General features: G+C 58.6%; 50 protein-coding genes and 1 pseudogene (2 of these 51 only partly in view). 27 read left to right on the top strand and 24 right to left on the bottom strand.

Features of this window, described 5'->3' with window-relative positions:
- The 4 genes in view from Q9451_RS31365 to Q9451_RS31350 are tightly spaced (each overlapping or abutting the next) and all read left to right on the top strand, a layout consistent with a single transcriptional unit that may run on beyond the window.
- Positions 1-340, top strand: partial view of an ABC transporter permease gene (locus tag Q9451_RS31365; RefSeq protein WP_213705099.1) — the end only. Its footprint begins 479 nt before the window's first position; only the last 340 of its 819 coding nucleotides appear in the window; the start codon falls outside the window, past its left edge; its stop codon occupies positions 338-340.
- Positions 330-1,745: an ABC transporter ATP-binding protein gene (locus Q9451_RS31360; protein ID WP_219806461.1), complete on the top strand. Its 1,416-nt coding sequence runs from the start codon at positions 330-332 to the stop codon at positions 1,743-1,745. The genes Q9451_RS31365 and Q9451_RS31360 overlap by 11 nt, the downstream gene beginning before the upstream one ends.
- Positions 1,732-5,331 carry a sulfotransferase gene (locus tag Q9451_RS31355; protein WP_345960874.1) on the top strand — a complete coding sequence of 1,200 codons (3,600 nt, stop codon included), beginning with the start codon at positions 1,732-1,734 and terminating at the stop codon, positions 5,329-5,331. The genes Q9451_RS31360 and Q9451_RS31355 overlap by 14 nt, the downstream gene beginning before the upstream one ends.
- A complete protein-coding gene (locus tag Q9451_RS31350; RefSeq protein WP_345960873.1) occupies positions 5,328-6,047 on the top strand; it encodes a hypothetical protein in 720 nt (239 codons plus the stop codon). The genes Q9451_RS31355 and Q9451_RS31350 overlap by 4 nt, the downstream gene beginning before the upstream one ends.
- Positions 6,048-6,230: 183 nt before the next feature.
- Here the strand turns inward: Q9451_RS31350 and cysN are convergent, their stop codons facing one another.
- Complete coding sequence (gene cysN / locus Q9451_RS31345) at positions 6,231-8,138, bottom strand: sulfate adenylyltransferase subunit CysN (protein WP_213705103.1); 1,908 nt, start codon at positions 8,136-8,138, stop codon at positions 6,231-6,233.
- Positions 8,138-9,607, bottom strand: coding sequence for a sulfate adenylyltransferase subunit CysD (gene cysD, locus Q9451_RS31340; protein ID WP_213705104.1), 1,470 nt, complete (start codon positions 9,605-9,607; stop codon positions 8,138-8,140). The genes cysN and cysD overlap by 1 nt, the downstream gene beginning before the upstream one ends.
- 70 nt (positions 9,608-9,677) lie before the next feature.
- On the opposite strand from cysD, the gene cysQ reads away from it, so the two are divergent.
- On the top strand, positions 9,678-10,466 hold the full coding sequence (cysQ, locus tag Q9451_RS31335; protein ID WP_213705105.1) for a 3'(2'),5'-bisphosphate nucleotidase CysQ: 789 nt from the start codon (positions 9,678-9,680) through the stop codon (positions 10,464-10,466).
- Positions 10,463-11,242 carry a sulfite exporter TauE/SafE family protein gene (locus tag Q9451_RS31330; RefSeq protein ID WP_213705106.1) on the top strand — a complete coding sequence of 260 codons (780 nt, stop codon included), beginning with the start codon at positions 10,463-10,465 and terminating at the stop codon, positions 11,240-11,242. Before cysQ ends, Q9451_RS31330 begins: the two co-directional genes overlap by 4 nt.
- A 28-nt stretch (positions 11,243-11,270) precedes the next feature.
- Here Q9451_RS31330 and Q9451_RS31325 read toward each other — a convergent pair whose 3' ends face one another.
- Together Q9451_RS31325 and Q9451_RS31320 are read right to left on the bottom strand one after the other, a co-directional pair.
- A complete protein-coding gene (locus Q9451_RS31325; protein WP_213705107.1) occupies positions 11,271-12,857 on the bottom strand; it encodes an MBOAT family O-acyltransferase in 1,587 nt (528 codons plus the stop codon).
- A 293-nt stretch (positions 12,858-13,150) separates the two neighbouring features.
- Complete coding sequence (locus Q9451_RS31320) at positions 13,151-14,131, bottom strand: IS5-like element ISPa41 family transposase (protein WP_014003920.1); 981 nt, start codon at positions 14,129-14,131, stop codon at positions 13,151-13,153.
- Between the two features lie 159 nt (positions 14,132-14,290).
- On the opposite strand from Q9451_RS31320, the gene Q9451_RS31315 reads away from it, so the two are divergent.
- Positions 14,291-15,418: a hypothetical protein gene (locus Q9451_RS31315; protein ID WP_345960872.1), complete on the top strand. Its 1,128-nt coding sequence runs from the start codon at positions 14,291-14,293 to the stop codon at positions 15,416-15,418.
- Here the strand turns inward: Q9451_RS31315 and Q9451_RS31310 are convergent.
- A complete protein-coding gene (locus tag Q9451_RS31310) occupies positions 15,378-16,445 on the bottom strand; it encodes a hypothetical protein (RefSeq protein WP_345960871.1) in 1,068 nt (355 codons plus the stop codon). The genes Q9451_RS31315 and Q9451_RS31310 overlap by 41 nt on opposite strands.
- A gap of 146 nt (positions 16,446-16,591) precedes the next feature.
- Between Q9451_RS31310 and Q9451_RS31305 the strand changes: the two genes are divergently transcribed.
- From Q9451_RS31305 to Q9451_RS31295, 3 genes are read left to right on the top strand one after another with little or no spacing between them, the layout of a single operon-like run.
- Positions 16,592-16,810: a hypothetical protein gene (locus tag Q9451_RS31305; protein WP_213705108.1), complete on the top strand. Its 219-nt coding sequence runs from the start codon at positions 16,592-16,594 to the stop codon at positions 16,808-16,810.
- Positions 16,811-16,821: 11 nt separating this feature from the next.
- On the top strand, positions 16,822-16,965 hold the full coding sequence (locus tag Q9451_RS31300) for a hypothetical protein (protein ID WP_213705109.1): 144 nt from the start codon (positions 16,822-16,824) through the stop codon (positions 16,963-16,965).
- A gap of 26 nt (positions 16,966-16,991) precedes the next feature.
- Positions 16,992-17,159, top strand: coding sequence for a hypothetical protein (locus tag Q9451_RS31295; RefSeq protein WP_213705110.1), 168 nt, complete (start codon positions 16,992-16,994; stop codon positions 17,157-17,159).
- A gap of 275 nt (positions 17,160-17,434) precedes the next feature.
- On the opposite strand, the pseudogene istB reads toward Q9451_RS31295, so the two are convergent.
- A pseudogene (istB, locus tag Q9451_RS31290) lies at positions 17,435-17,998 on the bottom strand (IS21-like element helper ATPase IstB); the annotation flags it as partial.
- A 1,753-nt stretch (positions 17,999-19,751) separates the two neighbouring features.
- Here istB and Q9451_RS31285 point away from each other — a divergent pair.
- Positions 19,752-20,902, top strand: a protein-coding gene (locus tag Q9451_RS31285; protein WP_085985440.1) for an IS3-like element ISPpu22 family transposase whose coding sequence is annotated in 2 segments (ribosomal slippage) — positions 19,752-19,986 and positions 19,986-20,902 — 1,152 coding nt in all. Because the reading frame shifts where the segments join, the coding sequence is not laid out codon by codon here.
- A 639-nt stretch (positions 20,903-21,541) separates the two neighbouring features.
- On the opposite strand, the gene lpdA is transcribed toward Q9451_RS31285, so the two are convergent.
- Positions 21,542-22,942: a dihydrolipoyl dehydrogenase gene (lpdA, locus tag Q9451_RS31280; RefSeq protein WP_012274895.1), complete on the bottom strand. Its 1,401-nt coding sequence runs from the start codon at positions 22,940-22,942 to the stop codon at positions 21,542-21,544.
- A 207-nt stretch (positions 22,943-23,149) separates the two neighbouring features.
- On the opposite strand from lpdA, the gene cfaB reads away from it, so the two are divergent.
- A complete protein-coding gene (gene cfaB, locus Q9451_RS31275; RefSeq protein ID WP_071984755.1) occupies positions 23,150-24,334 on the top strand; it encodes a C17 cyclopropane fatty acid synthase CfaB in 1,185 nt (394 codons plus the stop codon).
- A gap of 64 nt (positions 24,335-24,398) precedes the next feature.
- On the opposite strand, the gene cls is transcribed toward cfaB, so the two are convergent.
- Positions 24,399-25,838, bottom strand: a complete 1,440-nt coding sequence (cls, locus tag Q9451_RS31270) for a cardiolipin synthase (protein WP_012274893.1) — start codon at positions 25,836-25,838, stop codon at positions 24,399-24,401.
- A gap of 133 nt (positions 25,839-25,971) precedes the next feature.
- On the opposite strand from cls, the gene Q9451_RS31265 reads away from it, so the two are divergent.
- On the top strand, positions 25,972-26,499 hold the full coding sequence (locus tag Q9451_RS31265; RefSeq protein ID WP_012274892.1) for a DUF3617 domain-containing protein: 528 nt from the start codon (positions 25,972-25,974) through the stop codon (positions 26,497-26,499).
- Here Q9451_RS31265 and folE2 read toward each other — a convergent pair.
- Together folE2 and Q9451_RS31255 are read right to left on the bottom strand one after the other, a co-directional pair.
- Positions 26,483-27,388: a GTP cyclohydrolase FolE2 gene (gene folE2, locus Q9451_RS31260; protein WP_012274891.1), complete on the bottom strand. Its 906-nt coding sequence runs from the start codon at positions 27,386-27,388 to the stop codon at positions 26,483-26,485. The genes Q9451_RS31265 and folE2 overlap by 17 nt on opposite strands.
- Positions 27,389-27,413: 25 nt before the next feature.
- The gene (locus Q9451_RS31255) at positions 27,414-27,794 is read right to left on the bottom strand and encodes a hypothetical protein (RefSeq protein WP_012274890.1); all 381 of its coding nucleotides are present in this window, start codon (positions 27,792-27,794) and stop codon (positions 27,414-27,416) included.
- A gap of 114 nt (positions 27,795-27,908) precedes the next feature.
- On the opposite strand from Q9451_RS31255, the gene zigA reads away from it, so the two are divergent.
- From zigA to Q9451_RS31240, 3 genes are read left to right on the top strand one after another with little or no spacing between them, the layout of a single operon-like run.
- A complete protein-coding gene (gene zigA / locus Q9451_RS31250) occupies positions 27,909-29,114 on the top strand; it encodes a zinc metallochaperone GTPase ZigA (RefSeq protein ID WP_012274889.1) in 1,206 nt (401 codons plus the stop codon).
- Entirely contained in the window at positions 29,111-29,737 is a 627-nt protein-coding gene (locus Q9451_RS31245) for a DUF1826 domain-containing protein (RefSeq protein ID WP_012274888.1), read from the top strand. Before zigA ends, Q9451_RS31245 begins: the two co-directional genes overlap by 4 nt.
- Positions 29,738-29,777: 40 nt before the next feature.
- A complete protein-coding gene (locus tag Q9451_RS31240) occupies positions 29,778-30,749 on the top strand; it encodes a CobW family GTP-binding protein (protein ID WP_012274887.1) in 972 nt (323 codons plus the stop codon).
- Here the strand turns inward: Q9451_RS31240 and Q9451_RS31235 are convergent, their stop codons facing one another.
- A complete protein-coding gene (locus Q9451_RS31235) occupies positions 30,750-31,142 on the bottom strand; it encodes a DUF3301 domain-containing protein (RefSeq protein ID WP_012274886.1) in 393 nt (130 codons plus the stop codon).
- A gap of 120 nt (positions 31,143-31,262) precedes the next feature.
- Here Q9451_RS31235 and pdxY point away from each other — a divergent pair, with 120 nt between their 5' ends.
- Entirely contained in the window at positions 31,263-32,135 is an 873-nt protein-coding gene (pdxY, locus tag Q9451_RS31230) for a pyridoxal kinase PdxY (RefSeq protein WP_012274885.1), read from the top strand.
- Here pdxY and Q9451_RS31225 read toward each other — a convergent pair.
- Positions 32,132-32,617 carry an acyl-CoA thioesterase gene (locus Q9451_RS31225; protein WP_012274884.1) on the bottom strand — a complete coding sequence of 162 codons (486 nt, stop codon included), beginning with the start codon at positions 32,615-32,617 and terminating at the stop codon, positions 32,132-32,134. The genes pdxY and Q9451_RS31225 overlap by 4 nt on opposite strands.
- A 342-nt stretch (positions 32,618-32,959) precedes the next feature.
- Here Q9451_RS31225 and Q9451_RS31220 point away from each other — a divergent pair, with 342 nt between their 5' ends.
- Positions 32,960-34,720: a cation:proton antiporter gene (locus tag Q9451_RS31220; RefSeq protein ID WP_012274883.1), complete on the top strand. Its 1,761-nt coding sequence runs from the start codon at positions 32,960-32,962 to the stop codon at positions 34,718-34,720.
- Between the two features lie 133 nt (positions 34,721-34,853).
- On the opposite strand, the gene Q9451_RS31215 is transcribed toward Q9451_RS31220, so the two are convergent.
- The 4 genes from Q9451_RS31215 to zwf all read right to left on the bottom strand — a co-directional run bounded on the left by Q9451_RS31215 (position 34,854) and on the right by zwf (position 40,206).
- Positions 34,854-35,261, bottom strand: a complete 408-nt coding sequence (locus tag Q9451_RS31215) for an SMI1/KNR4 family protein (protein WP_012274882.1) — start codon at positions 35,259-35,261, stop codon at positions 34,854-34,856.
- A gap of 114 nt (positions 35,262-35,375) precedes the next feature.
- Positions 35,376-36,230 (bottom strand): TIM44-like domain-containing protein, encoded by an 855-nt coding sequence (locus tag Q9451_RS31210; protein ID WP_012274881.1) that lies wholly within the window; start codon positions 36,228-36,230, stop codon positions 35,376-35,378.
- 134 nt (positions 36,231-36,364) lie between these two features.
- Positions 36,365-38,551: a DNA helicase II gene (gene uvrD, locus Q9451_RS31205; RefSeq protein WP_012274880.1), complete on the bottom strand. Its 2,187-nt coding sequence runs from the start codon at positions 38,549-38,551 to the stop codon at positions 36,365-36,367.
- 212 nt (positions 38,552-38,763) lie between these two features.
- Positions 38,764-40,206, bottom strand: a complete 1,443-nt coding sequence (gene zwf, locus Q9451_RS31200) for a glucose-6-phosphate dehydrogenase (protein ID WP_012274879.1) — start codon at positions 40,204-40,206, stop codon at positions 38,764-38,766.
- Positions 40,207-40,309: 103 nt separating this feature from the next.
- Here zwf and hexR point away from each other — a divergent pair, with 103 nt between their 5' ends.
- Positions 40,310-41,176: a transcriptional regulator HexR gene (hexR, locus tag Q9451_RS31195; RefSeq protein WP_012274878.1), complete on the top strand. Its 867-nt coding sequence runs from the start codon at positions 40,310-40,312 to the stop codon at positions 41,174-41,176.
- A gap of 150 nt (positions 41,177-41,326) precedes the next feature.
- Entirely contained in the window at positions 41,327-41,545 is a 219-nt protein-coding gene (locus Q9451_RS31190; protein WP_012274877.1) for a hypothetical protein, read from the top strand.
- Here Q9451_RS31190 and Q9451_RS31185 read toward each other — a convergent pair.
- Positions 41,487-42,449: a LysR family transcriptional regulator gene (locus tag Q9451_RS31185; protein WP_012274876.1), complete on the bottom strand. Its 963-nt coding sequence runs from the start codon at positions 42,447-42,449 to the stop codon at positions 41,487-41,489. The two genes, Q9451_RS31190 and Q9451_RS31185, sit on opposite strands and share 59 nt — an antisense overlap.
- Before the next feature lie 190 nt (positions 42,450-42,639).
- On the opposite strand from Q9451_RS31185, the gene Q9451_RS31180 reads away from it, so the two are divergent.
- Together Q9451_RS31180 and oadA are read left to right on the top strand one after the other, a co-directional pair.
- Positions 42,640-44,055 carry an acetyl-CoA carboxylase biotin carboxylase subunit gene (locus Q9451_RS31180; protein ID WP_012274875.1) on the top strand — a complete coding sequence of 472 codons (1,416 nt, stop codon included), beginning with the start codon at positions 42,640-42,642 and terminating at the stop codon, positions 44,053-44,055.
- 11 nt (positions 44,056-44,066) lie between these two features.
- Positions 44,067-45,875 (top strand): sodium-extruding oxaloacetate decarboxylase subunit alpha, encoded by a 1,809-nt coding sequence (gene oadA / locus Q9451_RS31175; protein WP_012274874.1) that lies wholly within the window; start codon positions 44,067-44,069, stop codon positions 45,873-45,875.
- A gap of 102 nt (positions 45,876-45,977) precedes the next feature.
- Here the strand turns inward: oadA and Q9451_RS31170 are convergent, their stop codons facing one another.
- Genes Q9451_RS31170 through Q9451_RS31160 form a run of 3 tightly spaced genes read right to left on the bottom strand, consistent with a single transcriptional unit; the run spans position 45,978 to position 47,745 of the window.
- Positions 45,978-46,649: a GNAT family protein gene (locus tag Q9451_RS31170; protein WP_012274873.1), complete on the bottom strand. Its 672-nt coding sequence runs from the start codon at positions 46,647-46,649 to the stop codon at positions 45,978-45,980.
- Between the two features lie 7 nt (positions 46,650-46,656).
- Complete coding sequence (locus tag Q9451_RS31165) at positions 46,657-47,103, bottom strand: GNAT family N-acetyltransferase (RefSeq protein ID WP_012274872.1); 447 nt, start codon at positions 47,101-47,103, stop codon at positions 46,657-46,659.
- A 12-nt stretch (positions 47,104-47,115) separates the two neighbouring features.
- Positions 47,116-47,745, bottom strand: a complete 630-nt coding sequence (locus tag Q9451_RS31160; protein ID WP_012274871.1) for an FMN-binding negative transcriptional regulator — start codon at positions 47,743-47,745, stop codon at positions 47,116-47,118.
- A 90-nt stretch (positions 47,746-47,835) separates the two neighbouring features.
- On the opposite strand from Q9451_RS31160, the gene Q9451_RS31155 reads away from it, so the two are divergent.
- Positions 47,836-49,365 carry a PLP-dependent aminotransferase family protein gene (locus Q9451_RS31155; RefSeq protein WP_012274870.1) on the top strand — a complete coding sequence of 510 codons (1,530 nt, stop codon included), beginning with the start codon at positions 47,836-47,838 and terminating at the stop codon, positions 49,363-49,365.
- Positions 49,366-49,397: 32 nt separating this feature from the next.
- Here Q9451_RS31155 and Q9451_RS31150 read toward each other — a convergent pair whose 3' ends face one another.
- The 4 genes from Q9451_RS31150 to aspA form a co-directional block, all read right to left on the bottom strand.
- A complete protein-coding gene (locus Q9451_RS31150; RefSeq protein WP_012274869.1) occupies positions 49,398-50,501 on the bottom strand; it encodes a polyamine ABC transporter substrate-binding protein in 1,104 nt (367 codons plus the stop codon).
- Entirely contained in the window at positions 50,501-51,544 is a 1,044-nt protein-coding gene (locus tag Q9451_RS31145; RefSeq protein WP_012274868.1) for a histone deacetylase family protein, read from the bottom strand. The genes Q9451_RS31150 and Q9451_RS31145 overlap by 1 nt, the downstream gene beginning before the upstream one ends.
- Positions 51,545-51,660: 116 nt before the next feature.
- Positions 51,661-52,653 (bottom strand): AraC family transcriptional regulator, encoded by a 993-nt coding sequence (locus tag Q9451_RS31140; protein WP_012274867.1) that lies wholly within the window; start codon positions 52,651-52,653, stop codon positions 51,661-51,663.
- A gap of 179 nt (positions 52,654-52,832) precedes the next feature.
- Positions 52,833-54,257 (bottom strand): aspartate ammonia-lyase, encoded by a 1,425-nt coding sequence (aspA, locus tag Q9451_RS31135; RefSeq protein ID WP_041166808.1) that lies wholly within the window; start codon positions 54,255-54,257, stop codon positions 52,833-52,835.
- Between the two features lie 182 nt (positions 54,258-54,439).
- Here aspA and Q9451_RS31130 point away from each other — a divergent pair, with 182 nt between their 5' ends.
- From Q9451_RS31130 to Q9451_RS31115, 4 genes are all read left to right on the top strand, one after another.
- Positions 54,440-55,372 (top strand): LysR substrate-binding domain-containing protein, encoded by a 933-nt coding sequence (locus Q9451_RS31130; protein ID WP_012274865.1) that lies wholly within the window; start codon positions 54,440-54,442, stop codon positions 55,370-55,372.
- A 171-nt stretch (positions 55,373-55,543) separates the two neighbouring features.
- Entirely contained in the window at positions 55,544-56,035 is a 492-nt protein-coding gene (gene purE, locus Q9451_RS31125) for a 5-(carboxyamino)imidazole ribonucleotide mutase (protein ID WP_003253304.1), read from the top strand.
- 10 nt (positions 56,036-56,045) lie between these two features.
- Positions 56,046-57,128: a 5-(carboxyamino)imidazole ribonucleotide synthase gene (locus Q9451_RS31120; RefSeq protein ID WP_012274864.1), complete on the top strand. Its 1,083-nt coding sequence runs from the start codon at positions 56,046-56,048 to the stop codon at positions 57,126-57,128.
- Between the two features lie 108 nt (positions 57,129-57,236).
- A protein-coding gene (locus Q9451_RS31115; RefSeq protein ID WP_012274863.1) for a GlsB/YeaQ/YmgE family stress response membrane protein crosses the window boundary here: on the top strand, positions 57,237-57,289 show its 5' portion. It continues 193 nt past the right edge of the window; 53 of the gene's 246 nt are visible here — the first part of the coding sequence; its start codon is at positions 57,237-57,239; its stop codon lies off the right edge, out of view.

The following is a 57,289-nucleotide window of genomic DNA, read 5'->3' as shown; positions in this document are numbered from 1 at the left end:
CGTGCCGTTCTGCCTGTTCCTTATGGGCCTGAGCTGGGCCTTGGCATCACTCGGGGTGTTCCTGCGCGACGTATCACAGTTGATCGGCTTGCTGACCATGGCCTTGATGTTCCTCAGCCCAATTTTCTATCCTGCTACAGCGTTTCCTGAGGACTATCGATACATCCTCTATCTCAACCCAATCACAACGGTTGTTGAGCAGGCGCGCGAAGTGCTGTTCTGGGGCAAGACGCCGGATTTTTTAATGTTAGGGGTTTACTGGGTGATGACTTTGGGATTTGCCTGGTTGGGCTTCGCCTGGTTCCAGAAGACGAGAAAGGGGTTTGCTGATGTCCTCTGAAATCGCCATCAAGGTCGAAAACCTCAGCAAGTGCTACCACATTTATGATCAGCCCCGCGACCGGCTCAAGCAGATGACCCTGCCGCGTTTGCAGCGCGCCATCGGCATGCAGCCCAGGCAATATTTCCGCGAGTTCTGGGCACTCAAAGATGTGAGTTTTGAAGTCAAGAAAGGTGAAACTGTCGGCATCATCGGCCGCAATGGCAGCGGCAAATCTACCTTGCTGCAGATGATCTGCGGCACGCTGAACCCATCCAGCGGCAGCATTAGAACCTGTGGCCGGATTGCCGCGCTGCTCGAACTGGGGGCCGGATTCAACCCTGAGTTCACCGGGCGAGACAATGTTTATCTGAACGGCGCAGTTCTCGGTTTGAGCAGAGATGAAGTCGATGCCCGGTTCGATGAAATTGTCACCTTTGCCGAGATTGGTGATTTCATCGAACAGCCAGTCAAGACCTACTCGAGCGGCATGATGGTGCGCTTGGCGTTTGCGGTGGCAATTAACGTAGACCCTCAAATTCTAGTAGTTGATGAGGCGCTGTCTGTTGGTGATGAGCTTTTTCAGCGGAAATGTTTTTCACGCATCGAGAATATCCGCAAGGCAGGTGCAACTATACTATTTGTTTCCCATGCTGGCGGTACCGTCGTAGAGCTCTGTGAGCGTGTACTGCTGGTTGACAGTGGTGAGCGTCTGGCCATGGGCTTACCGAAACAAATGGTGGCACGCTACCAAAAACTTCTGTATGCACCCAGCGAGAAGCGAGAGATCATTCGGGAGGAAATTCGACGTATCGACAAGTTGGGCGAGTATGACGCCCTATTGACGGACGAGGTGTTGAAATTCAATGCTGACAAAGACCAAGGCCTAGATGCGCAGGTGAGTCTGGCAGCGGAAGAAATGGCCGACTACTACGACCCACATCTCAAGCCGAGCAGCACAGTTGTGTACGAGTCTTATGGTGCATTCATTGAAGACCCTGCCATCTATTCAGCATTTGGCGAGCGAGTTAACCAACTTACGCGCGGAAAAACTTATTATTACCGGTACCGTATCAGATTTGATCAGCCTGCAAGTAATGTACGGTTTGGTATGTTGATCAAAACCACCAGCGGAGTGGAGTTGGGCGGCGCTGTATCCGCGGCTTCTAATCGAAAAAGTCTGCCTTTTGTCACTGGCGGTAGCGTCTATGAAGTTGAGTTTGCATTTGTCTGCCGACTGAATTCCGGTGTGTATTTCCTTAATGCTGGCGTGGTTGGTGATCTGAACGGCAGCGAAACCTACCTCCATCGGCTAATTGACGTTGCCATGTTTCGAGTTAACTCCGAGTTAGCCAGTTTGGGAACAGGCATTGTTGATTTTAATTGCGTACCAAAAATTGAAACTGTATCCAATGAGCGCATCTAAAGAAGTAAGTATAAGTTGCACGAATCAGCCTATCGTTGTAGTGCTGGGAATGCACCGGAGTGGTACTAGCACAGTGACTCGCGCGCTTCAAACTGTGGGTGTTTCACTAGGTGACCGACTTATGCCGGCTGATCCTGGCAATAATGACAAGGGTTTTTTTGAAGACCTGGATATTGTCAATTTCAATGAACGTCTGCTGAGTGCTGTTGGGCATGCGTGGCATAGCATTTGTCCGTTAAAAGGTATTGATGTTGACCGCCTATGTGAACAAGGCTATCTAAAAGAAGCTATACGGCTGTTGCGTAAAAAGTCACAGCCTGGACAAATATTTGGTTTTAAGGATCCGCGTACAGCAAAGCTATTGTCATTTTGGTTGCGCGTATTTCAAGTGGGTGGTTTTGAAGCCCGATATGTAATTGCCGTTCGTCATCCACTCAGCGTTGCCGACTCACTTGCCAAGCGCGATGGACTCGCGCCGGAAAGATCCTATTTACTTTGGATTACTCATGTTTTGACCAGCCTTCGCGGAACTGCAGAGGATTCGCGCATATTAATCGATTACGACCAATTCGTTGCGGAACCGCAAAAGACAATAGGGCGCTTAGCAGAATTTCTGAAAACCACTGTTGACACCACTGACCAAACTGTCTTTTTGCGTGATTTTTTGTCTGAAGACTTGCGTCATTCTTTCTATCTGCCTCAAGACGTGTGGAGCGATAGCGCAGCGATTGAGTTGGCAAAAGAGATTTTCACAGCCATTTCTGATGTGGCCGCGAACGTCGAAGCTGATAAGAATTTTGATCGTTTATCGCAGCTTGATCGCTGGGAGACGGAATTCAGCCGAATACAGCCCCTACTTGGACTGGTTGATCGGCTTAGTTCTTGTGTGACCGAGCGAGATGGGCAGATCGCCAGCCTGGGTCAAGCGGTGACCGAGCGAGATGGGCAGATCGCCAGCCTGGGTCAAGCGGTGACCGAGCGAGATGGGCAGATCGCCAGCTTGGGTCAAGCGGTGACCGAGCGAGATGGGCAGATCGCCAGCTTGGGTCAAGCGGTGACCGAGCGAGATGGGCAGATCGCCAGCTTGGGTCAAGCGGTGGCCGAGCGAGATGGGCAGATCGCCAGCTTGGGTCAAGCGGTGACCGAGCGAGATGGGCAGATCGCCAGCTTGGGTCAAGCGGTGACCGAGCGAGATGGGCAGATCGCCAGCTTGGGTCAAGCGGTGACCGAGCGAGATGGGCAGATCGCCAGCCTGGGTCAAGCGGTGACCGAGCGAGATGGGCAGATCGCCAGCCTGGGCCAAGCGGTGACCGAGCGAGATGGGCAGATCGCCAGCCTGGGCCAAGCGGTGACCGAGCGAGATAGGCAGATCGCCATCCTCAGCCAAGCCATAACCGAACGCGACGGCCAGCTTTCCAGTCTGGGCCAAGCGATGGGTGAACTAACGCAAGAGTTTTCAAGGCAAGCGTCTCTGTTGGTGAATTTGCAGCATTCATTGGATGCCGTATACGCCTCTCGCAGTTGGCGTTTAGCGGCGCCAGTGCGTGCTTTGGGTAGCCTGTTGCGCAAGCCGCGTAAGCTCTGGTGGGTGTATCGTGATTTGCGTAAACAACATGCCTTACGTGGCTTGTTGGCGCGTGTCGTGCGCGTGTGGCGCATCGAGGGTTTGGCTGGGTTAAAACAACGTGCGATTTGGTATTGGCTCGAACGTCATCCGGCGAGTACACCGCCGCCGCCGATATCTGCTGTTGTATCAGCAGAAAACGCATCGGACGAGAATGCACCATCAGCGATTACGGCGGCTTTTCATCAGCAGTTCCGTTCATTGTCTTTAGCCGATTATGACGTGGTCTCATTCGATGTGTTTGATACGGCTTTGCTGCGTCTGGTGCGACAACCAACGGATGTGTTTCGTTACATTGAGCAAACTCATGGGTTGCAGGGCTTTTATCATTGGCGGATTAAGCGCGAAGTGGATGAGCGGCGATTGCAGCCGGCGGCTCGAGATATCAGTTTAAATGATATTTATCGTGATCATCCTGAATGGCTGCCGCTTGAAGTGGCCGCCGAGCGGGCGTTTTGTGTCGCTAATCCCGAAGTGTTTGAGTTGTATCGAAAGGCGGTTACGCTGAAAAAACTCATTTATTTTGTTTCGGATATGTATTTGCGTCATGAGGATATTGAACATCTGCTGGACGATGCCGGTTATCAACAGCGGGATGCATTGTTGGTGTCGTCAAAGGATGACTTAATCAAGGGCGATGGCAGCCGTTTTCGTGATTTGCAATCGACATGGGCGGATTTGCGTGTGTTGCACGTGGGGGATAACCGTCTGGCGGATGTGGAGTGGCCTAAAAAACTCGGATTTGATGCATTTCATTATCAAGAACCGGATGTTTTTTTCGCGCATGATGCCTTGGTTTCCGGCTTTGCCAAAGAGTTGAAAGCTGCAACGCTGTCGGGCTCGCCGTCGTCGTTGTGTTTGTCTCATTTGTTAGGTGGTTATCGCTACTGGAAATTAGGTATTGAGCGCTCTGGACCTTCTTCGGTTTGGCGCAGTGTGGGTTTTTTGTATGCGGGGCCATTGCTGTTGAGCTTTGTGCGGTCGTTGCGTGAACAAATGGCGGCGTTGCCTTCGTTAGGCGGGGTCTATTTTTTGGCACGTGATGGCGACATCATAAAACAGGTTTTTGATCGGGTTTATGCCGCTGAGGGGTATCGTTCCCATTATATGTACGCTTCTCGTCGTTGTATGACGTTTCCTTTGTTGGTCTTGGATAACGTGCCTGATGAGGTTCTGACGCTATATGGGTATTGTGATGCGCATACCAGTGTCGACGATATTTTCAATCGTTTTGACTATCCGGAGTTGACTGCATTACAGCAAGATTTACTCGCGCTAGAGCAAAAGCAGTTGTTAATGGCTACTGAGGTCATGCGTGTTATTAAGAAGCATAAATCGTCGATTGCTGCGCTCGCTCAGAAAGAGCGTGATGATTTATTAGCGTATTTACAGTCCATCGGATTTTGTGAAGCAGATGCTTTAGTGGTTGATGTAGGTTGGAGCGGTACTATTCAAGATTGTTTGCAATTGCTGACAGAAAGCTTGCCAAACCAAGTGCATGGCGCTTATTTGGGGGTTTGGCCACACGCGAAATGCCGCGCCAATAAGAGCGGTTTTTTGTTCAGCCCTCAGCGGCCTGAGCTGGCGACACGCTTGCAACCCTTTATTGATTTTATGGAGTTGTTGGCGTCGTCGCCGTTGGAAAGTGTGAAGCACATGGCGCGCGATGATCAGGGGCAGTTGTATCCGTGTTATTTTGCGGCCACCGAGGATGAGAAAAAACGCCAAAAGGTGTCGCTGGATATTCAAAGTGGGGTTATGGAATACGTTCACTGGGCCTTAGGGTCTTCGATTACGCCGTCGCTCGGGTTGTCGGTCGAAGTGTTTGTCGATTTATGTGAGTTGTTGCGTGATCAGGCGTCACCAGAGTTACGGGCAAGTTTTAATGCGCTTCGCCATTCACGTATCGTGAATGGCGGGCATGACTTTGTTATCTTGCCTTTTTCGGAGGCTAATTCATGAGCGCGATAAAGTTGTTCAGTGTGTTTATTAACCCCACGATGTATCGCAGCTTTTTTGAATTGAATCCTTATTTGTGGCCGTATGAGTGCACTGGCATTGATAATCGGGTCGATAATCTTGGTTTGCCTGCCTTGTACAATCGTGTGATAGAGGAGCATCTTAACGAGGATTGCTGGCTCTTTTTTGTGCATGAAGATTTTGAGATTAAGCAGAGCCTGCATTCCTTATTGAGCCTTGATCCCAGCCAAGTATACGGCACATTTGGTGTGCGTATGCAGGATCACTATCCTGTTGCATATGGTGAGCATGCCTGTAGCAATAAAGATGGCAGTGAAGCCGTGACAGTCGGGGTTCCTTTGGAAGAAGTGGCTTTAGTCAGCTCGTTAGATTGTCAGAGCGTTTTATTGCATACCTCTTTATTACGTCAATTTCCGGCGTTGCGTTTCGATGAATACCTATCTTTTGACTTGTATGCTGAGGATTTTTGCATGCAGGCTCAGTTTCACTTTGCTTTGTCGGTGGGTGTATTTCCTTTGGCGTTTCAGCATTTTTCTAAAGGTAAAGTGACGGAGCGTTACCATCGTGGATTGGCGTATTTGGCCAATAAATTCCCAAATGAGGCTATTCCCGGCAGTTGTTCTTTTATTGGTGGTAAGGCAGCAGTGCTGGAGGCGAAATTTCAATACGATATTGCGGCCAATCCTGCTCAACGTTAGCTTTGACTATAAGGATTTAAGTTTGCGTCCCATTCGGACTGAAAAAGGACTCAAAAATAGTTATAGATCACTTGGGGGGTATTATATATTTTAATCTAAAATAATATTTTTTGACGCCCATACAATAGCTTATCATTGGGTGTAGGGTGGCGTCAGGGGGCAAGCATGTCGCGAAAATGAATTTTAGCTATAAAGATAGCTATCTATTAAAATTACTGCTTCTTTTATGGATGTGAGTGCGGTTTTAATCAAGATGTTTGGCTGTGTTGGCGATTCATAGGGGCTGTCAATTCCCGTCATATTGGGCAACTGTCCACTTCGGGCCTTTTTGTACAGCCGTTTCGGATCGCGTTGCTCGCATATGTCGAGGGGAGTGTCCACAAACACTTCGATAAAGTTATCTTCTCCGATTAGCTCCCTCGCCATCTGCCGTTCTGCACGGAAGGGGCTGATAAACGCGGTCATCACGATCAGCCCTGCATCCATCATCAGTTTGGCGACTTCAGCCACTCGCCGAATATTTTCTACCCGGTCGGCATCGGTAAAGCCCAAGTCCTTGTTCAGGCCTTGGCGAACGTTGTCGCCATCGAGGATATAGGTGCGTTTGCCCTGGGCATGGAGTTCTTTCTCCAGGGCGTTGGCGATGGTCGATTTTCCCGAGCCGGAAAGGCCGGTGAACCAGATTACCTTGCCTTTATGGCCATTGAGGCGTTCACGGTCCTCGCGGGTAATGCTGAGTGCCTGGCGATGTACGTTCTGTGCGCGGCGCAGGTTGTGGCGGATCATGCCGGCGGCGACGGTGCTGTGGGTATATTTGTCGATCAGCAGGAATCCGCCAAGAGTATGTGATTGAGCGTAGGCATCGAAAACCAGTGGCTTGCTCAGTGCAAGGTTGGCCACTGCGATGTCGTTAAGCTGCAGCTGGCGGCACGATTCATGAGCTTGGGTGTTGACGTCTATGCGGTGCTTCAGTGCGGTAAGGCTGGCGCTGGCCCATTGGTTCGCCAGTTTGATCTCGTAGGAGCGGCCTATCAGGCCAGGCTCATCGTGCATCCAGACCAGAGTGGCTTCGAACTGGTCGGTCATTTCCAGCGGGTGCTCAGCGCGAGCCAGTATGTCGCCTCGTGAGGAGTCGACTTCTCGGTCCAGTACCAGGGTGATCGCATCACCCGGGTTGGCGCAGTCGAGATCACCGTTGGCGGTGACGATGCGTGCGATCTTGGCCGTTTGCCCGGAAGCCGTTACGCGCACTTCGTTGCCAACGGCTAGCTGGCCGGAGGCCAATGTGCCGCTGAAGCCTCGGAAGCTGGCATCCGGACGGTTGACCCATTGAACGGGGAAGACCGTTTTGAATGCCTTGGGGGGGCGAGGGTCGATGGTTTCCAGGCAGGCCATGAGGGTTGGGCCCTGGTACCAGGGCGTATGCGCCGAGCGGGAGGTGATGTTGTCGCCCTTGAGAGCCGACAATGGGATGGCGGTGATGCTGTCGAATCCCAATGGCTCAGCCGCTGTATTGAACGCAGCCAGCGTATCGGCGAACACCTGGGGGTCATACGCCACCAGATCCATCTTGTTGATGGCCAGGATGATGTGCTTTATGCCCACCAGTGACGCCAGATAGGCGTGCCGGCGGGTTTGCGTCAGCACGCCCTGGCGCGCATCGACCAGCAGTACCGCAACGTCGGCGGTGGAGGCTCCTGTGATCATGTTGCGCGTGTACTGCTCGTGGCCAGGGGTGTCGGCCACGATGAACTTGCGATGCGGTGTGGAGAAGAAACGATAGGCCACATCGATGGTGATGCCTTGTTCTCGCTCGGCTGCCAGGCCATCTACGAGCAGGGCAAAGTCAATGTCGTTACCTTGCGTGCCATGGCGCTTGGAGTCTGCCTGCAGCGTACTCAACTGATCGTCGAAGACCTGCTGTGCCTCCCAGAGCAAGCGGCCGATAAGCGTGCTTTTGCCATCATCGACGCTACCGCAGGTGATAAAACGCAACAGGTCCTGATTGGCTTGCTGCACGAGCCATTCGCTCAGTGTTGCCGTCTTGTGGGCGTGTTGTTCGGGCGAGGTGCTTTTCTTGAGGCGTGCCATCAGAAGTAGCCCTCTTGTTTTTTCTTCTCCATGGAGCCTGCGCTATCCGTATCGATTCGACGGCCCTGCCGTTCGGATTGTCGTGTGTTGATGATTTCCAGCAGGATGTCTTCCGGCGTCTGCGCTTCTGACTCCACGGCGCCTGTCAGCGGGTAACAGCCTAGTGTGCGAAAACGCACTTTGCGCATCTGAATGTCTTCGCCGGGCAGCAGTTTGCAGCGCTCATCGTCGACCAGCATGATCATCTCGGGTCGCACGACCACAGGCCGCAACTTGGCAAAGTACAGGGGCACCATGGGGATGTTTTCCAGGTAGATGTAGTGCCAGATATCGAGTTCAGTCCAGTTCGACAGGGGGAATACTCGAATGCTGGCATCCTGGCTTTTACGGGTGTTGTAGAGGTTCCAGAGTTCCGGGCGCTGGCTTTTCGGATCCCAGCGCTGGGTTGCGCTGCGAAACGAGAAGATGCGCTCCTTGGCGCGGGATTTTTCTTCATCGCGGCGCGCGCCACCAAACACGAGGTCAAATTTGTACTTGTCCAGCGCCTGCTTGAGCCCTTCGGTTTTGGTGATGTCGGTATGCAGCGAAGAGCCATGATCGAAAGGGTTGATATTCTTTTCGATGGCTTCCGGGTTGGTGTGTACCAGCAAGTCCATGCCGCTTTCACGTGCCATGAAATCACGGAACAGATACATCTCCTGAAACTTCCAGCGCGTGTCTACGTGCAGTAACGGAAAGGGTGGCGGTGAGGGGAAGAAGGCCTTGCGGGCAAGGTGGAGCATCACGCCACTGTCTTTGCCGATGGAATAGAGCATCGCCGGATTCTGCGCCTCGGCTACCGCCTCTCGGATGATGTGAATGCTCTCTGCCTCCAGGCGCTTGAGGTGCGGGGATAGTTCGGATAACGCCTCTGCGGGCATTGAGTCGAACCGGTGGAGCTTGAGATGAGGCGGTAGCACCGGCTGGTAGACCTGCACGCAGCAGTGGATGTCAGGCATCTCGTCCGCGTTGCGCATCGAGGCTACCAACGAGCCATGCGGAAACACCGCGACGGGCTTGCCGATGTGTTGTTGCAATGCGACACAGGCCGTACGGATTGTCTCCCGCGCGACATTTGCCAATGGCACCCAGAAGCGCGCGCCCCTGGCATCGTTTGCGTGCAGACAGGGCTTTCCGCTGGGTAGCGGGCTCAGTTGAACGAACAGCACTCTATCGCGGCGTTTGCGCGCTTGCTCCATGGCCCAGGCCAGTACGATTCTGTTGGGGGCGCGGCCATGCTCGTCTTGCAGTGCTTCTTCAGCCAATTCAGCAGGCAGCAGACCCTGAGCGTTCAGGCGGCGCTCGGCGGTACGCTTGGTATCGGCCTCGCCGCACGCTTTGAGGTGTTCGTAGGCGAGATGGGTATCCCAGACCTGTTCGGCCTCGAGCCCGGTAAAATCACCTGCAGCGGCTGTCGTAGTTTGGGTCATATTGATTCCGGGCAATAAAAGTCGCGTGATAAGCTTCGCTGAATCAAATTAAATCACAGGGATTTACATTATGCGACGGCGTGTATCGATTGACTTGGCTGCTCTTTTGTTGCCAATCGCTCGTCAGGCGGGTGATGCCATCATGTCGATTTACAGCAGCGGGCAGAGCGGTGTTCGTGAGAAGGCAGATCACAGTCCGGTTACCGAGGCTGATTTGGCCGCTCACGTTGTCTTGACCAACGCCCTTGGTTCTTTGTCGCCCGGCTATCCAGTGGTGTCGGAAGAAGATGAGCGTTCGCTGGCGCATCGCAATGGCTCGGGGCGCTTTTGGTTGATCGATCCACTTGATGGCACCAAGGAATTCATTGCGCGTAATGGCGAGTTCACGGTCAATATCGCTCTCATCGATCAGGGCCGCAGTGTGTTGGGTGTGGTCTATGCACCTGCTATCGACTGCATGTATTGGGGTGGCGCCGGCCTGGGTGCATTCAGGGAGACAGCCGCAGGTACGCAGCCGATCGAGGTCAGCGCGGCTGAACCGGATGATGGTTGCCGCGTTGTGGCCAGCAAGAGCCATCTGAACGAAGAAACGCAGGCATTCATCGAGCGGCTTGGATCGGTCAGTCTGATACAGGCTGGCAGCTCTTTGAAATTTTGCCGAGTGGCGGAGGGGGTGGCTGATATCTATCCGCGCCTGGCACCTACCTGTGAGTGGGACACCGCGGCTGCGCAGGCGGTGCTTGAAGGCGCAGGGGGCGTAGTGCTGGATCGGGAGGGCAATCCCCTGCGCTACGGCAAACCCGATGTTCTGAACCCCTCGTTCGTGGCTGCGCGCAACGCCGTGCTGATCCCTGCATGATTGATTGGACATATTCACTGGCAGGTGCGCTGACCGGTTTTGTCGTCGGATTGACGGGGGTTGGCGGCGGCGCCTTGATGACGCCAATCCTGCTGCTGGTATTTGGGGTGTCGCCAGTCACCGCAATTGCAACCGATCTGTGGTTTGCCGCCATTACCAAGCTGGTGGGCGCGCGTATTCATCATGCCAACGGCCAGGTGGACTGGCAGGTAGCCAAGCGCTTGTGGTTGGGCAGCCTACCCCTGGCCTTGTTCGTCGTAGTGCTGGTGAGCCTGGGCGCGCAGGTGGCCAAGGTGGAATGGCTGAGCAAGGCAATTGGCGTGGTGGTTTTGATCACTGCCGTGGGGCTGTTGGCGGCGCCGAGGTTGATGGCATATGCGCGAAACCGTCGCGTCAGCCAGGCAGAGCGCTTCAAGGCCGTGCAGCCTGTCCTGACCGTGGTTTCAGGCGCGGTGCTGGGGCTCTGTGTGGCCTTGACCTCTGTTGGCGCTGGCGCGCTGGGTAGTGTGATGCTGTTGTTTCTCTACCCTCTGCGTATGACTCCTCATCGCCTGGTCGCCACCGATATTGTGCATGCCATTCCGCTCGCTATCGTTGCAGGGTTGGGTTATCTGTTTGCCGGGATGGTGGATGGGTGGATGTTGATCAGCCTGTTGCTGGGTTCGGTCCCGGCGGTGCTGTTGGGGAGTTTATTGGCTGGAAAGATCACCGGGCGCTGGATTCAGATTGGGTTGGCGCTGGTCCTGATGGTGGCAGGCTTGAAGGTGCTCGCATGATATTTATTGCCATCAAGCGAAATCGACTTCAGTAATTGTAGTAATTGAACGGCGATGCTGCATTGGACAGGATCCGTAGTACGCAGAGCGTGAATACAAACGCCATGCCTAGCGTCCAGAAGCCTCCAGGAGCAGCGACTTGCTGCCCACGCCACTCCACTCCCGGAAGTTTCGGCACCTGACCGGCATGTAGCAGGTTGGTGGAGTCCTGAACGGGCCGGTAACGTCCCAGCAGTTGGATTGAGTTAGGCGCGCAGGCGCTGATGACCCAGGCCAGCAGGATGAGGGTCATCGCCTCGAAGGTGCTACCCCATCCCGCACTCCATTCTCTAGCGCTTATTCCGGTGAGTAGATCAATCAGCATCATCAACGGCGCAGGCAAGATCGAGGGCAGGATCTGAGGCTTGCCTAAGCCGTTGAACCCTGCCATACCTTCGATCATGTTCCAGGCACCGTCTAGGGTGTGGGACATGAAGACGCAGCCCAGGATAATCAGCAGGAGCTGCGTCTGGCCCCACCCCAGTAGCTGGCGCGCCCGGTTCAGGTGGCGTGTAGCACGCCGGCGCCAGATCAGTCGCCGAGCATGCTGTGCGGTGACGATCACACCATGCAATGCGCCCCATACTAGGAAGGTCAGGCTCGCCCCATGCCACATGCCAGCTAGGATCATGGTCACCGCCAGTGCCGCTAGATGGCGGCGAATGACTAGACGGCGGCCGGCCAGGGGGCGGAATACATGCTCGCGGATAAACTGGGTGACAGTGATGTTCCATCGATTCCAGAAGTCGTCCATGCTCACCGACTTGAACGGCGAATAGAAGTTGAGTGGTAGTCGAATGCCCACGATCAGTGCCAGCCCACAGGCCATGTCCGAGTAACCCGAGAAGTCGAAGTAGAAATTGAGGAACCCGGCGGTCGCTGCGATCCAAGCCGACAACATATCTAGTGTCAAACCACCATCCGAGGCGCGAAATAGTGTTGTGGAATAGAGCCCCAGTGGGTCAGCGATGAGCACTTTTTTCCCGAGTCCGATTATGAACAGGCTGACGCCAGCGAATAGATTGGCGGCTCGGAATCGGAAGGTGCTTGGCAGACGGAGCTGCCGGAGCATATCGCGGTGTCGTACCAGCGGTCCGGCAATCAGATGAGGGAAGAAGCTGATCACGAAAGCATAGTCCGGCGGGCGTATACGCTCGCCACCCTTGCTGAGTGATACTAGATAGGCAATCTGCTGGAAGGTGAAGAAGGAAATGCCCAATGGCAAGGCACGCGCCGGTGGCACGGGGATCTGTGGAAACTCCAGCGCAAGTAGGCTGAGCCAAGTGTGCGCAACCTTGAACCAGGCAAGCAGAGACAAGTTGGCCAGCACGCCGATGATCAGCCACAGCAGGCGTCGTCTGCCATCAGCCCGGCAAAGGACGCCCGCTAGCAGGTAGTTGCCGGCCAGCGACAGTAGCAAGACCGGGATGTCCTGCGGATTCCATAGTCCGTAGAAGCCGATGGATGCCGCGATTAGAAAGAACTTTGGAGCGGCCTGACTGATCCGTCGGAGGTTCAGCGTGATCAACAGGGTACAAGCTGTGAGCAGCATGAATTGGAGAGTATTGAACAGCATCCATGGTCCTGTTCTGTATCGTGATCAAGAGTTTAGAGTTAAAGAAGTCCTGTCCCGCAAGGGGGAGGCTGCGGATCATAGCATTTACGGGTGATTGGTCTGGTTACTTGACATCCATTCTCGGGCGGCAGGGTAGTAACGAAAGATACCCAGTGACTGTGGCTTTAAGGATGCTCCGATCAACTTGTCGTGCAGCCGCGGCAAGTTGCAATTTTCCAGGCACCTACAGCGTCATTGGACGAAAAGTGACCGAAAAATCATGTACGGAGAGCTTTTTCGACCGGTTCTCCGTGTTAAACGCGAACCTCACCCATACCCATGAGCTGTTTTCGAACCCTCCACAGGTTTGCCAGGGCGAACAGCGTGGTCAACTGAGCCGTGTTTTTCATCAGCCCACGAAAACGTACTTTCACGTAACCAAACTGCCGCTTGATCACGCGAAACGGATGCTCGACCTTGGCCCGTGTCTGAGCCTTGCAGAACTCGATCTTGCGCTTGGCTTTGTACAGTACGCTGCGCTGGTTCAGCTTGGAATAGGTGCTGCGACGCGCTGCAATCTGCCAGATCACCCCCCGATTTTCATGCTCTTCGCGCCTTTCGACACCGGTGTAACCGGCATCTGCATACACGGCGTTTTCTTCGCCATGCAGCAGTTCAGCCACCTGCGTGACATCGGCCACATTGGCAGCGGTGCCATGGACGTGATGCACCAGGCCGGACTCGACATCGGCACCGATGTGCGCCTTCATCCCGAAGAAATACTGACCGCCTTTCTTGGTCTGGTGCATCTCGGGATCACGCTTGCCTTCTTTATTCTTGGTCGAGCTGGGGGCATGAATAATGGTGGCATCGACGATGGTGCCTTGGCGCAGCGACAGGCCTTTTTCCTGCAGATAACCATTGATGACCGCAAGGATTGCCGGTGCGAGCTGATGCTTCTCCAGCAAGTGCCGGAAGTTCATGATCGTGGTGTCTTCGGGGATTGGCGCGCTCAGCGTCAGGCGTGCGAACTGGCGCATGGGCGTGATTTCGTAGAGCGCTTCTTCCATGGCCGGGTCGCTCAGGGAGAACCAGTTCTGCAACAGATGGATGCGCAGCATGGTTTCCAGAGGATAGGGTTTTCTACCGCCGCCGGCCTTGGGGTAGAACGGTTCGATCAGCTCCAGCAGGCCTGCCCAGGGCACCACCTGATCCATTTCGGCGAGGAAGCGCTCTCGGCGGGTTTGCTTGCGCTTGCCGGCGTACTCAAAGTCGGAAAAGCTCATCTGGCTCATGGGCGGCTCGGATCAGGTGTTGCGGGGATTCTCGCATAACTGAAGGCTTGTTCGGAGATTCCTTAAGCTTCCCGTGTCCCGTAGTATTTACCGCAGATTTTTTCACAATCGCTCAAATCAGATGCCGATTTGACGCCTGTTCCAGGGTATTCCATTGCCATGCACGCAGAACAAAAACAAGCGCCCATCGCGAATGAATCCTCCCGCGCGTTCTTCAAGTACCTGCGCAGTGAGGTTCTACCGTTACGTCCCTCCCAGTACGACCTGTCCAACACCTGCAACCTTGTGTGCGAAGGTTGTCTGTTCTTTGCTGGAAACGATCACGACGGCCATGTTCCAGAAAATGATCTGATTCAGGTCGACCGTTTCTTTGCAGCAGAAGCCGCACGCGGAGTGAACTATGCGGAAGTGGCAGGCGCCGAGCCGGCTCTGGTGGAAAACAAGCTGCTGGTCATGGCCCGCCATATTCCCAAGGGCGTCATTTACACCAACGGCACACGCAAGCTCAGCAGCGAACTCGATTACCGCCTTCAGATTTCACTCTGGGGACTGCCCGAAGAGAGCCGGAAACTGCGCGGGGCGAATATCGTTGGGAAGCAACTTAGGAACTATCGCAACGATCCGCGAGCGATCTTCGTCTTTACGATCACGCGTCAGAACATCGCCAGCATCCCCGAAGTCGCGCGCTTCTGCGCGGACGAGGGCGTTCGGTTGAGCTTCAACCACTTCAGCCCGACGCAGGATTACCTAGATCGGCTGAAGCAGGGTGGCAGGGATCGTTCGGACTACTTTCGCTTCAGCGACAGCGACGACAACCTGATTCTCGAAGCTGAGCACCTTGCGCGTTCCCAGGCGCTGATCGGCCAAGCCATGGAAGACTACGCCGAGAATATCCTTTACGACGCACAGTACAACCGCTGGGTTCATCAGGTTAATGGGCTCTACGACATCGACCCAGATACCGGTATTGCCACCAATTGTGCAGCACGCGTCACCCATCACTACCGACACTTCCATGTCGACCTCAGCGACGCAGGCGACGTAAAGTGCTGTACCCCTAACATTGCTTGCCAGTCCTGTCGCCTCTATGCTCAGTCCTTGGGCAGCGCCTTGCAGCGGCAGACCCGCAGTTCGCGACGCGGCCAAGACTTTGAGCAGTGGCTGCAACTCTGGAAACTTTGGCACCAGTTGTTCTGGGGTGACCTACCAGAACGTTTCGCCGATAGTGAAACGCTAAGCCAGCGCTTTATTCCCTTGCAGGATCTGAGCGCCGTTCCTGCGCTTTAGCGCTGCGCGAGGGCTGCCTCAACTGCTCCGCTAGGTAGGCACTGACGCGTTGGCCGCCCTTGCGGCCGAGGTGCTCTTTGTCGGCGATCTCATCGTCGGCGAAAGTCCATTCATTCAGGTACAACGTTTGGGCCCCCAGCACCTGATCGAGATCCTTACGGATCCGTATCGGTTGCAGCGGACTGGGCTCGATCAGTAGAACCGGCTGCTTGCCATGCTTGTGCACGATGTCCAGCAGGCTGCGCAATTGTTTCAGCCGGTCGGGATTGTAGGCCTCCTGTCGGCGGTCCTCCCAGGTGACCTGAGCCTGCCACGTCTCCAGCCGGCCCGGCACGATGACCCCGTCGCCATTGGCGTAAATCAAGACGCTGCGCTTGGGGTTGCCGCGCAGTAGGATCGGTCTCCGAGGGTCTGCGCAGGGGGAGCTTCCGAGTATGTCTCTTGCATGGCGCAACTCCTCTGTATGCTCATGGCGTTGGCAAGGCATGAGCTGCAGCTCAAGGACGCTCGCCTCCAGTAGCGAGTTCATCGGCAGTAGCTTGAACCAGTCGTTTGCGCTTAACGCCTCCAAGCATCGCGGAGAGTGGCTGGCATTGAATCGCACATCTGCCCAGCTCCAAGTCTTAGGGCAGCGGGTCTGCCAAAACAGGCTCTGTACCGGCAGGGAAATCACTACTGTACTGCGTGCATGCACAGCTGCTCGTTCGACCAGTGCGCGCATTTCATCTGGGAATAGGTTAGGGATGCCATAGTTGAAAAAGCTCTGCCCGCTCTGACTCATCAAGCGAGTGTCAAAATGATTCTGGACGCGTGATGAGCCAACCAGTACCACATCCGGTGCCGGCTCTTGCACACTGAGCAGGAGTCCCTTCCATGTTGGGTTCTCCAACCAGAAGCCTTCAGAGGCCAATAGCCTAGCCGTCCAAATGCACACGAAATTGAACAGAACCACGCCAAGCAAGGCCAGCAGTATGATGTAAGTGACGCTGCGACGCAGCCTTGCATACAAGGGATGGAGGGAGGTCAAGAGCTATGAATGTCCGGAAAATAAAATTTCAGGCGCGGTGCGCTACAGTTCGATAGGTCTAGTACGGAACTTACTATTGCCCATCCACAAATCCTCATTAGAAACCCTGCAGGTCAAGAGGTCGCTTTTGGGGGGGAGGGGGATGCTTGCGTTGCCCCGTCTGTACTCAGGTTAGTATAACCACGGCGGCGGTAAACCTGAACGACGACTACGAGAAGTTCGTACCCGAGCTGTTCGTCTGCAACGTGTTCTCGGTGACCACCGAGGGCAAGGCTTACCGCTACGGCTCCACCGGTCTGCCGGTCAAGGATTGGGGGCCGTGGCATCTGGATAGCGATGTGGGGATGGTCAGCACCACCCACTGAAATCGCTCAAGTTGTCCGCTAATATTATGTTGCGTCCGCACATGGTGCTGGACATCCTCGGCAGCTTCACGCTGTTCGCCACCAACAAGAAAAGGCAGCGCAGCAAGATCATTTGCCGCTATCAGCAGTTTGAAGCGGCCAACAAGATCGTCTAGCGTGTGCTGGCCGGTTACCCAAGGAAGTGATCGCCCCTGATTTTGTGGGTGCTCAATGGCTGCTTTTGGCCGATTCTGTTGAAAAAGTAGATTTAGCGGCGGCCTGCCGATCAGGTGTGCCTGCTGTCGAAATGGCGGCAATCCACTTCAGGATGCCTTTCGGTGTTTCGCTGAGCGTCCTTGCTCAGGTTTGAGGGTTAATTTGAGGGTTTCTGCTTGCAGCAGGCGTACCTATCCCGTCAGCGGTGGCCCTTGAGGCAAAAGCTTGGCCATGCGTCGCAGGTTCTGCACCGTCGCCGCTAAAGTGAATTCGTCAGTGGCACCTGTCAGACCACGCAGTCGTAAGCGGTCGAGTTTGATGATTTGCGGATTCCACGCCATTCGGACACTCAGCCCACGCTGATCCGGACACCTGTTCCACGGCCATTCGGACAGGCAGTCGGAGCGCAGCGACGCAGAGGTTGCATTGTTAGTCTGAGGTGCCCGGTGTCGTCAATTTCTTCACCCGCTTTCTCATCGATTCGCCCTTGAGGTTGATCCGATAAGCGTTGTGCACCAGGCGGTCGAGGATGGCGTCGGCCAGAGTCGGATCACCGATCAGTTCGTGCCAGTTGTCCACGGGCATTTGGCTGGTCACGAGGGTCGAGCGCTGGCCGTAGCGGTCGTCCAGTAGCTCCAGCATGTCACGGCGCTGTTCAACGGTGAACGGGGCCAGGCCCCAGTCATCAAGGATCAGCAGGTCGGTCTTGGCATAGCCGCTCATCAGCTTGGCGAAGCGCCCGTCGCCGTGGGCTAGGCCCAACTCTTCCAGTAGGCGCGGCAAGCGCAGGTAACGCACGCTGTAGCCCTCTCGGCAGGCCTGGTGAGCCAGGGCGCAGGCCAGCCAGGTCTTACCGACGCCAGTCGGGCCGTTGATAATCAGGTTGAGCCCGTCGCGCAGCCACTGGCCGCTACCCAGTTGCAGGATCAAGCCCTTGTCCAGCCCGCGCGGGCTGCGGTAGTCGATGTCTTCGAGGCAGGCGTTGTGGCGTATCGGTCCGAGCAAGACGCTGGCGAAGCTGGCCAGCTACGCGGCCAAGCGCTGGCAGAAACAGACCGGCGGCGTGGTTGATCTGAGTGCCCCGGGCGGCGGGCTAAGCTGCTCGCGGCTACGCCTGTCACTGAGATGTGGAGCAGGGGCCGGCGCCTGAGTGTGCGGCTGGCTGAGCTGGGAATCGCGACGGCTGGCGATCTGGCTGACCCTGATGCGCAGAAGCGCGCAGCAATTCAGTGTGGTGCTGGAGTAACCACACGCGAGTTGTGCGTAATTGCCTGCCTGGAGCAGGACGGCGCCATGCCGCCCACGCAGGAAGCCTGCTGAAGCCGCATGTTTGGCCAGTAGAAAGGGGCAGGCTTATTTATTGGGCGGACTTGCGGCTTCTGGTCCAGAGTGTGTAAAAACGCAAGCACCGACTTGAAGTCTTCGCCCCTACGTTAAATCTGCCAGCGTTCGGTTAGTCAGCAGACCTGGAGTTCGCGTATGAACGCGATTTTCGCTCCGATTCTGATTGACGCATTTACTCGAAAACGTTTTTACACCGCCTCGGCCGAAAGCTGCCATCCACTGTGTTTCTGACCTATGGCCTCGTCAGATACTCAGGAAGCCCGCTGGATAGGCTGGTTTTCTGTATTGTTTCACTGGTGCTTGATCTCCAACGGGTTCACCCCACACACACTTTCGTTGAAGGGGTATACACGTTCCGCACATCAGCTAAACCCGTGAAGTTGCCTGGCATGATTGCCTTGCCTTGCCTTGCCTTGGACGACGCCTTCTGGGGCAGTGGCTCGCTGGTCGTGGAGTGCAGATCGGGTTCGTCAAGAAGGGGCTGCCCTTCATCGGGGAATGTCATAGGCGCCTTCGTCGAGCTCAAGTGGCGGCTGATCAGCGAGCGGTGGCGCGAGAGGAGCGCCCTGGCCAAGCAGTATTGCTGCCGAGATCGGAAGAAAGCCTGGAATTATGAGATGAAAGGATGAAACTTTATTTTTATGATTCTCAGCGTTTTCCAAGGTTGAGCGGAATTTAGGATGATACTTTAATGACTCTGACCTCCACCCTGAAAACGCTTGAAGACGTTGGATTGGTTGTAAGTAATTGATTTAAAACGATTTTTAAAGTAAGCGGCGCTTTAGGCATTCCTGTCATTAGGATGAAACTTTATTTTCATCCCACACAAATGATCGTAAATATTAAAGTCTGTCTCTGAATATTAAAGTCTGTCTCGCTTGGAGCCTCTGTGGGCTCCAAGCGCAGATCCCGCTCTGCTGCCCCTCCGCTGCCTTGAAATCCTAGGTACTCCTCCTTGCTGCTCGCCATCCAACCGCACGAGTCTCTGCGTTCCTTTATCGAAAGGCATTTCTACCTGGCTCCACGCTCACCCGAGTCGATCAAGCTCAAGGAAATATCCAGGTACTACATGCGAGGACAGTCAATCGGGATTATTGCTGATCTGCTAGGCATGTCTGATACCTACGGATTCAATCGTCTGCTGCATGAACACACGAGTTATTCGCAGGTAGGTGTCTTTCCGGATTTCGACCAACGCAGCTATACCAGAAAAATTTATAAGGATTGCTATACGAGATTTGAGACAGAATGTCAGCTAGCTGGAATTTGCATAGATTGTGTAAAAGAAGACATTGAGTCGCTTGGTTTCCCTTACTGGAGACGTGACCACAGATATGTCTGAATCGCCCCTGGTTTCGTAGACACCTCCAAGCCTCATAATGAGGCCCAAATAGGAGGTGTCATGAGTCGTCAGCGTTACCCCGAAGAATTCAAAATCGAAGCGGTCAAGCAAGTGACCGAGAAAGGCAAGACTGTCGCCGATGTTGCCCAGCGCCTGGGCATGTCTGTTCACAGCCTCTACGCCTGGATCAAGCTCTACAGCAAACCCCAAGAGCAGCGTCAGCAAGACGATGAGCAGCAAGCCGAACTGCGCAAGCTTCGCGCAGAACTCAAGCGCGTGACTGAAGAGCGAGACATCTTAAAAAAGGCCGCCGCGTACTTTGCCAAGGAGTGCAACTGAAGTACGCCTTCATCAAGAAGCACTCGACGGATCACCCGGTGCGGCGCCTATGCCAAACCCTAAAGGTGCATCCCAGCGGCTACTACGCCTGGCTGACCGAGCCTCAATCTGCCCGAGCAAAAGAAGATCATCGTCTGCTTGGCTTGATCAAACATGCTTGGCTCGAAAGCGGAGGTGTGTACGGCTACCGCAAAATTCATGATGACCTGCGTGAGCTGGGAGAGACATGCGGGCGCAATCGAGTCGGACGCTTGATGCAGGCAGAGGGGTTGCGTTCGCAAACGGGCTATCGGCGGCGTCCAGGGTTTTACGGTGGAAAGCCAACAGTGGCCTCTCCCAACCATCTCGCGCGGCAGTTCAAAGTCAGTGAGCCGAATAAGGTCTGGGTAACCGATATCACTTACATCCGCACCTATGAAGGATGGCTGTACCTAGCGGTAGTCCTGGATCTGTTTTCCCGCCAAGTGATTGGCTGGTCAATGAAGCCCCGCATGTGCAGCGACCTGGCGCTTGACGCGATGTTGATGGCCGTGTGGCGCCGCAAACCACGGCAGCAAGTGATGATCCATTCAGACCAAGGCAGTCAATTCAGTAGCTCAGACTGGCAAAGCTTCTTGAAGGCCAACAATATAATCAGCAGCATGAGTCGGCGGGGAAATTGCCACGACAATGCCGTAGCCGAAAGCTTTTTCCAGCTTTTGAAGCGGGAGCGAATCCGACGAAAAATCTACGCAACACGTGACGAAGCCCGAAGTGATATTTTCGATTACATTGAAATGTTTTATAACCCAAGGCGCAGACACAGCAGTGCTATGCAGCTGTCGCCAGTAGAGTATGAGAAACGCTATTTTCTGAGCTTGGAGAGTGTCTAGGAAACCAGGGGCGATTCAATGGGTAGCTTACATTGCAGAAACTGCTCCTGCTGATCGCAAGGGTTTTGCGCTGGGAATGGCCATGACAGCTAATCAGCTCTCCGTTGTATTGATTCCCCCGATTATTGGCTTATCACGGGATAGCCTTGGTACCTATGCTTATGGTTGGGGAACTTTAGCAATAGTATCTGTCATTGTGCTATTTACTACTTTCAACAGAAAACAGGGGAAATTAGACAAGAGAATGTGCAATTGAGGCGAAAAAAAACAAAGCAGATTTTTGTGAGTAATGAGGGTTCTAGGCTCTTTTTGAAGAGTCTGAGAAGATGGTCAGGCAAGGCGAAACCGCCGAGGAAGCGCAGTTTACTGGAGTAAATGAGCATTCCTGGGCGGTTTTCAAAGGAGCATCACCGAGAATCAAGGCTTTTCAGACAGGGGCTAGGCTCTGTACGAAAAGAGATGTCGCAAACACCGAATAGAGCAGGCCAGCTAGACCATAGCTGCATAGCTTTCCGCGACCTTTTCGAGGAAACAGCGCACCCAGGCATACGATCAGGATCGTCATTCATAATCAATGGCTACGTTAACCTGGCCGCATGCATCCTGATCTTGAATGGCCACTGCTGCGAACAGCTGCGGTCAGATCTGCATCGCCATGCCGTCCACATTCATCGCTGCCTGGCGCAGGGCCTCGGAGCGCGTCGGGTGCGGGTGGCAGGTGAGGGCGATGTCTTCTGCCGAGGCCGAGAACTCCATGGCCACGCAGAACTCACCAATCATTTCACTGACGCTTGGCCCTACCAGGTGTACGCCCAGTACTTCATCGGTTTGGGCATCGGCGATGACCTTGGCGAAGCCTTCGGTCTCGTGGTTGATCTTGGCCCGGCTGTTGGCGGTGAAGGGGAACTTGCCGACCTTGTAGGCGCGTCCTTCTGCTTTGAGCTGCTCCTCGGTCTTGCCCACGGTGGCCAGCTCCGGGCGGGTGTAGATTACGCCAGGGATGAGGTTGTAGTTGACCTCGTGGGGCTTGCCGGCGATGCGCTCGATGCAGGCTACCGCTTCGTCTTCGGCCTTGTGCGCCAGCATCGGGCCGGACGTGACGTCGCCAATCACCCACACACCTGGCACTGAAGTGCGGTGGTGCTCGTTACCGAGCATGCCACGCTTGTCGGTTTCCAGGCCCACGCTTTCAAGGTTCAGCCCTTTGGTATAAGGGCGGCGGCCGATAGCCACCAGCACGTAATCGGCCTGCAGCGATTCTGCGGTGCCGCCAGCGGCAGGCTCCAGCGTCAGGCTCACGCCATCGGCACTTGCAGTAGCCTGGGTCACTTTACTGCCCAGCTTGAACACCATGCCTTGCTTGGCCAGTGCCTTCTGCAGGGTCTTGGCGGTTTCCGTGTCGGTGCCTGGGCAGATGCGGTCGAGGTATTCGATGACGGTGACCTGGCTACCCAGCCGGCGCCAGACCGAACCCAGCTCAAGGCCGATTACGCCGGCACCGATGACGACCAGGTGCTTGGGCACTTGCGGCAGCGACAGCGCACCGGTCGAGTCGATGATGCGCTGGTTGTCGATAGTCACGCCTGGCAGGGGGGTTGGCTCGGAGCCGGTGGCGATGACGATGTCCTTGGCCTGCAGCGCAGTTTCGCTGCCGTCTTCGGCCTTGACCACGACCTTGCCCACGCCATCCAGGCGCCCCCAGCCTTTGATCCAGTCGACTTTGTTCTTGCGGAACAGGTACTCGATGCCCTTTGTCAGGCCGGTCACGCTCTCATCCTTTTGTTTCATCATCTGGGCGAGGTTGAGGGTGGGCTTGACTTCGATACCGAGGTGGGCGAATTCGTCACCGCTGGCGGCTTCGTAAAGCTCGGAAGCATGCAGCAGTGCCTTGGAAGGCATGCAACCAACGTTCAGGCAGGTGCCGCCCAAGGTCGAGCGGCCTTCCACGCAGGCGACGCTAAGGCCCAGCTGGCCAGCGCGGATGGCGGCGTTGTAGCCGCCAGGGCCACCGCCGATGATCACCACGTCATAAGATTTCATGGGTTCAACTCCAGGATGTAGAAGCGCGAGAGGGGCATAAGGTTAAGCTGAGAAGGAAAGATTGTATACAATCCACTGCATGGATAAGAACAGTTGGTTCTAGACCATGGTCTTGTTTAGAGGAAACATCCCACCAATGAACTACTCTGTTGCGGCGACGTTCGAAATATCAGGCGTCGTAGTCAATTAGGGATAGGAGGGTTGTTCATGCTTGCTCAACTTCCACCGGCATTGCAGAGCCTGCATCTGCCGCTGCGGCTGAAACTGTGGGACGGCAACCAGTTCGATCTGGGGCCTAGCCCGCAGGTCACCATCCTGGTCAAGGAACCACAGCTCATCAGCCAGTTGACCCATCCAAGCATGGATCAGCTAGGCACCGCATTTGTTGAAGGCAAGCTGGAGCTGGAGGGCGATATTGGCGAGGCCATCCGCGTGTGTGATGAGCTGAGCGAAGCATTGCTGGCCGGTGAGGAAGAAGTGCTGCCGCAGAGGCTTGCTCATGACAAGAGCACTGACGCCGAAGCCATCTCTTATCACTATGACGTCTCCAACGCGTTCTACCAGCTGTGGCTGGATCAGGACATGGCCTATTCATGCGCCTACTTCCGTGAGCCCGACAACACACTTGATCAGGCGCAGCAGGACAAGTTCGACCACTTGTGCCGCAAGTTGCGTTTGGAAGCCGGGGACTACCTGCTCGACGTTGGCTGCGGCTGGGGAGGGCTGGCGCGTTTTGCTGCCCGCGAGTACGGCGCCAAGGTGTTCGGCATTACTTTGAGCAAGGAGCAGCTCAAGCTTGGTCGTCAGCGCGTCAAGGCCGAGGGCTTGGTTGACAAGGTTGACTTGCAGATTCTCGACTACCGTGACTTGCCCCAGGATGGTCGCTTCGACAAGGTTGTCAGCGTGGGTATGTTCGAACATGTCGGGCATGCCAACCTCGCGCTGTATTGCCAGAAGCTGTTCGGCGCGGTGAGGGAAGGTGGGCTGGTGATGAACCATGGCATCACTGCCAAGCATGTCGATGGCCGACCGGTGGGGCGAGGTGCTGGTGAGTTCATCGACCGCTATGTGTTCCCCCACGGCGAGTTGCCGCATCTGTCGATGATCAGCGCCAGTATTTGTGAAGCGGGGTTGGAAGTGGTGGATGTGGAAAGCCTGCGCCTTCACTACGCCAAGACCCTGCACCACTGGAGCGAGAACCTGGAAAACCAGTTGCACAAGGCGGCGGCGCTGGTGCCCGAGAAGACACTGCGTATTTGGCGGTTGTACCTGGCCGGGTGTGCCTATGCCTTCCAGAAGGGTTGGATCAACCTGCACCAAATCTTGGCGGTGAAGCCATACGCCGATGGGCACCATAACCTGCCCTGGACGCGTGAGGACCTGTATCCCTGATTACTCAAGTCCCAGTGGAAGTGAGCGAGTGCGCTTCCACTGGGACTTAAGTAAAAACACGCTTTTAGAGAATCGGTGAAATCAGCCGCGCAATGCGCATCCCCAGTTGTTGCAGTCGATGCGTATCGCGGCTGTCCTCTGCAGTAATCTCCCGTGCCTGTTCAAAGTCATCGTTCAGCATGTGCTCGACCTGGTCGGCGAAGCTGCGGTCGACTGTCAGCAGGGTAATTTCGAAGTTCAGGCGGAACGAGCGGTTGTCCAGGTTGGCACTGCCAATCGCACTGACGTCGTCATCCACCAACACCACCTTCTGATGCAGGAACCCTGGCTGGTAACGGAACACGCGCACCCCTGCGCGTACCGCTTCAAAGGCGAACAGGCTGGAGGCGGCATAGACAATGCGGTGGTCCGGCCGTGATGGAATCAGCACGCGCACATCGACCCCTCGCAACACCGCCAGGCGCAAGGCGGCGAACACGGCCTCGTCAGGAATGAAGTAAGGGCTGGTGATCCACACTCTGCGGGTGGCGGAGTGAATTGCTTCAAGGAAGAACAGCGAGCAGGTTTCCTGTGGGTCTGCCGGGCCGCTGGCCAAGGCCTGGCACAGGACACCGTTGTCCGGGTAGGCATCTGGCAGGATCAGTGGCGGTAGCTGGCGCGTGGCCCAGTACCAGTCTTCGGCGAACGACTCTTGCAGGCAGGCCAGCACCGGCCCGCTAATCTGCACATGGGTGTCGCGCCAGGGTGAAAGCTGCGGGTGCTTACCCAGGTACTCGTCACCCACGTTGTGCCCGCCGATGAAACCGACCAGGCCATCCACCACCACGATCTTGCGATGGTTGCGGAAGTTGACCTGGAAACGATTGAACCAGCCGCGGCGGGTGGCGAAGGCATGGATCTGCACACCACCGTCACGCAGCACCTGGCTGTAACTGGCCGGCAAGGCGTGGCTGCCGACACGGTCGTAGAGCACGAACACCTGCACCCCTTCGGCGGCCTTGCGTAACAACAGTTGCTGCAGCGCTTTGCCAAGGGTGTCGTCATGAATGATGAAGAACTGCACCAGCACCACATCGCGGGCTTTCTCGATGGCAGCGAAAATGGCATCAAATGTGGCCTGGCCATTGATCAGCAGTTTCACCTGGTTGTTTGCCAGGCATGGCATGCGACTCAGCTTGGGCATGGCGCGCAAGGCTGCGTAGCTTTCCGACTCACGGGCAGTAAGGGCTTCCTCAACCCAGGGCCGCCAGTTGAGGTTGGCCATGGCCACGTGCATTTCGTGGTTGGCCTGGCGCCGCGCCTTGATGTAGGCATAGAACGATCGGGCACCGAAGACCAGATAGGGAATCAAGGTGAGGTAGGGGATGAAGAACAAGGGCATGGCCCAGGCAATCGCGCCTTGGGCAGTCCGCACGGTGAACACCGCGTGCAGTGCGGCTACGATACCCAGCAGATGTATCAGGCCGAGTAGGTAACCAAAGAAGTAGGGGCTGTGGTAATCCATATGCATCCTGCTTGCCGAGTACACTAGAGGTAACAGAACACGTTCCCGGTCCGCCTTGCAACCCGAAGGTGGATTTGGCGTCTAAGGCTCAGCCCGGCCCGCTTGGCCGGCTTTTTTCCAGGAGCGTTCGTCCATGAAGATTCGTCTGCCACTGTTGGCGTTGGCCCTAGCAATGAGCAGCCCGCTGGTGCATGCCCAGATGCTGCAACCCGGTTTGTGGGAGCTGACCACCAGCAACATGCAGGTCGATGGCAAGCCGCTACCCGACATGGAATTCATGCTCGGCCAGTTAAAAAACCTGCCGCCAGAGCAGCGCGCAATGATGGAAGGGGTGTTGGCCAAACAGGGAGTAAGCGTAGGCGGTAAGGGTGTACGTTCGTGCCTGACGCCAGAACAGGTGGCAACCAACGACATCCCGCTGCAGGACCCGAAGTCAGGTTGCACGCAGAAGATCACTGACCGCACCGGTAATGTGTGGAAGTTTCAGTTCAGCTGCCCGAAGGCCCAGGGGAGTGGCCAGGCTACATTCCTCAGTGATCGGGAATTCACTACCCAGGTGAGCGGCACATTCAACGCCTCGGGTGTGCAGCAGCAAGGCAGCATGAACACCCGTGCGGTGTGGCTGGGCAATGACTGCGGCACGGTCAAACCGCGCAGCTGACATCCCATTGCCACTGGCTGGTTGCTACAGCGTCGTGGGCATGCAGGCTCTCTGCATGTTCCACGCGCAGCTTGAAGGCCTTGCTCCATTCAATTTGCCGTAGAGCCTGATGCAGGCGGCGTGCGGCGTCTTCACAGAACATCAAGTTTTGCCCGTTGGCCAAGGCGAAGGCTTGCTCGTCTGCGCGCTTTACGGCGGTCTGTACCGCCGTCCCCAGGCTGGCCTCTATGCGGTCGATCAACTCGGTGATGGGCAACACCTGCTGATTGCTGTTTAGCCGTACCTGAACCTGCGCGGTACTGCGTTGGCTATGAGGCGTAGCAACAATCCCTTCGGCACTGCCAAGCCATTGCAGTACCGCAGCTTTTTCGATTTTCTGTTCGCTGAAGTGCGTCTGAAACTGCTGCTGAATCAGCTGCCGTGCGAGTGCAGCCGAGCATGGGCAGGTTGAGGAGTAAGGAACAGAAACGGATAGTTCCACGTGGAACACTTCATTTTCGATCCTGGTATCTACCGTTACGGCGTAGCTTTTCCAGCCCGCCAATGGGCTGATCAAGGCGGGTCTGTTCAGCAGATGCTCGAAGCTGAAGCGCAAGTAGGCTGCGGAAGAAAGGCTTGCGTGGCTGCTGAGGAAATCCTCCAGAAGCTGCCGGATGGCGAGTGGTGTGAGAGGCTGGTGTTCCAATGACCCCAGCGCAAGGTAAAGCCGCGACATGTGTATGCCGCGTGAACTGCCGTCTACCAGGCTAACTCCTGCGTCGACTTTGGCAGCCGCGGTGCGCCCTTCGAATTGCACTGGCAGGGCGATTCCGCACATGCCAACCCAATTCAATGGCACGGCATACGCTTGAGTTTGTGCGGCGATATCGGGGAGCTTGAGCTGAGTCATTTGGCTTTCCAAGCAAGTAAAGGCATCAACGGCAACCGCCGATCAAACTGCAATGCAGATTGAAGCGCTGCCCGCTGGAGCTGGATACGCGGTTCAAAGTGGTCCAGCCAACGCGGCGGCTGTAACCCACCCAGGCCTCTCCATCGCTGGCCAGGCCGGTAAAAAAGGTCAATGTGCCGTAGCGGCTGTTGGTTTGTGCCCACAGGCGCCGGCTGTCGAAGTCGTAGCCGCGCAGGTAGAACGTGCTGCCTTCGGTGCGCACGCTGTAGTAACTGCCTTTGCCGTCCTGGCAGGCGAGCAGCGTGGCGCTTCGCGTACAAAGCGCCAATGCACTGCCTTTTGGCATAGCCAGCAGTGAAGTCGGCATGACCAGCATCAGCAACGCCAAGACCCTTGGCAGATTCATTTTTCATCCCCGGTGAGCACTCGTCCGTCGAGAACGGCTTGGCGAAATTGTATTGTTACTTTATAACATTGTGCAATGCATCGTTTCGAATGCGTCTGCCTGAAGAGGTTCGCCATGCCCAATCGTCTCCCCGTCACCGTGCTGTCCGGCTTCCTGGGCGCCGGCAAGAGCACACTGCTCAACTATGTGCTGCGCAACCGCGACAACCTGCGGGTCGCGGTCATCGTCAATGACATGAGTGAAATCAACATCGATGCCAGTGAGGTGCAGCGCAATGTCAGCCTCAACCGCGCTGAAGAGAAGCTGGTCGAGATGAGCAACGGCTGCATCTGCTGCACCTTGCGTGAAGACCTGCTTGAAGAGGTGGCGCGGCTGGCCGAAGAAGGGCGTTTTGATTATTTGCTGATCGAGTCCACCGGTATCTCCGAACCATTACCGGTGGCCGAAACCTTCACTTTCCGCGACGAACAGGGCCGCAGTCTGTCCGATATGGCGCGCCTGGACACCATGGTCACCGTGGTCGATGGCCTGAACTTCCTGCGCGACTATCAGGCGGCAGACAGCCTGGCCAGCCGTGGCGAAACCTTGGGCGAAGAAGACGAGCGGTCAATCAGCGATCTGCTGATCGAGCAGGTCGAATTCGCCGATGTGCTGCTGCTGAGCAAGATCGACCTTATCAGCCAACATGAGCGCGAAGAACTCACCGCCATTCTGCGCAGCCTCAATGCCCGGGCTCAGATCGTACCCATGGTCATGGGGCAGGTGCCGCTGACGCGTATTCTGGACACTGGCCTGTTCGACTTCGATCAGGCAGCCCAGGCACCGGGTTGGTTGCAGGAGTTGCGCGGTGAGCATGTGCCCGAAACCGAAGAGTACGGTATCGCGGCCATGACCTGGCAGGCACGACGTCCGCTTCATCCACAGCGCTTTTTCGACTTTATCCACACTCACTGGACTAACGGGCGGTTACTGCGTTCCAAGGGTTTTTTCTGGTTGGCCAGCAAATATCAGGAAGCCGGTAGCTGGTCGCAAGCGGGCGGCATGATGCGCCATGGCCTGGCTGGCCGGTGGTGGCGCTTCGTACCGCGCGATCAGTGGCCGCAGGATGTGGATAACACCAGCGCGATCTTGAAACACTGGACTGCTGAGACCGGTGATTGCCGCCAGGAGTTGGTGTTCATCGGGCAGAATATCGACTTCGGAAAATTATCCACAGCCCTTGATGGCTGCCTGTTGACGGATCAGGAAATGGACTTGGGCCACATGGGTTGGTTACGCCTGCCCGATCCGTTTGGCCCATGGCACGAGGAGGCGGCATGAACGCGGCAACTCGGGCTGTGGATATCTTTCAGGTGCACGGCGATAGCCCGCAAGTTCTGGCTGAAGTGCTGCAGGACGGCGTGAACCTGGCCGTTTGGCGCCGGCGCCTGCCGGCACAGTTACAGGACTTTTCTGAATTGGCCATAAGCCTTGGTCAGCCCCTGGCTGATCAGCGGGTAATCGATGTGGACGAGCAGCAGATGCCAGTACTGCCCGATCTGCTGCGTGAAGCGTCGGATTTACTTGGCTATGAGGCCTTCGTTGCCGATGTGACGTGGTTGGTGGCGGCGTACACCTGCCTGGTTGGCGCACGTCGGGTCGGTTTACGTCTGCGGGTACTGGACGGTCCTATGTGCCCGCGCTTCCATGTGGATAACGTGCCATTACGCCTGCTCACTACCTATGCGGGTCCGGGTAGTGAATGGTTGCAAGAGCAGGATAGCCGGCGTGGAGAGTTACACACAGCTGATCTTCCTGTGGATAACATAAAGCGCCTGCAGCCCGGCGAGGTAGGGATACTGAAAGGCGAGAAATGGCAGGGCAACGAGGGCGCAGGCCTGGTGCATCGGTCCCCTTCAGGGCAACAGGGGCGGCTACTGCTCAGCCTTGACTGGCTGGCCTGACGGCGCATAGTGAGGCATCACCACCGCCTGAAGTCGCCCCATGCTGCAGAACATTCCCACCCATGTAATTGCCGGCCCGCTGGGCGCTGGCAAAACCACCCTGATCCGTCATCTGCTGGCCCAGCGCCCAGCCAATGAACGCTGGGCTGTACTGATCAACGAATTTGGCCTGGTAGGCCTGGATGCGGCCTTGCTCAGCCGTGACGAAGACGGCATAGCCATCGGCGAGGTGGCAGGCGGCTGCCTGTGCTGCGTCAACGGCATGCCATTTCAGGTGGGCCTGGGGCGCTTGCTGCGTAAATCCCGGCCCGACAGGTTGTTTATCGAGCCTTCCGGCTTGGGCCACCCATTACAGCTGCTGGCTCAGCTACAGCAAGCCCCTTGGGCTGGAGTGCTGACAATTCAACCACTTCTGATGGTTGTGGATGCCCTGGCCATGGCTAGAAACGAGCCCCTCACGGAGGCTCAACAGCAGGCTTTCGATGGCTGTGAGAACGTGGTTTTCAACAAGTCAGAGCTTGTGGATGAATCAGATAAGTTGTTGATAACTAATAAATTTATAAACAAGAAAATCATATGGACAGTGCAAGGTTGGCTGCCTCTGTCGGGCCTTCCGCAGGCATCTTCCCAGATTGTTGACAGCCCATTCCTAGATAACAAGATTGTCGACAATCTTGAAAGTGCCCCAGCATTACTCTGGACAGACCCCAGGCAGCCCATCTGCCTTAGCCAACAGGGGGAAGGAGGTTGGAGTATTGGCTGGCGTTGGCACCCTGGCCAACAGTTTTATCCACAGCGGTTACAGGCGTTCTTGCGCGTCTGGCCATGGCGACGCGCCAAGGGAGTTATCCACAGTGTGGAAGGCTGGCAATCATTCAATGGGCTCAATGGAGGCATGCCCGCCTGGCAGCCCAGCGAATGGCGCAGGGATACGCGTATCGAGCTGATTTTCGATCAGCCGCAATCGCAACCCGCACTGCATGCCGGGTTGAGCGAATGCCAAGTCAGCTGATCAGTTGCGCCAGCGGTTGTGCTCCTGGCGCCACTGCTGCATTTCGATGACATTGTCGGCGCGCGGTGGGGTCTTGATTTCGAACGGGTAGGGTGCCAGCTCGATCTGCACGCTGTGGGCGCCGAACTGGGTCACGGTACCGGGGTGGCGCTGCTCGCCCGTGACGGTGAACTCGAAGGCATAGATGCGTGCCAGGCGTTTACGGCCATTGGCATCCCGGACAAAGGCGATGCGCTTGAGTGCGACGGCGTCGTCGAGCAATTCGAGGTCGAGCTTGGCGCAATGCTGTTTGACCCGCTCCAGGGCTTTCTCGCGCAACCCATGGTTGTGCCACAACCAGGCGCCTGCCGTGGCTACCAGCATCAGGACGAAGAGGTTCTCCAGGGTCAACATTTGCATATGCTCCAAACAGGTGTATCCAGCTTAACTGCGTCCCTGGCCTGTCGTACAGGTGGCAATCGCGTTCATACTGCGCTGCGTACAATCCTTGAAACAGCTTTGGAAACCACCCGCATGAAACGTACCCCGCACCTGCTCGCCATTCAGTCTCATGTGGTGTTCGGCCACGCCGGCAACAGCGCCGCGGTGTTCCCCATGCAGCGTATCGGGGTCAATGTCTGGCCGCTCAATACCGTGCAGTTCTCCAATCACACACAGTATGGCCAGTGGGCGGGTGAAGTGCTTGCCCCGGCGCAAATTCCTGCGTTGGTGGAAGGTATTTCCAACATCGGCGAGCTGGGCCACTGCGATGCGGTGCTTTCCGGCTACCTGGGCAGTGCCGAACAGGGGCGAGCGATCCTGGCCGGCGTCGAGCGGATCAAGGCGGTGAACCCAAAGGCTTTGTACCTGTGCGACCCGGTCATGGGGCACCCGGAGAAGGGCTGCATCGTCCCGCCCGAAGTCAGTGCGTTTCTGCTCGAGGAGGCGGCGGCCAGGGCGGACATCCTGTGCCCCAACCAACTGGAGCTGGACAGCTTTTGTGGGCGCCGCGCGCAGTCACTGGAAGATTGCGTGAACATGGCGCGCAGCTTGCTGAAGCGTGGGCCGCAGGTGGTGGTGGTCAAGCACCTGGCCTACCCTGGGCGCGCCGAGGACCAGTTCGAAATGCTGCTGGTGACTGCCGAACACAGCTGGCACCTACGCCGCCCGCTGCTGGCGTTTCCACGCCAGCCGGTGGGGGTGGGTGACCTCACCTCCGGTTTGTTCCTGGCCCGTGTAATGCTGGGCGACAGCTGGGTGCAGGCATTCGAGTTCACGGCTGCAGCGGTGCATGAAGTGCTGCTGGAAACCCAGGCCTGCGCCAGCTACGAATTGCAGCTGGTGCGGGCTCAGGACCGCATTGCGCACCCACGGGTACGCTTCGAGGCGCAGTTGCTGGCGCTTTAGATCGCGTCGGTTTTCAGGTCCTGGTAGCGCTTCTCCAGCTCCTGGCGGATCTGGCGCCGCTGATGGCCTTGCAGGAAGCGGCGCTTTTCCTCGCTGCTATGCGGCTGGCGCGGTGGCACCGGCACCGGGCGGCGATTGTCGTCGACTGCAACCATGGTGAAGAAGCAACTGTTGGAGTGGCGCACCGAGCGCTCGCGGATGTTCTCGGTCACCACTTTGATGCCGACCTCCATCGAGGTGTTGCCGGTGTAGTTGACCGACGCGAGGAAGGTCACCAGTTCACCTACGTGTACGGGTTCGCGGAAGATCACCTGGTCGACCGACAGGGTCACCACATAGCTACCGGCATAGCGGCTGGCGCAGGCGTAGGCCACTTCGTCGAGGTACTTGAGCAGGGTGCCGCCATGTACGTTGCCAGAAAAGTTGGCCATGTCCGGGGTCATCAGGACGGTCATGCTCAGCTGGGCGTTTCCAGGTTCCATAGTGTGCTCACGGTGAGGTTGCGCTGAATCGGGCGAATGGAGGGCGTTATCTGCTGACACTGCTGTTCCCCTCTTATGAATTTGCCTTGCTGATACGGGACGTTGGCTGACGCGCTGTCGTCACGCTGATCATGCCATCAGCGGCGCTTTTCCAGCCGATCTGTTTCTGCATATTGCACCGGCTTTTTGCGGCGGGGTGCGATGTTAACCTGAGTACGCCCATGCAACATGGGCGTTCCTGCATTCAATACAGTATGTACTTGCTGCTCCCTCAGGTTTGCCTTGGCAGAGGAGCGGTCTGCCCAGGCATCCAGAAAAAGACGAGAAAAGGAGTATCACGCCATGCATGCCATCAGCTTCATCCAGGACCTGGCGGTCATCATGCTGGTCGCTGGCGTGGTCACCATTCTCTTCCATCGCCTCAAGCAGCCGGTGGTGCTTGGGTACATTGTCGCGGGCTTCATCATTGGCCCGCACACCCCGCCGTTTGGCCTTATCCATGATGAAGACACCATCAAGACCCTCGCTGAACTGGGGGTGATCTTCCTGATGTTCTGCCTGGGGCTCGAGTTCAGCCTGCGCAAGCTGTTCAAGGTGGGTGCCACAGCGTTCATCGCAGCGTTCCTGGAAATCGTGCTGATGATCTGGATCGGCTTCGAGATCGGTCGCTGGTTCGGCTGGAATACCATGGACTCGCTGTTCCTTGGCGCCATCCTGGCCATATCCTCGACCACCATCATCGTCAAGGCGCTCAACGACCTGAAGATGAAGAACGAGCGCTTTGCCCAGCTGATCTTCGGCGTGCTGATTGTCGAGGACATCCTTGGCATCGGCATCATTGCCCTGCTGTCGGGTATCGCGGTCAGTGGCACGGTCAGCTCGGGTGAGGTGTTCTCCACCGTCGGCAAGCTGTCACTGTTCATGATCGTCGCCCTGGTCATCGGCATCTTGTTGGTGCCGCGTCTGCTGGCCTATGTGGCCAAGTTCGAAAGCAACGAGATGTTGCTGATCACCGTGCTGGGCCTGTGTTTCGGCTTCTGCCTGCTGGTGGTGAAGCTGGAGTACAGCATGGTGCTTGGCGCCTTCCTGATTGGTGCGATCATGGCTGAATCGCGCCAGTTGCTGAAAATAGAAAGCCTGATCGAACCGGTACGCGACCTCTTCAGCGCCATATTCTTCGTCGCCATCGGCCTGATGATCGACCCCCAGGTGCTCATAGACTACGCCTGGCCGATCGTGGTCATCACCTTGGCGGTGGTGCTGGGCAAGATGCTGTCTTGTGGCATGGGGGCGTTCATCGCCGGCAATGATGGGCGCACGTCGCTGCGCGTGGGCATGGGGCTATCGCAAATTGGCGAATTCTCTTTCATCATCGCCGCGCTGGGCATGACCCTGCAGGTAACCAGCGATTTCCTTTACCCGGTGGCTGTCGCGGTATCGGCAATCACCACGTTGCTGACGCCGTACCTGATCCGCGCGGCCGACCCGTTGTCGCAAAAGCTGGGCAATATAGTGCCGGGCCGCCTGGCGCGGGTGCTGTCGTTGTACGGCGAGTGGTTGCGCAACATCCAGCCGCAGGGCGAGAGCGCCATGCTGGCGGCGATGATTCGGCGCATCCTGTTGCAGGTGGGGGTAAACCTGGCGCTGGTAATCGCCATTTTCTTCAGTGGTGGCTACTTCGCAGGGCGAATCGGCAACTGGCTCAGTGAGTGGGTGAGCGATGCGAGCCAGCAGAAGGCTGTGATCTGGGGGGCGGCCTTGTTGCTGTCGCTGCCATTCCTTATCGCCGCCTACCGCAAGCTCAAGGCACTTTCGATGTTGCTGGCAGAGATGGGCGTGAAGCCTGAAATGGCAGGGCGGCATACCCAGCGTGTGCGCCGTGTGATTGCTGAAGTTATCCCGCTGTTGTCGCTGCTGGTGATCTTCCTGCTGCTGTCGGCATTGTCGGCGAGCATTCTGCCGACCAGCGAGTTGTTGCTGGTGATTGCTGTAGTCGCTGCCGTGGTGGTGGCGTTGTTGTGGCGCTGGTTCATCCGCGTGCACACGCGCATGCAGATCGCCTTGTTGGAGACGCTAGAGAATAGTCGCGAGAACTCGCACTAAGGGGCAATGCTCCCTGCGCAAGATTTCACCGTCGTCCGAGGGGATGGAGCGGTAGCGATGTCGCCAGGCGCAGAAAGCCTGGCGATTTTAACTACATTGATGGCACTAAGCCATAAATATTCCTGTGGATATTTCAGCTTTCCAGCCAAACATCCCGCGCCCAGTGCCACACCGATTCCCAGCTGTCTTCGCCGACCAGTTCCTCATCGGCATCCCACAGCACCACGGTGCCATCTTCTTCGACGCAGTAGTAGTTGTCGCCGTCCTGACACAGTGGGATCAGCTCACGCGGCACGCCGGCATCCCAAGCTGTGGCGGCAACTTCTGGCAGGTACGTGTGCGACTGCGGGTCGGTACAAGTGACAGGCTCAAGAGAGCCGTAAACAACATCACTTACGGTCAGCAGAAACTCTTTGAACACGAATGGAATATTGATGAACAGCTGCTCTTCGATCTCCACCAGCTGGTCCTCGTCGGGAAGCTCCAAGGGCACCGGTACGGGTTCATTGGCTTCACGGAGTTGTTCGATCACTTCTTCCACGGTTCACTTCCTCTGACCTAGATGACAACGCTGCGCGTTATACCCTAGTAGGCCAGTCTGGCAAAAGCAAAAACCCCGGGACAGGCCCGGGGTTTTTCATGCAGCACGTAGCGATTAGCCGTTTTGACGGATACCGGCAACCAGCCAAGGCTGGTTCTCGCCCTGGGCGCGAACCATGTGCCAGCTTTCGCTGAACACTTCGCCCTGGTCGAAGCGCGAGTTCTTCGACACGCCACGGAAGGTCAGGGTGGCGTCGGTGCGGTCGGTGCGGTCGTCGAGACCGTCCAGCTGCACTTCCAGGTTATCGATGTAGGTAGCCTGGAAGCCATCACCCAGCTCAGCACGCTCGCGCTTGAGGAACTCCAGCATTTGCGGAGTAACGAACTCGGCGATCTTGTCCATTTCGTTGGCATCCCAGTGCTGCTGCAGCGACTGGAAATGGTTACGGGCGGCAGCCAGGAAGTTCTGCTCGTTGAACCACGCCGGGGCGTTGATTACCGGAGCGGCTGCGGCGGCAGGTGCGGCCGAACCCCCGAAGATCGACGGCTGGGCAGGCTGGGCGTGAGCCTCACGCTGCATCGGCGCATGGCCTGGCATGGCCATTTGCGGCTGCTGCTGGCGGCGGCGCGCGGCGATGAAGCGGAACACCAGGAAGGCAATGAGCGCCACGATCAGGAAGTCCATGATCTGGAAGCCTTCGAAACCGTCGCCCATGAACATGGACGCCAGCAGGCCACCGGCGGCCAGGCCGGCCAATGGGCCCAACCAGCGCGAAGCACCGCTGGCGGCCGGGGCTGCACGACCAGGTGCGGTCGGCGCGGCGGCAGGCGTGGTTGGCGTAGCCTGGCGGGTCTGGTGAATAGGCGCGGAGCCCGAGCTCTTACCGCCGCCGAAACGCTTGGCGTTGGCGTCCAGGCTCAGCGTCAGGCCGACGCAGAGCGCCAGTGCGATGCTAAGAAAACGTTGCATAAGTGGGATATCCCCTGTTGTGGATTGCACGCGCGTCATGGTGCACAGGTTCCCGGGCACATGACCAGCGACATAATGTTTCGAGCTTTTGCCTGAATGTTACAAGGCCGCCCCGGCAGGGCGGCCTTGCGCTTTCAGATGGCCTCGAGCTTGGCATACCCCAGCATCAGCCACTTGCTGCCTTCGGCAAAGTTCACCTGCACCCGCGCCTGCGCACCCGAGCCCTCGAAGTTGAGGATCACACCTTCGCCAAACACTGCATGTTGTACACGCTGGCCAAGGTTGAACGCGGTCTGCGGAATACTGGCATTGGCAAACAGGTTGCTGTTGGTGGCGGTCTTGGCCCCACCGAACGGGCGGCTGACGCTGTTGGACAGGCGCACTTCCTGAACCAAGCCTGGCGGAATTTCGCGCACGAAACGCGACACCTTGTTGTAGGTCTCGCTGCCATACAGGCGACGGGTTTCGGCATAGGTCATGACCAGCTGGCGCATGGCGCGGGTGATGCCCACGTAGGCCAGGCGCCGTTCCTCTTCCAGGCGGCCGGGTTCTTCCAGGCTCATCTTGTGCGGGAACAGGCCTTCTTCCATGCCCACCAGGAACACATACGGGAACTCCAGGCCTTTGGCGCTGTGCAGGGTCATCAGCTGGATGCTGTCTTCATGCTCATCAGCCTGGGTATCGCCCGCTTCAAGCGAGGCATGCCCCAAGAAGGCTGACAGTGGCGAGAGGTCGGCATCTTCGTCGGCGGATTCGAAGTTGCGTGCAGCGCTGACCAGTTCCTCAAGGTTTTCTACCCGTGCCTGGCCCTTTTCACCTTTTTCCTCCTGGTGATAGAGGATCAGCCCGGACTGCTCGATGGTGGTCTGGGTCATGGTATGCAGCGGCATGTCCACGACTTTGGCGGCCAGCCCCTCGATCAGCTCGATGAAAGCCCCCAGGGCACTGGCGGCGCGGCCCTTCAGGGCCTTGGCGGCGAGCAGCTGGCACATGGCTTCCCACATCGACAGCTGGCTGTGACGGGCGTGTTCACGGATGGCTTCGACGGTTTTTTCGCCAATACCGCGCGGCGGCACGTTGATCACCCGCTCCAGGGCGGCATCGTTGCCACGCCCTTCGATCAGCCGCAGGTATGCCATGGCGTTCTTGATTTCGGCGCGTTCGAAGAAGCGTTGGCCGCCATAGATGCGGTAGGGGATGCGCTCGCGCAGCAGGGCCTCTTCCAGCACCCGCGACTGGGCGTTGGAACGGTACAGAATGGCGATCTCGTTACGCGCATTGCCCTGCTTGACCAGGCTTTCGATGGTTTCTACCACGTAGCGCGCTTCGTCATGTTCGTTGTAGGCCGCGTACAGGGTCAGCGGTTCGCCTTCGCCCATGTCGGTCCACAGCTCTTTGCCCAGGCGCCCACTGTTGTTGGCGATCAGGGCGTTGGCAGCCTTGAGGATGCCGCCGGTGGAGCGGTAGTTCTGCTCCAGGCGGATCATCTCGGCGTCGGGGAAGTCGGCGGTGTACTGGTGAATGTTTTCGATCTTGGCGCCGCGCCAGCCGTAGATCGACTGGTCGTCATCGCCTACGGCCATCAAGCTGGCGCCACCGCGCGCCAACAGGCGCAGCCAGGCGTACTGCACGGCGTTGGTATCCTGGAACTCGTCCACCAGCACGTGCTGGAAGCGCCGCTGGTAGTGCTCCAACAGGCCCGGGTGGTCGCGCCACAGGTCCAGGGCGCGCAGCAGCAGCTCGGAGAAGTCGATGACCCCGGCGCGCTCGCAGGCCTGCTCGTAGGCGGTATAGACCTCGCGCATGGTCGCCAGGAACAGGTCGCCACCGGCCTGGATATGCTGCGGGCGCAGGCCCTCGTCCTTCTGCCCGTTGATGAACCACTGGGCCTGGCGTGCCGGCCACTTCTGCTCGTCCAGGCCCAGCTCACGCATTACCCGCTTGATCAGGCGTTGCTGGTCGTCGCTGTCGAGGATCTGGAAGTTCTGAACCAACCGTGCTTCCTGCCAGTGGGCCCGCAGCAGGCGATGGGCCAGGCCGTGGAAGGTGCCTACCCACATACCCGCCGGGTTGATCCCCAGCAGTTGCTCGATCCGCTGGCGCATTTCTGCAGCAGCCTTGTTGGTGAAGGTCACCGACAGGATCGAATGCGGCGACGCCTGCTCTACCTGGATAAGCCAGGCGATGCGGTGCACCAGCACGCGGGTTTTACCGGAACCGGCGCCGGCAAGCACCAATTGACGCCCGAGCGTGGCCGCTACGGCCTGGCGTTGGGCATCGTTGAGGGAATTAAGCAGGAGGGAGAGGTCATCTGTGTGCATCGGGCCATTCTAGGGCGCAGCAGGGGAAGGGTAAATGGCACTGTATGAATATTCACCCTTGCGCAACTGCAAAGCGGCCCCTGCAGGCCGTGCGCCTGCAGGGGCCGTCACGTCTACATCAATGGGTTTCCACGATGTCGGTGATGCAAGTGATCAGTTGGCCGTCGTGGAAAATATCTGCAGCGCATACCTGCGATGCAGCGCGAAGCGCTTCAGCTGTGCCAGTGCCTGCCATGCCGCGCCAGTAGGCTGTTGGCCTGCTCCGGGCCGTTGTTGCCCGCCGGGTAATGGCGTGGCGCCTGAAAGTGCTCTTCCCAGCCCTTGATGATCGGGTCGACCCACGCCCAGGCCGCTTCCACTTCATCACGCCGCATGAACAGCGTCGAGTCGCCTTCCAGGATGTCCAGCAGCAGGCGTTCGTAAGCACCCCAACGACGGGTCTGGCCGAACACCTGGGCCAGGTTGAGGTCCAGGTCCACCGGCTCCAGTCGCATGCCTTTGCCGGGGCTTTTGGTCATCATGCGCAGGCTGATGCGTTCGTCCGGTTGCAGCTGGATCAACAGCTGGTTGACCTGGCCGCCGCTGAAAAGCTCATGGGGCACAGGCTTGAACTGGATGACGATCTGCGAAGTGCGCCGCGCCATGCGCTTGCCGGTGCGCAGGTAGAACGGCACGCCAGCCCAGCGCCAATTGTCGATGTGCGCCTGAACGGCCACAAAGGTTTCGGTATCGCTGTCGTTGTCCACGTCCTTTTCGAAGTAATAGGCCGGCACTTCCTGGCCACCGATGTAGCCGGCACCGTACTGACCACGCACGGTCTTGTCCTGTACGTCCTGCCCAGTAATGGGCTTGAGGGCACGCAGGACCTTCACTTTCTCGTCGCGCACGGCCTCGGCTTCGAACTGCGCGGGTGGCTCCATGGCCACCAGGCACAGCAGCTGCAGCAAGTGGTTCTGGAGCATGTCGCGGGTTGCCCCGGCACGGTCGTAGTACCCGCCGCGGTTCTCTACACCGAGGGTTTCGCAGGCGCTGATCTGCACATGATCGACCTGGCCGTTGCGCCACACAGGTTCAAGCAGGGCGTTGGCAAAGCGCAGCGCCATGAGGTTCTGCACGGTTTCCTTGCCCAGGTAGTGATCAATGCGAAACACCTGGGGTTCTTCGAACACGGCGCCGATCGCTTCGTTGATGGCGGTGGCCGAGTGCTGTGAATGGCCAATGGGCTTTTCCAGCACAATGCGCGCCTCGCTGTCGGCCAGCCCGGAAATACGCAAGTGGTTGGCGATTGGCACGAACAGGGAGGGCGCGGTGGCCAGGTAGAAGACGCGGGTCAGCCCGCCAGGCTCGCCGAGGTAGCGCGCCAGGCGACCGAAGTCGGCGCTTTGCGAGGCATCCATGGGGAAGTAGTCGAGGCGCGCGGCAAAGCGTTGCCACACATCTTCGTCGAAGTCGGTGCGGGCAATCTGCGCCCGGCAATGCCGTTCTGCGAGCTTGAGGTATTCGTTACGGCTGATGTTGCGGCGGGCGAGGGCAATGATGCGTACCGCGTTGTTCAGGCGCGCCTCGCGATACAAATGGTAGAGCGCCGGAAGCAATTTGTGCAGGGCCAGGTCGCCCGTGCCACCGAACACCAGAATGTCGCAAGGAATAGTCAAACCACCACTCTCCACGTTCGTTTAACTGGGCGGGTTGGCGTCCATGTAGTATAACTACAAGAAAGCTACAACCCGGCCAGCCGATCATAACCGAGTCCAGCCCGTGAATCTGTTGCAACATATCGCCCAATCGCGCCACCTGCTGCGCAAATCGGAACTCAAAGTGGCCGACCACGTGCTGCTCGACCCGGCTGCCGTCATGCACAGCTCCATGGCCGATCTGGCGCACAGTGTGGGCATCAGCGAGCCGACCATCGTACGTTTCTGCCGGGCGATCGGTTGCTCGGGCTTCCAGGACCTGAAACTCAAGCTGGCGCAGAGCCTGGCGGCTGGGGCCAGTTTTGGCCAGTTTGCCATCCATGAAGACGACTCGGTCGCCGACTACAGCCTGAAGATCTTCGACACCACCCTGCACACCCTGATGGAAGTGCGCGAGCACCTCGACCCGCATGCGCTTCAGCAGGCGGTGAGCGCCATGGCCCAGGCACAGCGTGTCGAGTTCTATGGCTTTGGTGCCTCTGGTGCGGTGGCGGCCGATGCCCAGCACAAGTTCTTCCGCCTGCTGCTCAGTGCCGCTGCTTATTCCGACCCGCACATGCAGGCGATGTCGGCGGTAACCTTGAAGCCGGGCGATGTGGCCGTGTGTATTTCCCAGTCGGGTCGCTCCAAGGACTTGCTGATCACCGCCAACCTGGTGCGTGAGAGCGGCGCCAACCTGATTACCCTGTGCCCCAGCCAGACGCCGCTGGCCGAGCTGTCGACGGTCAACCTGGCGATCGACGTGCATGAGGACACCGAAATCTATACCCCGCTGACCTCGCGTATCGCCCACCTTGTGGTGATTGACGTGCTGGCCATGGGCGTGGCCATGGCGCGGGGCCCGAGCCTGGTCAACCACCTGAAAAGCGTGAAGCGCAGCTTGCGCAGCCTGCGTTTGTCGCCCAAGTCGATCAAGGCTACAGATGACTGAATTCAGCCTGTAATGGCCTTTACGCGAGTTCATCCGTGAAAAGGCCGGCAAAGGCGAAGCAAATTTCACTGTTTTGTCACCATTCCACAGCCAAACCGTAAACCATCAAGGCCAGTCTGAAACTCCCGCATCCTATCTGGGAGACAGGCAATGGCTCGTGACTTCGATGGTACGTACCAACCCAACGCCAAGGCTCGCAAACAGCAGGAAAAGGATCAGCGCCGCATGGAATACCGCCGCGCGATCGAAAGCTATTGCGACCAACGTCAGCTGCTGCGCGACCTGGTGGATTACCCCGAGTTGCAAGAACTCACGGTGTGGCAGGCGTCGGCGGCAACTTCCCCGAAAAACGCTCAACAAGCGCGCTGATCAACGCACGTTCGCCGCGGATGAATGCCAGAAAGGCCAAGGCCACCGGCGACTGTCGCTTGGCCTTGGACTGCACCACGCACCAGCTGCGGTACAGCGGCAGTTCCTCCACCGGTAATTCCTTCAGCACCCCGGTGGCCAGTTCCAGGTTGACTGCGTGGCGGGTGAGCAGGGCGATCCCAAGGCCGGCGATCACGCATTCGCGCTGGGCATCGGCCGATGCAACCTCCAGGGTCTGGGTGAAGTGCACGCGTTTGTCCTTGAAGTACTCTTCGCAAGCCTTGCGCGTCCCTGAACCTTGCTCACGGACCAACAGGGTATGAGGCTCCAGGTCCTGCAGGCGCAGCTGTTCGAGCTTGCACAGCGGGTGCTCGGGCGGCGCCACGGCAACGATCGGGTTGTTGAGGAATGGCAGAAACTCCAGACCCATGTCCTGCGGCACCATCGACATGATGATCAGGTCGTCGCGGTTGTCGGAAAGACGGCGAATGGCCTGGGCGCGGTTGACCACTGTCAGGGTCAGGTTGACCTCCGGGTGACGCTGCTTGAAGGCGGCGAACAGGTGTGGCACGAAGTACTTGGCACTGGACTCGATCGCCAGCTTCAACTGACCCTGCAATGAGCCCTGCATGTCCGACAGCTGCATGTCCAGGCTCTCCAGGCGCCCGAAAATGTCGTGGCTGGCGCGTTGCAACGCTTCGGCCGCCTCGGTGAGGTAGAGCTTCTTGCCCACATACTCGAACAGCGGCTGGCCGATCAGCTCTTCAAGCTGGCGGATCTGTAGACTAACGGCGGGTTGCGTCAGCGACATCTCTTCCGCCGCACGGCTGTAAGAACGTAAATCACACACCTCATTGAAGATCTGCAATTGACGCAAAGTCATACGCATCAAGGACTTACGCATTTCTTGTCTCGCCTTCGGCAACACCTTGTTACCGCACTATAAGCTTTTGCTAATACAGCCCCTAACAAATATTGATTTTTGTTTATCGACCTACAGCGCTAGGGTGAATGTGCGACTGGCCAGCAACGCCTGGTCACGCGCCGACCGGTAGAACCGGCTCGACTGTTCCTACGGCTTTGGGAAGACTCCAGTGATAAAAAAAATCCTGATCGCCAACCGAGGTGAAATCGCAGTTCGGATCGTGCGTGCCTGCGCCGAGATGGGCATACGCTCGGTAGCGATCTTTTCCGACGCCGACCGGCATGCCTTGCACGTCAAGCGCGCCGACGAAGCCCACAGCATTGGTGCCGAGCCGCTGGCCGGCTACCTGAACCCGCGCAAGCTGGTGAACCTGGCTGTGGAAACCGGTTGTGATGCCCTGCACCCGGGCTATGGTTTTTTGTCGGAAAACGCTGAACTGGCAGAGATCTGCGCCGAGCGCGGGATCAAGTTCATCGGCCCGGCCGCCGACGTGATTCGCCGCATGGGCGACAAGACCGAAGCGCGCCGCACCATGATCGCCGCTGGTGTGCCGGTCACCCCTGGCACCGAAGGCAACGTTGCCGATATTCATGAAGCCTTGAGCGAAGGCGAGCGCATCGGTTACCCGGTGATGCTCAAGGCCACCTCCGGTGGTGGCGGTCGCGGTATTCGCCGTTGCAACAGCCGCGAAGAACTGGAACAGAACTTCCCACGGGTGATTTCCGAGGCGACCAAGGCCTTTGGTTCGGCTGAAGTGTTCCTGGAAAAGTGCATCGTCAACCCCAAGCACATCGAGGCGCAGATCCTCGGTGACAGCTTTGGCAACGTGGTGCACCTGTTCGAGCGCGACTGCTCGATCCAGCGCCGTAACCAGAAACTCATCGAAATCGCCCCAAGCCCCCAGCTCACCCCCGAGCAGCGCGCCTACATTGGCGACCTGGCAGTGCGTGCGGCCAAGGCGGTGAACTACGAGAACGCCGGTACCGTGGAGTTTCTGCTCGCCGATGGCGAGGTGTACTTCATGGAAATGAACACCCGGGTGCAGGTGGAACACACCATCACCGAGGAAATCACCGGTATCGACATCGTCCGTGAGCAGATTCGCATTGCCTCGGGCTTGCCGCTGTCGGTCAAGCAAGAAGACATTCAGCACCGCGGTTACGCGTTGCAGTTCCGTATCAACGCCGAAGACCCGAAGAACAACTTCCTGCCAAGTTTCGGCAAGATCACCCGTTACTACGCCCCCGGCGGCCCCGGCGTGCGTACCGACACGGCGATCTACACCGGCTACACCATTCCGCCGTTCTACGACTCCATGTGCCTGAAACTGGTGGTGTGGGCGTTGACCTGGGAAGAAGCCATGGACCGCGGCCTGCGGGCCCTGGACGACATGCGCGTGCAAGGGGTGAAGACCACCGCCGCGTACTACCAGGAAATCCTGCGCAATCCGGAATTCCGTAGCGGCCAGTTCAATACCAGCTTCGTCGAAAGCCACCCTGAACTGACCAACTACTCGATCAAGCGCAAACCCGAAGAGCTGGCCCTGGCCATCGCCGCCGCCATCGCCGCCCACGCAGGCCTGTGAGGAACCCCATAATGTCCAAGAAAATTCACGTAACCGACACGATCCTGCGCGACGCCCACCAGTCCCTGCTGGCCACCCGCATGCGTACCGAAGACATGCTGCCGATCTGCGACAAGCTCGACAAAGTCGGCTACTGGTCGCTGGAAGTCTGGGGTGGCGCCACCTTCGACGCCTGCGTGCGCTTCCTCAAGGAAGACCCGTGGGAGCGCCTGCGCAAGCTGCGTGCAGCACTGCCCAATACTCGCCTGCAAATGCTGCTGCGCGGCCAAAACCTGCTGGGCTACCGCCACTACAGCGACGACGTGGTCAAAGCTTTCGTCGCCAAGGCTGCGGTCAACGGCATCGATGTTTTCCGTATTTTCGACGCCATGAACGACGTGCGTAACCTGCGCGTGGCCATCGAAGCGGTCAAGGCCGCCGGCAAGCACGCCCAGGGCACCATCGCCTACACCACCAGCCCGGTGCACACCATCGAAGCCTTCGTGAACCAAGCCAAGCAGATGGAAGCCATGGGTTGCGACTCGGTAGCGATCAAGGACATGGCCGGCCTGCTGACCCCATTCGCCACTGGCGAGCTGGTCAAGGCGCTGAAGGCCGAGCAGTCGCTGCCGGTGTTCATCCACTCCCACGACACCGCCGGCCTGGCGGCCATGTGCCAGCTCAAGGCTGTGGAAAACGGTGCAGACCACATCGACACCGCCATTTCCAGCTTCGCCTGGGGCACCAGCCACCCGGGTACCGAGTCGATGGTTGCCGCGCTCAAGGGCAGTGAGTTCGATACCGGCCTGGACCTGGAACTGCTGCAGGAAATCGGCCTGTACTTCTACGCCGTGCGCAAGAAGTACCACCAGTTCGAAAGCGAGTTCACCGCCGTGGACACCCGCGTGCAGGTCAACCAGGTGCCGGGCGGCATGATTTCCAACCTGGCCAACCAGTTGAAAGAGCAGGGCGCGCTCAACCGCATGAACGAAGTGCTGGCTGAGATCCCACGTGTGCGTGAAGACCTTGGTTACCCGCCGCTGGTAACGCCGACCTCGCAGATCGTCGGCACCCAGGCGTTCTTCAACGTGCTGGCCGGCGAGCGCTACAAGACCATCACCAACGAGGTGAAGCTGTACCTGCAAGGCGGTTACGGCAAGGCGCCAGGTGTGGTCAACGAGCAACTGCGCCGCCAGGCGATCGGTAGCGAAGAAGTGATCGACGTGCGCCCGGCCGACCTGCTGAAGCCGGAGATGGCCAAGCTGCGTACCGACATCGGCGCCCTGGCCCGCTGTGAAGAGGACGTGCTGACCTTTGCCATGTTCCCGGACATTGGCCGCAAGTTCCTCGAAGAACGCGAAGCCGGCACGCTCACCCCGGAAGCCCTGCTGCCGATTCCAGAAGCTGGCGCCGTTTCTGCCCCTGGCGGTGAAGGCGTGCCGACCGAGTTCGTCATCGACGTGCACGGCGAAACCTACCGCGTCGACATCACGGGTGTGGGTGTGAAGGCCGAAGGCAAGCGCCACTTCTACCTGTCCATCGACGGCATGCCGGAAGAAGTGGTGTTCGAACCACTCAACGAATTCGTCGGCGGCGGCGGCAGCAAACGCAAGCAAGCCACCGACCCAGGCCACGTCAGCACCACCATGCCAGGCAACATCGTCGATGTGCTGGTCAAGGAAGGTGACGTGGTCAAGGCCGGTCAGGCCGTGCTGATCACCGAAGCCATGAAGATGGAGACCGAAGTGCAGGCGGCCATCGCCGGCAAGGTCGTCGCCATCCATGTGGCCAAGGGCGATCGCGTGACGCCGGGTGAAATCCTGATCGAGATCGAGGGCTGATTCAGGCCTTCATCCACAAGCGGTTTACCTCTGGGGAGCGGATGCTCCCCTTTTTTTTGTGCTGCATTTGATGGCCCTGTCGCCAGCAAGCCAATACAAAAATCAACCGTTGCGGCACGCTTCCAATGTTTGTCGCTGCCCGCCTGGCTGCTGATTATCCTCACCCAGCCACCGCTCGAAGCCGGCAGCCACCGCCGGCCATTCATCATCGGTAATCGAATACCAGGCCGTATCGCGGTTGTGGTCCTTCACCACCAGGTGTTTGCGGAAAACCCCTTCGTAGGTGAAGCCAAATCGCTCCGCTGCACGCTTCGAGCGGGCGTTGGCGTTATTGCACTTCCACTCCAGCCGGCGGTTGCCCAGTTCGAAGCCGAGCTTGCCCAGCAGGTACACCGCCTCGGTGCTCTTGGGCGTGCGCTGCATGGGGGCGCCGAAAGCGATATGGCCGATTTCGATTCGGCCGTGGTCGGGCACGATCGACATCAGGGTGAGGATGCCCTGGGCCTGGCCACTAGCGCGGTCGATGACGGTGTAGTACAGCGGGTCCTGGCCTGCAGCGTTGCCTTCCAGCCAGCGATCGAAGGCGGCACGTTCGGCGAATGGGCCGTAGGGCAGGTAGTCCCACAGCACTGGGTCGGAGGCTGGCCCCTGCAGTACCTCCCAGAGGTCGTTGCCATGGCGCACCGGGTCGAGCTTTTCCAGGCGGATGAAGCGGCCTTCGATTGGCTCGGCCTTGGGTGTTGCGGCGGGTTTCCAGTTCAATGCGTCAGTCATATCTGGCCTACAAACCTTTGCGGAATTGGATGAAGCCCGAGCGCTCGGCAACCTGCTGATACAGGCTGATGGCGGTGGCGTTGGTTTCGTGGGTCAGCCAGTGCACCTTGCTGCAGTTATCGGCCTTGGCGGTGGTGTAGACGTGTTCGATCAGTTGCCGACCGATGCCCAGGCCACGCTGCGTGCTGTCCACGTACAGGTCTTGCAGGTAGCAGGCATTCTCGATGCTCCAGTTGGAGCGATGGTAGATGAAGTTGACCATCCCCACGGCCTTGCCATCGACCCAGGCCAGTGCCGAATGGGTTGGCTCGTTAGGGTCGAGCAGGCGCTGCCAGGTGCTCTGGCTGACTTCATCGGCCAACTCGGTTTCGTAGAAGTGCAAGTAGGCCTGCCACAGGGCCTGCCAGGCGGCGTGATCTTGGGCGGTGACAGGGCGCAGGGTAACGCTAGACATGGGGCTATTCCTTCAGAGTTGGCGCATGTGCGCCGCGAGTTGGTTGTCTTGTTGATCGGTACTGGCGCTCAGGCTTTCGCACACACCGGCGATGTCTTGCTCGGAGCGGTTCTGGCTGAGCTTGCGCGCGCCTTGCAGGCGGGCGATGGGCAGGCGGACCCCGACGATGGCGCGGAGCATGCCGTCGAGGTAGTCAGCAGGGGCATCGGTGACCTTCCACGGTTCGCTGCGCCCCTGTTCGTGTCGGTCGGTCAGGCGGCTTACGATCGCCAGCAGCGGCTCGGCCTCATGGATAACATCGGCCGGGCCATAGGCGTGCACAGCCAGGTAGTTCCAGGTCGGCACCACCTTGGGGTTATCAGCCTTGCTTGGGTAGTAGCTGGGGCTGACATAGGCATCGGCGCCGGGGAACACCAGCAGCGCTTCGCCGCCTTGCTCGAGGTCTTGCCATTGGCGGTTGGCCCGGGCCAGGTGGGCATATACTGTGCCGAACTCGCCCTCAGCGGTATCGACCAGCACCGGCAGGTGCGTGGCCAGCAGGCCCTGCTCGCCGTGGCTGACCAGAACGGCCAGGCGGGTGTCCAGCATGTGTTGGTGCAGGCGGGCGAGGTCGTGTTCCTGGTGGGGTTTGCTGTTGTACATGGGCGGGATCCTTGTCGAATGGCTTCATCCTAGGCAGGCTATTGGTTCTGGGTAAGAGCCATTACTGTCTGATTTGATAGGTCCAATGCCATGAGCCAGCAGCCCCTCATACTGCCTTTCGACCCTGCCGGCATCGCCCTTGATCGCCGTCGCGGGCTTAGCCAGCAGCTTTATCAGGCGTTACGGGCGCGGGTGCTGGATGGGCGCCTGAGCAGTGGCACGCGGCTGCCGGCCACACGTGACCTGGCGGGCATGCTGGCGCTGTCACGCAACAGCGTGGTGCGTGCCTATGACCAACTGTATGCCGAAGGCTACATCGAAAGCCGCGTCGGTGATGGCACGTACGTTAGCCAGCTTCCGAAACTATCCACACAAGTATCCACAGGGTTATCCCTGGGTTTATCAACAGGGTTATCCACATTTTCCGTTGGAAATACTGATGATTTATCCAGCGATCGACGTTTGAGCGAGCCTTTGCAGCGCTTGAAAAGTGGTCATTTGCCCTCGCCAAGAAGCGGTGCGCCTCGTGCTTTTCGCGTCGGTATTCCGGCATTCGACCTGTTCCCATTTGACGTCTGGGCCAAGCTGCAGGCGGGTTTCTGGCGCAACCCTTCCCCTGAACAGCTGGGCTACGGTGATCCGGCAGGTGAGCCGGCTTTACGCGAGTTGATCGCGGCTTACCTGCGCCGCTCGCGCGGGCTGAGCTGCACGGCTGAACAAATTGTGATCACCAGTGGTGCGCAGCAGGCCATCAGCCTTTGTGCACAGCTGCTGCTGCAACCTGGCGACGGTGTGGCTGTGGAAAACCCAGGCTATCGGGCGGCCGGTCATGCTTTCACGCTGGCGGGTGGCCGAGTGTTTGGCGTGCCGGTGGATGAAGACGGCATGGATTGCGGCCGGCTCGAGCAACGGCCGGATTGCCGGCTGGCCTATGTCACGCCTGCTCACCAGTACCCGACCGGGGTGACCATGAGCCTGGCGCGCCGCCTGGCATTGCTGGCCTGGGCGGAACGCAGCGATGGCTGGGTCATCGAGGACGACTACGACGGCGAGTATCGCTACAGTGGCGCGCCGCTGGCCCCGCTGGCAGCGCTCGACCGGCACGGGCGGGTGCTGTATGTCGGCACCTTTGGCAAGATCGCCTTCCCGGCGTTACGCCTGGGCTATCTGGTGCTCCCGCCGCAGCTGGCGCAGGCGTTCAGCCAGGGCAAGGCGCTAGCGGTGCGGCATTCGGAGGTCAGCAGCCAGTGCGTGATGGCCGAGTTCATGGCCCGCGGGCATTTTCAGCGGCATATCCGCCGTATGCGCAAGGCGGCGTTGAACCGGCGCAATGTGCTCAAGGCCGGTTGGCCAGTGGATGTTCCGGGGTTGGGCGCAATGCCGGAAGTGGCGGCCGGGCTGCATGTGAAGGTCGATGTGGATAACTTTGCGAAAGAGCAGGAACTGGTGGCAAGAGCGGAGGCGGTGGGCGTGGAGGTAACACCGCTGAGCAATTTCTGGTTGGCGGATAGCGATGTGCCTGTGGATAAGCGAGCGGGCTTGGTGCTGGGGTTTGCGGCGGTGCCGGAGGGTGAGATTGCCGAGGCCCTGATGAAGCTGCGCAAAGCCTGGAGAAAGTGAATGGGGCCGCTGTGCGGCCCTTCGTGGGTGACTCAGGTGCCGGACTTGATCCGCGTCCAGGCCCGGGTTCGCGCCCGTTCGGCATCCCGTGCCAGGGGCTTGAGGGTATACAGCTTGGCCATCGCCTCGGCCGTCGGGTACAGGTTGGGGTTGTTGCGAATCGTCGGGTTCACCTTGGCGGTCGCATCTTTGTTCGGGTTCGGATACCCAACGAAGTCGCTGATGGGTGCGATCACCTCGGGTCGCAGCAGGTAGTTGATGAACGCATGCGCATCCTCCGGGTTGGCCGCGCCCTTCGGAATCGACAGCATGTCGAACCAGATCGGCGCGCCTTCCTTGGGCAGGCGCATGTCCACCACCACGCCATTTTTCGCCTCACGGGCGCGGTTGGCGGCCTGCGAGAAGCTGCCGCTGTAGCCTACCGCCACGCAGATGTCGCCATTGGCAATATCTGCCATGTACTTCGAGGAATGGAAGTAGGTGATATGCGGGCGAATCTTCAGCATCAGTTCCTCGGCCTTCTTGTAGTCGGCCGGTTTGTCGCTGTTCGGCGGCAAGCCCAGGTACTGCAGGGCCAGAGGCATGATCTCCGATGGCGAGTCGAGCAGGGCTACGCCGCACTGCTTGAGCTTGGCGATGTTCTCTTCCTTGAAGATCAGGTCCCAGCTGTCCACCGGCGCATTGTCGCCCAGCGCCGCCTTGACCTTGGCCGGGTTGAAGCCGATCAACACGGTGCCATACATATACGGCACGGCAAACTTGTTGCCTGGGTCGTTGGCTTCGATCAGCTTCATCAGCGCCGGGTCCAGGTGTTGCCAGTTCGGCAGCTTGCTGCGGTCCAGCGGCTGGAAAACCCCGGCTTCGATCTGTTTGGCGAGGAACACGTTGGACGGTACCACCACGTCATAGCCGGAGTTGCCGGTGAGCAGCTTGGCCTCCAGTGCTTCGTTGGTGTCGAAGATGTCGTACACCAGTTTGACGCCGCTGTCCTTCTGGAAGTCGGTCAAGGTCTGCGGGGTGATGTAATCGAACCAGTTATACACACGCAGGGTGCGCTGCTCCGCTTGGGCGTGCAGGGCACCGGTGAACAGGGTGGCAGCGATGAACGGGGTGAGCAGACGCTTGAGTCGGACCATTACCGGGCTCCTGGCTGGGCGCGCTGGAAGCCTTCCAGCACATTGACCGCGTTGATACCGATTTCTTCCACAGCGTAGCCGCCTTCCATCACGAACAAGGTCGGCTTGCCCAGCTGGCCGATGCGCTGGCCCATCTCCAGGTAGTCCGGGCTGTCCAACTTGAACTGCGAGATGGGGTCATCCTTGAAGGTGTCCACACCCAGGGAGATCACCAGTACGTCGGCGTCATAGCGGGCGATGCGCTGGCAGGCGTCTTCCAGGGCGGCACTCCAGGCAGCCCAGTCGCTACCGGCCGGCAAGGGGTAGTTGATGTTGCAGCCCTCGCCGGCGCCTTCGCCGGTTTCATCGGCATAGCCGAGGAAGAACGGGAATTCATCCTGCGGGTCGCCGTGGATCGAGGCAAAGAACACATCATCGCGGCTGTAGAAGATGTCCTGGGTTCCGTTGCCGTGGTGGTAGTCGACGTCGAGGATGGCAACCTTGCGCCGGCCTTGGTCGAGGAAGGCCTGAGCGGCGATGGCGGCGTTGTTGAGGTAGCAGTAGCCACCCATCACTTCGCCAGCGGCGTGGTGCCCTGGCGGACGGCACAGCGCGAAGGCCGAATGGGCACCTTGTTGGATCGCTGCCTGGGCGGTAAGGGCGACCTGGGCGGCGCTGTAGGCCGCTTGCCAAGTGCCGGCGGTGATCGGTGCACCGGCATCGAAACTGTAGTAGCCCAGCTCACCGTGCAGGCCAGTGGGTTTTACCTGGCGCAGGGTGCGTGCAGGCCAGGTGAAGGGTAGCAGGTCGCCCTCATGGCCCAATGCGGCCCAGCGGGCCCAGGCGCCCTCGAAGAAGTTCAGGTAGTCGGCGCTGTGGATGCGAAGCAACGGCGCGCGGCCGAAATCGGTAGGGCCTTGGATATCGCCGAGGTTGCGCTTTTTTACCTGGTCGAGCACATGGTCTGCACGCGAAGGCATTTCGAAGCAGGGCATCAGCTTGCCGTCGATCAGCTCGCAGCGGCCGTGGTGCAGGCGGTGGTCATCGGAATAGATCGTCAGCATTGTTGTTCTCCGGTGGGTACTGGCGTGGGTCCATTGTCATGGGCGGATCAGTACGGGAGAACGACGCAAATGGCCAAAAGGGGATCGATATGGCCAAGCGCTTTGGCCGCAGCAGCTCAACCGCGAAAGTGGCTGGGCGCCACACCACTCCAGCGTTGGAACGCATGCCGAAAGCTGGCCGTCTCACTGAAGCCCAAGGTCTCGGCAATCCGGTAAATCGGCATTTGCTCGTCTGCCAACAACTGCTTGGCCCGTTCGAACCTTAGCTCGTCCAGCAGCTGTTGATAACTGCAGCCCAACGCCTGTAAATGCCGACGCAGGGTGCGCGACGAGCAGTTCATCTGCCTCGCCAGCCCTTCCAGCCCCGGTGCTGCGTCCAACTGCTGCACCAGCAGCTGGCGAATCCGCCCTAGCCAGGCCTGGCGGCCCGTGAACTCCAGGTTCAGGCGTCGGCAGCGTTCACTCATGGCCTTGTGGGTAATCGGGTCGGCCAGCGGCAGCGGCATATCCAGCCAGCGCCTTTCGAAGGCAAAGGCATTGTCCTCGGCGGAGAAGCCGATCGGGCATTGGAACGCATCGGCATAGCGTGTGTGGTAACCAGGACGAGGGTGCTCGAAACGGGTGCCCAGCAGCGGCAACGGGCGGCCAAGCAGGTCGTCGCAGATGACTTTCAGCGAAACCAGGCAGAACTCTGCGTTGAACGCGCTCAGCGCAGGGCTGTCGTGATAGTCGCTGGCGCTGAACCAGACGCGCTGGCCGTCGTCGAGCAAACGCAGCTTGAAGACTGTTCCCAGCAGTGCCGGATACTGCAGCGCCAGGCGCAAGGCGTCACCCAAAGTGGCACTGGAGAGCAGGGCGTAACCGAGCATGCCGTAGCACGACACATGCATGCGCCGGCCCAGCTCCAGGCCGATGTCCTCACGCCGGGCCACTGCGTTGGCGCACACCTGCAGTTCCTGCTGGGTGGTGATGCGCGCATCGGCGTGGCCCAGGTCTGCCGGGCCGATGCCGCTGCCGGCCAGCAGTGCCGAGGCCTCGCAACCGTCTGCCTGAAAGACATTGAGGATCAGCGAAACCGCATTGAGGGTGGTCAGGTGACTGTGCAGCATGCTGGGTAATCCCGTTGGCCTGGGACGCATTATGGAGCAAGTTGTGTGCCGATATCCGAGGCCGCCTGGTGGCGGCAAAACCATCAGGCAAAAAAAAGGCCCGAAGCATAGGCTCGGGCCTTGAAAGGTTGAGAGGTGTCTAGTCCCTTAACCTGGTGAGACTGTTTGCAGCGGGCTGGTTACGACTTCAGCGGAACCAGGCGCGGGGCGATCATGTTTTCTGGACGCAGGATGTCGTCGAGCATCGCGTCGTCCAGCAGCTTCTCTTCACGCACCAGTTCCAGCACGCCGCGGCCGCTTTCCAGGGCAACGCGGGCGATACGGGTGGCGTTTTCGTAGCCGATGTACGGGTTCAGTGCAGTGACCAGGCCGATCGAGTGCTCGACCAGTTCACGGCAGCGCTGTTCGTTGGCGGTGATGCCGACGATGCAGTGCTCGCGCAGCATGTCCATGGCGCGTTGCAGCAGGCGGATCGAGTCGAAGATCTTGTAGGCGATCAGCGGCTCCATCACGTTCAGCTGCAGCTGGCCACCTTCGGCGGCGACGGTCAGGGCCAGGTCGTTGCCCATGATGGCGAAGGCCACCTGGTTGACGGCTTCCGGGATAACCGGGTTGACCTTGCCTGGCATGATCGAGCTGCCTGGCTGACGCGCTGGCAGGTTGATCTCGTTGATGCCGGTGCGCGGGCCGCTGGACAGCAGACGCAAGTCGTTACAGATTTTCGAGAGCTTGACCGCGGTACGCTTGAGCATGCCGGAGAACAGCACGAAGGCGCCCATGTCGGAAGTGGCTTCGATCAGGTCGGCAGCCGGTACCAGCGGCTGGCCACTGATGGCGGCCAGGCGCTGTACGGCCAGAGCCTGGTAGCCAGGGTCGGCGTTGATGCCGGTGCCGATGGCGGTACCGCCCAGGTTGATTTCGGTCAGCAGTTCCGGGGCCAGCGAGCGCAGGCGCTGCAGGTCTTCGGTCATGGTGGTGGCGAAGGCGCGGAATTCCTGGCCCAGGGTCATCGGTACGGCGTCCTGCAGCTGGGTACGGCCCATCTTCAGTACGTGGTCGAATTCTTTACCCTTGGCAGCGAAGGCCTGAATCAGGCTGTCGAGGCTGGCCAGCAGTGCGTCGTGACCCAGCAGCAGGCCCAGACGGATAGCGGTCGGGTAGGCGTCGTTGGTCGACTGCGCCATGTTCACGTCGTTGTTCGGGTGCAGGTACTGGTACTCACCCTTCTGGTGGCCCATGGCCTCCAGTGCAACGTTGGCAATGACTTCGTTGGCGTTCATGTTGGTAGAAGTACCAGCACCGCCTTGGATCATGTCCACCACGAACTGGTCGTGGTAATCGCCTTTGATCAGGCGGGCGCAGGCTGCGGTGATGGCAGCGTGCTTGGCATCGCTCAGGTGACCCAGCTCACGGTTGGCGTCGGCAGCGGCCTGCTTGACCATGGCCAGGGCCACGACCAGCTTCGGGTAGTGCGACAGTGGAACACCGGAGAGGTGGAAGTTGTTGGCAGCGCGCAGGGTCTGGATGCCGTAGTAGGCATCTGCAGGAACTTCAAGGGTACCCAACAAGTCTTTTTCGACGCGGAACGATGCAGCGGAGGACATGATGTATATCATCTCGATTTTGACCCGGCACATGCCGGAATGGCGCCAATCCTAGGCCTGAAGGTGATTTTGCGGCCAATGCTGTTGCACGCTAACCTATGCACAAACGGCATAGTGTTTCGTGTGACGCCAATTGACATTCGAGCGTGTTCCATTTTGGTGCATGCCGGGAGATGTGCTTCGTGAACCTTGAAAGCAAATGGCTGGAAGACTTCAGTGCGCTGGCCGCTACCCGCAGTTTTTCCCAGGCGGCAGAGCGGCGTTTCGTGACCCAACCGGCCTTCAGCCGGCGCATTCGCAGCCTTGAAGCGGCGCTGGGCCTGCAACTGGTGAACCGTTCCCGCACACCGATCGAACTGACCGAAGCCGGGCAGCTTTTTCTCGTCACAGCGCGCACCGTTGTCGACCAGTTGGGCGAAATTCTCCGCCATTTACATCACCTTGAGGGTGGGCAGGGCGAGGTGGTTCAGGTAGCGGCGGCACACTCCTTGGCATCAGGCTTTTTCCCCCGTTGGGTTGCCCAGTTGCGCAACGACGGTTTGAACATCGCCACCCGCCTGGTTGCGACTAACGTCGGAGATGCCGTGCACGCATTGCGCGAGGGCGGCTGTGACCTGATGCTGGCTTTCTACGACCCGGATGCGGCCCTGCAGATGGATGCCGAGATCTTCCCGTCGCTGCACATGGGCACTACGGAAATGCTGCCGGTGTGTGCAGTGGATGCCGAAGGCAAGCCATTGTTCGACCTGGAAGGCGAGGGCAGCGTGCCGCTGCTGGCCTATACCGCGGGTGCATTCCTCGGGCGGTCGGTGAATTTGCTGCTGCGCCAGCGCAACCTGCGCTATACCACCGTCTATGAAACCGCCATGGCCGACAGCCTTAAAAGCATGGCGTTGGAAGGCCTGGGCATCGCCTGGGTGCCGCGCCTGTCGATGCGAGGCGAGCTGGAACGGGGCGAACTGGCTGTCTGCGGCGGCAGCCAGTGGCATGTGCCACTGGAAATTCGCCTGTACCGCTGCGCCCTGGTGCGCAAGGCCAACGTCAGGCTGTTGTGGCGTAAGCTCGAGGGGGCGGCGGCGGTTGACCCAAAAGTCAGCCAAAGCCCCGAAAAATAAGGCCCGACAGTTGGTCGCCGGGGTGCCTTAATCGCACTACCTTACGGTATACTGCGCGGCCTTTCGACCGGATGCATCCGGTCCTGATCAGCAAACAAGCCACGCCGGTCGTCCCGCGTGGCTTGTTGTTTTTTGACGCGCCTGCGGGCGCACAAGCGAAGAGGCTCGACGATGAGTGCACTGGTTGGCGTGATCATGGGCTCCAAGTCCGATTGGTCCACCCTTAGCCACACCGCCGATATGCTGGAAAAACTCGGCATTCCCTACGAAGTGAAGGTGGTTTCCGCTCACCGCACCCCGGATCTGCTGTTCCAGTATGCCGAGGAGGCCGAGGGCCGTGGCATCGAGGTGATCATCGCCGGTGCCGGTGGCGCAGCCCACCTGCCAGGCATGTGCGCCGCCAAGACCCATCTGCCGGTGCTGGGCGTGCCGGTGCAGTCGTCGATGCTGTCGGGCGTCGATTCGCTGCTGTCGATCGTGCAGATGCCTGCTGGCGTGCCGGTTGCCACCCTGGCCATCGGCCGTGCCGGTGCGGTCAACGCTGCATTGCTGTCGGCCAGCATCCTTGGCGCCAAGTACCCGCAGTACCACGCGGCGTTGAAGCAGTTCCGCACGGAACAGACCGACACCGTGCTGGACAACCCAGACCCGCGCCAGGCTTGAGGCTCAACCCATGAAGATCGGTGTAATCGGTGGCGGCCAGCTGGGCCGCATGCTGGCCCTGGCGGGCACCCCGCTGGGCATGAACTTCGCCTTCCTCGACCCGGCGCCGGACGCTTGCGCCGCGCCCCTGGGCGAGCACCTGCGTGCCGACTACGGCGACCAGGACCACCTGCGCCAGTTGGCCGACGAAGTCGACCTGGTCACCTTCGAGTTCGAAAGCGTCCCGGCCGAGACCGTGGCCTTCCTCTCGCAGTTCGTGCCGGTGTACCCCAGCGCCGAAGCGCTGCGCATCGCCCGTGACCGCCTGTTCGAAAAGAGCATGTTCCGCGACCTGGGCATTCCCACCCCGGCCTTCGCCGACATCCTCTCGCAGGCAGACCTGGAGGCGGCGGTGGCCAGCATCGGCCTGCCAGCCGTACTGAAAACCCGCACCCTGGGTTACGACGGCAAGGGCCAGAAGGTGCTGCGCACGCCAGAAGACGTGGTCGGTACCTTCGCCGAGCTGGGCAGCGTGCCATGCCTGCTGGAAGGCTTCGTGCCGTTCACTGGCGAGGTGTCGCTGGTGGCTGTACGTGCCCGCGATGGCGAAACCCGCTTCTACCCGCTGGTGCACAATACGCACGAAAGCGGCATCCTGCGCCTGTCGGTGGCCAGCCAGGCACACCCGCTGCAGGCCCTGGCCGAAGACTACGTCGGCCGTGTGTTGCAGAAGCTGGATTACGTTGGCGTGATGGCCTTCGAGTTCTTCGAGGTAGACGGCGGCCTGAAGGCCAACGAAATCGCCCCGCGCGTGCACAACTCCGGGCACTGGACCATCGAAGGCGCCGAGTGCAGCCAGTTCGAGAACCACCTGCGCGCCGTTGCCGGCCTGCCGCTGGGCTCGACCGCCAAGGTGGGCGAGAGCGCGATGCTCAACTTCATCGGTGAAGTGCCGGCCGTGGACAAAGTCGTCGCCATCGCCGACTGCCACCTGCACCACTATGGCAAGGCCTTCAAGGTTGGCCGCAAGGTTGGCCATGCCACGCTGCGCTGCCATGACATGGCCACCCTTGAACGCAAGATTGCCGAAGTAGAGGCACTGATCAGCAACTGATCGGGCTGCAAATCGAACTTCTGCAAGCGGCTTGCCCTCTGAACATGGCAACAAGCCAAAGGCCGTCTAGGCTTTGGCTTGTTCCATATTCACTGCAGAGGGATTGCCATGGGCATCATTGGAACCATCTTCATCGGCCTCATCGTCGGCCTGCTGGCCCG

Source organism: Pseudomonas sp. NY8896, assembly GCF_039634505.1.
This window is presented reverse-complemented; position numbering and strand designations above follow the sequence as displayed.

Excerpts from the sequence above, each read along its gene's own strand:
- Q9451_RS31240 (WP_012274887.1), top strand. The coding sequence starts at position 29,778 with ATGCTGCAGAACATTCCCACCCATGTAATTGCCGGCCCGCTGGGCGCT.
- Q9451_RS31220 (WP_012274883.1), top strand. The coding sequence starts at position 32,960 with ATGCATGCCATCAGCTTCATCCAGGACCTGGCGGTCATCATGCTGGTC.
- pdxY (WP_012274885.1), top strand. The coding sequence starts at position 31,263 with ATGAAACGTACCCCGCACCTGCTCGCCATTCAGTCTCATGTGGTGTTC.
- zigA (WP_012274889.1), top strand. The coding sequence starts at position 27,909 with ATGCCCAATCGTCTCCCCGTCACCGTGCTGTCCGGCTTCCTGGGCGCC.
- Q9451_RS31330 (WP_213705106.1), top strand. The coding sequence starts at position 10,463 with ATGATTGATTGGACATATTCACTGGCAGGTGCGCTGACCGGTTTTGTC.
- Q9451_RS31235 (WP_012274886.1), bottom strand. The coding sequence starts at position 31,142 with ATGTTGACCCTGGAGAACCTCTTCGTCCTGATGCTGGTAGCCACGGCA.
- cfaB (WP_071984755.1), top strand. The coding sequence starts at position 23,150 with ATGCTTGCTCAACTTCCACCGGCATTGCAGAGCCTGCATCTGCCGCTG.
- Q9451_RS31350 (WP_345960873.1), top strand. The coding sequence starts at position 5,328 with ATGAGCGCGATAAAGTTGTTCAGTGTGTTTATTAACCCCACGATGTAT.
- Q9451_RS31120 (WP_012274864.1), top strand. The coding sequence starts at position 56,046 with ATGAAGATCGGTGTAATCGGTGGCGGCCAGCTGGGCCGCATGCTGGCC.
- Q9451_RS31320 (WP_014003920.1), bottom strand. The coding sequence starts at position 14,131 with ATGAGCCAGATGAGCTTTTCCGACTTTGAGTACGCCGGCAAGCGCAAG.
- Q9451_RS31190 (WP_012274877.1), top strand. The coding sequence starts at position 41,327 with ATGGCTCGTGACTTCGATGGTACGTACCAACCCAACGCCAAGGCTCGC.
- lpdA (WP_012274895.1), bottom strand. The coding sequence starts at position 22,942 with ATGAAATCTTATGACGTGGTGATCATCGGCGGTGGCCCTGGCGGCTAC.
- aspA (WP_041166808.1), bottom strand. The coding sequence starts at position 54,257 with ATGTCCTCCGCTGCATCGTTCCGCGTCGAAAAAGACTTGTTGGGTACC.
- Q9451_RS31150 (WP_012274869.1), bottom strand. The coding sequence starts at position 50,501 with ATGGTCCGACTCAAGCGTCTGCTCACCCCGTTCATCGCTGCCACCCTG.
- Q9451_RS31255 (WP_012274890.1), bottom strand. The coding sequence starts at position 27,794 with ATGAATCTGCCAAGGGTCTTGGCGTTGCTGATGCTGGTCATGCCGACT.
- Q9451_RS31265 (WP_012274892.1), top strand. The coding sequence starts at position 25,972 with ATGAAGATTCGTCTGCCACTGTTGGCGTTGGCCCTAGCAATGAGCAGC.
- cysQ (WP_213705105.1), top strand. The coding sequence starts at position 9,678 with ATGCGACGGCGTGTATCGATTGACTTGGCTGCTCTTTTGTTGCCAATC.
- purE (WP_003253304.1), top strand. The coding sequence starts at position 55,544 with ATGAGTGCACTGGTTGGCGTGATCATGGGCTCCAAGTCCGATTGGTCC.
- uvrD (WP_012274880.1), bottom strand. The coding sequence starts at position 38,551 with ATGCACACAGATGACCTCTCCCTCCTGCTTAATTCCCTCAACGATGCC.
- Q9451_RS31185 (WP_012274876.1), bottom strand. The coding sequence starts at position 42,449 with ATGCGTAAGTCCTTGATGCGTATGACTTTGCGTCAATTGCAGATCTTC.
- Q9451_RS31360 (WP_219806461.1), top strand. The coding sequence starts at position 330 with ATGTCCTCTGAAATCGCCATCAAGGTCGAAAACCTCAGCAAGTGCTAC.
- cls (WP_012274893.1), bottom strand. The coding sequence starts at position 25,838 with ATGGATTACCACAGCCCCTACTTCTTTGGTTACCTACTCGGCCTGATA.
- folE2 (WP_012274891.1), bottom strand. The coding sequence starts at position 27,388 with ATGACTCAGCTCAAGCTCCCCGATATCGCCGCACAAACTCAAGCGTAT.
- oadA (WP_012274874.1), top strand. The coding sequence starts at position 44,067 with ATGTCCAAGAAAATTCACGTAACCGACACGATCCTGCGCGACGCCCAC.
- Q9451_RS31155 (WP_012274870.1), top strand. The coding sequence starts at position 47,836 with ATGAGCCAGCAGCCCCTCATACTGCCTTTCGACCCTGCCGGCATCGCC.
- Q9451_RS31355 (WP_345960874.1), top strand. The coding sequence starts at position 1,732 with ATGAGCGCATCTAAAGAAGTAAGTATAAGTTGCACGAATCAGCCTATC.
- Q9451_RS31245 (WP_012274888.1), top strand. The coding sequence starts at position 29,111 with ATGAACGCGGCAACTCGGGCTGTGGATATCTTTCAGGTGCACGGCGAT.
- Q9451_RS31210 (WP_012274881.1), bottom strand. The coding sequence starts at position 36,230 with ATGCAACGTTTTCTTAGCATCGCACTGGCGCTCTGCGTCGGCCTGACG.
- Q9451_RS31165 (WP_012274872.1), bottom strand. The coding sequence starts at position 47,103 with ATGTCTAGCGTTACCCTGCGCCCTGTCACCGCCCAAGATCACGCCGCC.
- Q9451_RS31325 (WP_213705107.1), bottom strand. The coding sequence starts at position 12,857 with ATGCTGTTCAATACTCTCCAATTCATGCTGCTCACAGCTTGTACCCTG.
- Q9451_RS31160 (WP_012274871.1), bottom strand. The coding sequence starts at position 47,745 with ATGTACAACAGCAAACCCCACCAGGAACACGACCTCGCCCGCCTGCAC.
- Q9451_RS31145 (WP_012274868.1), bottom strand. The coding sequence starts at position 51,544 with ATGCTGACGATCTATTCCGATGACCACCGCCTGCACCACGGCCGCTGC.
- Q9451_RS31140 (WP_012274867.1), bottom strand. The coding sequence starts at position 52,653 with ATGCTGCACAGTCACCTGACCACCCTCAATGCGGTTTCGCTGATCCTC.
- cysD (WP_213705104.1), bottom strand. The coding sequence starts at position 9,607 with ATGACCCAAACTACGACAGCCGCTGCAGGTGATTTTACCGGGCTCGAG.
- Q9451_RS31225 (WP_012274884.1), bottom strand. The coding sequence starts at position 32,617 with ATGGAACCTGGAAACGCCCAGCTGAGCATGACCGTCCTGATGACCCCG.
- Q9451_RS31170 (WP_012274873.1), bottom strand. The coding sequence starts at position 46,649 with ATGACTGACGCATTGAACTGGAAACCCGCCGCAACACCCAAGGCCGAG.
- cysN (WP_213705103.1), bottom strand. The coding sequence starts at position 8,138 with ATGGCACGCCTCAAGAAAAGCACCTCGCCCGAACAACACGCCCACAAG.
- Q9451_RS31315 (WP_345960872.1), top strand. The coding sequence starts at position 14,291 with ATGCACGCAGAACAAAAACAAGCGCCCATCGCGAATGAATCCTCCCGC.